The organism is Nonomuraea sp. NPDC049152 (genome assembly GCF_040648355.1).
Lineage (GTDB): Bacteria > Actinomycetota > Actinomycetes > Streptosporangiales > Streptosporangiaceae > Nonomuraea.
Genome location: NZ_JBEZDO010000033.1, coordinates 1 through 54,901, shown reverse-complemented (window position 1 = coordinate 54,901; position 54,901 = coordinate 1). Strand labels below are relative to the sequence as shown.

At 68.4% G+C, this 54,901-nt stretch carries 64 protein-coding genes and 1 pseudogene (1 of these 65 cut by a window edge); 45 read left to right on the top strand and 20 right to left on the bottom strand.

The annotated features are described in order from the left end of the window. The 6 genes from AB0B45_RS41345 to AB0B45_RS41320 all read left to right on the top strand — a co-directional run. A protein-coding gene (locus tag AB0B45_RS41345; RefSeq protein WP_358142801.1) for an ABC transporter permease crosses the window boundary here: on the top strand, positions 1–110 show its final stretch. Its footprint begins 775 nt before the window's first position; 110 of the gene's 885 nt are visible here — the last part of the coding sequence; the start codon falls outside the window, past its left edge; the stop codon is at positions 108–110. Further along, entirely contained in the window at positions 107–1,186 is a 1,080-nt protein-coding gene (locus AB0B45_RS41340; RefSeq protein WP_358142799.1) for an ABC transporter ATP-binding protein, read from the top strand. Before AB0B45_RS41345 ends, AB0B45_RS41340 begins: the two co-directional genes overlap by 4 nt. Continuing rightward, a complete protein-coding gene (locus AB0B45_RS41335; protein WP_358142797.1) occupies positions 1,183–2,160 on the top strand; it encodes an ABC transporter ATP-binding protein in 978 nt (325 codons plus the stop codon). The genes AB0B45_RS41340 and AB0B45_RS41335 overlap by 4 nt, the downstream gene beginning before the upstream one ends. 80 nt (positions 2,161–2,240) lie before the next feature. Beyond that, positions 2,241–3,074 (top strand): CPBP family intramembrane glutamic endopeptidase, encoded by an 834-nt coding sequence (locus AB0B45_RS41330; RefSeq protein WP_358142795.1) that lies wholly within the window; start codon positions 2,241–2,243, stop codon positions 3,072–3,074. 231 nt (positions 3,075–3,305) lie between these two features. After that, a complete protein-coding gene (locus AB0B45_RS41325) occupies positions 3,306–3,599 on the top strand; it encodes an amidohydrolase family protein (protein ID WP_358142793.1) in 294 nt (97 codons plus the stop codon). Between the two features lie 9 nt (positions 3,600–3,608). Further along, positions 3,609–4,184: a TetR/AcrR family transcriptional regulator gene (locus tag AB0B45_RS41320; protein ID WP_358142791.1), complete on the top strand. Its 576-nt coding sequence runs from the start codon at positions 3,609–3,611 to the stop codon at positions 4,182–4,184. A gap of 34 nt (positions 4,185–4,218) precedes the next feature. Here AB0B45_RS41320 and AB0B45_RS41315 read toward each other — a convergent pair whose 3' ends face one another. Continuing rightward, the gene (locus AB0B45_RS41315; protein ID WP_358142789.1) at positions 4,219–4,854 is read right to left on the bottom strand and encodes a maleylpyruvate isomerase N-terminal domain-containing protein; all 636 of its coding nucleotides are present in this window, start codon (positions 4,852–4,854) and stop codon (positions 4,219–4,221) included. Positions 4,855–4,867: 13 nt separating this feature from the next. Here AB0B45_RS41315 and AB0B45_RS41310 point away from each other — a divergent pair, with 13 nt between their 5' ends. Beyond that, positions 4,868–5,071, top strand: coding sequence for a hypothetical protein (locus AB0B45_RS41310; protein WP_358142787.1), 204 nt, complete (start codon positions 4,868–4,870; stop codon positions 5,069–5,071). On the opposite strand, the gene AB0B45_RS41305 is transcribed toward AB0B45_RS41310, so the two are convergent. Continuing rightward, positions 5,068–5,961 (bottom strand): LysR family transcriptional regulator, encoded by an 894-nt coding sequence (locus AB0B45_RS41305; RefSeq protein WP_358142785.1) that lies wholly within the window; start codon positions 5,959–5,961, stop codon positions 5,068–5,070. The genes AB0B45_RS41310 and AB0B45_RS41305 overlap by 4 nt on opposite strands. 130 nt (positions 5,962–6,091) lie before the next feature. Between AB0B45_RS41305 and AB0B45_RS41300 the strand changes: the two genes are divergently transcribed. Then, complete coding sequence (locus tag AB0B45_RS41300; RefSeq protein ID WP_358142783.1) at positions 6,092–6,679, top strand: isochorismatase family protein; 588 nt, start codon at positions 6,092–6,094, stop codon at positions 6,677–6,679. Between the two features lie 112 nt (positions 6,680–6,791). Then, complete coding sequence (locus AB0B45_RS41295) at positions 6,792–7,193, top strand: hypothetical protein (RefSeq protein ID WP_358142781.1); 402 nt, start codon at positions 6,792–6,794, stop codon at positions 7,191–7,193. A 49-nt stretch (positions 7,194–7,242) separates the two neighbouring features. On the opposite strand, the gene AB0B45_RS41290 is transcribed toward AB0B45_RS41295, so the two are convergent. Both AB0B45_RS41290 and AB0B45_RS41285 read right to left on the bottom strand, forming a co-directional pair. Continuing rightward, on the bottom strand, positions 7,243–7,557 hold the full coding sequence (locus tag AB0B45_RS41290) for a multidrug efflux SMR transporter (RefSeq protein ID WP_358142779.1): 315 nt from the start codon (positions 7,555–7,557) through the stop codon (positions 7,243–7,245). Next, complete coding sequence (locus tag AB0B45_RS41285; protein WP_358142777.1) at positions 7,554–8,183, bottom strand: NAD(P)H-dependent oxidoreductase; 630 nt, start codon at positions 8,181–8,183, stop codon at positions 7,554–7,556. The genes AB0B45_RS41290 and AB0B45_RS41285 overlap by 4 nt, the downstream gene beginning before the upstream one ends. A 69-nt stretch (positions 8,184–8,252) precedes the next feature. On the opposite strand from AB0B45_RS41285, the gene AB0B45_RS41280 reads away from it, so the two are divergent. Beyond that, a complete protein-coding gene (locus AB0B45_RS41280) occupies positions 8,253–8,795 on the top strand; it encodes a helix-turn-helix domain-containing protein (protein WP_358142775.1) in 543 nt (180 codons plus the stop codon). A gap of 108 nt (positions 8,796–8,903) precedes the next feature. Here the strand turns inward: AB0B45_RS41280 and AB0B45_RS41275 are convergent, their stop codons facing one another. Together AB0B45_RS41275 and AB0B45_RS41270 are read right to left on the bottom strand one after the other, a co-directional pair. Continuing rightward, complete coding sequence (locus tag AB0B45_RS41275; protein WP_358142773.1) at positions 8,904–9,842, bottom strand: ribose-phosphate pyrophosphokinase; 939 nt, start codon at positions 9,840–9,842, stop codon at positions 8,904–8,906. Between the two features lie 11 nt (positions 9,843–9,853). Continuing rightward, complete coding sequence (locus tag AB0B45_RS41270) at positions 9,854–10,321, bottom strand: GNAT family N-acetyltransferase (RefSeq protein ID WP_358142771.1); 468 nt, start codon at positions 10,319–10,321, stop codon at positions 9,854–9,856. A 39-nt stretch (positions 10,322–10,360) separates the two neighbouring features. Between AB0B45_RS41270 and AB0B45_RS41265 the strand changes: the two genes are divergently transcribed. The 4 genes from AB0B45_RS41265 to AB0B45_RS41250 are packed head-to-tail and all read left to right on the top strand — an operon-like array spanning position 10,361 to position 12,287. Beyond that, complete coding sequence (locus AB0B45_RS41265; RefSeq protein ID WP_358142769.1) at positions 10,361–10,723, top strand: signal peptidase I; 363 nt, start codon at positions 10,361–10,363, stop codon at positions 10,721–10,723. A 53-nt stretch (positions 10,724–10,776) separates the two neighbouring features. After that, entirely contained in the window at positions 10,777–11,376 is a 600-nt protein-coding gene (locus AB0B45_RS41260; protein WP_358142767.1) for a sulfite oxidase-like oxidoreductase, read from the top strand. Beyond that, positions 11,369–12,031 (top strand): ferredoxin reductase, encoded by a 663-nt coding sequence (locus tag AB0B45_RS41255; RefSeq protein ID WP_358142765.1) that lies wholly within the window; start codon positions 11,369–11,371, stop codon positions 12,029–12,031. The genes AB0B45_RS41260 and AB0B45_RS41255 overlap by 8 nt, the downstream gene beginning before the upstream one ends. 1 nt (position 12,032) lies before the next feature. Then, positions 12,033–12,287, top strand: coding sequence for a DUF6510 family protein (locus AB0B45_RS41250; RefSeq protein ID WP_358142763.1), 255 nt, complete (start codon positions 12,033–12,035; stop codon positions 12,285–12,287). Here AB0B45_RS41250 and AB0B45_RS41245 read toward each other — a convergent pair. Then, positions 12,230–12,751, bottom strand: a complete 522-nt coding sequence (locus AB0B45_RS41245; RefSeq protein ID WP_358142761.1) for a GNAT family N-acetyltransferase — start codon at positions 12,749–12,751, stop codon at positions 12,230–12,232. The two genes, AB0B45_RS41250 and AB0B45_RS41245, sit on opposite strands and share 58 nt — an antisense overlap. Positions 12,752–13,178: 427 nt before the next feature. Between AB0B45_RS41245 and AB0B45_RS41240 the strand changes: the two genes are divergently transcribed. After that, positions 13,179–13,466, top strand: coding sequence for a hypothetical protein (locus tag AB0B45_RS41240; protein WP_358142760.1), 288 nt, complete (start codon positions 13,179–13,181; stop codon positions 13,464–13,466). Then, positions 13,463–16,087: a M48 family metalloprotease gene (locus AB0B45_RS41235; protein WP_358142758.1), complete on the top strand. Its 2,625-nt coding sequence runs from the start codon at positions 13,463–13,465 to the stop codon at positions 16,085–16,087. Before AB0B45_RS41240 ends, AB0B45_RS41235 begins: the two co-directional genes overlap by 4 nt. Positions 16,088–16,092: 5 nt before the next feature. Here AB0B45_RS41235 and AB0B45_RS41230 read toward each other — a convergent pair whose 3' ends face one another. From AB0B45_RS41230 to AB0B45_RS41220, 3 genes are all read right to left on the bottom strand, one after another. Continuing rightward, entirely contained in the window at positions 16,093–16,740 is a 648-nt protein-coding gene (locus AB0B45_RS41230; RefSeq protein WP_358142756.1) for a hypothetical protein, read from the bottom strand. A gap of 138 nt (positions 16,741–16,878) precedes the next feature. Next, the gene (locus tag AB0B45_RS41225) at positions 16,879–17,256 is read right to left on the bottom strand and encodes a nuclear transport factor 2 family protein (RefSeq protein ID WP_358142755.1); all 378 of its coding nucleotides are present in this window, start codon (positions 17,254–17,256) and stop codon (positions 16,879–16,881) included. Positions 17,257–17,338: 82 nt separating this feature from the next. Next, a complete protein-coding gene (locus AB0B45_RS41220) occupies positions 17,339–18,043 on the bottom strand; it encodes an alpha/beta fold hydrolase (RefSeq protein WP_358142754.1) in 705 nt (234 codons plus the stop codon). A 127-nt stretch (positions 18,044–18,170) separates the two neighbouring features. Here AB0B45_RS41220 and AB0B45_RS41215 point away from each other — a divergent pair, with 127 nt between their 5' ends. The 13 genes from AB0B45_RS41215 to AB0B45_RS41155 all read left to right on the top strand — a co-directional run bounded on the left by AB0B45_RS41215 (position 18,171) and on the right by AB0B45_RS41155 (position 29,801). After that, positions 18,171–18,782 (top strand): TetR family transcriptional regulator, encoded by a 612-nt coding sequence (locus AB0B45_RS41215; protein WP_358142906.1) that lies wholly within the window; start codon positions 18,171–18,173, stop codon positions 18,780–18,782. Between the two features lie 31 nt (positions 18,783–18,813). Continuing rightward, complete coding sequence (locus AB0B45_RS41210) at positions 18,814–20,388, top strand: MDR family MFS transporter (RefSeq protein ID WP_358142752.1); 1,575 nt, start codon at positions 18,814–18,816, stop codon at positions 20,386–20,388. Between the two features lie 52 nt (positions 20,389–20,440). Next, complete coding sequence (locus AB0B45_RS41205; RefSeq protein WP_358142751.1) at positions 20,441–21,637, top strand: cytochrome P450; 1,197 nt, start codon at positions 20,441–20,443, stop codon at positions 21,635–21,637. Between the two features lie 172 nt (positions 21,638–21,809). Then, on the top strand, positions 21,810–22,133 hold the full coding sequence (locus tag AB0B45_RS41200) for a hypothetical protein (RefSeq protein ID WP_358142749.1): 324 nt from the start codon (positions 21,810–21,812) through the stop codon (positions 22,131–22,133). After that, positions 22,130–23,263, top strand: a complete 1,134-nt coding sequence (locus AB0B45_RS41195) for an NlpC/P60 family protein (protein WP_358142748.1) — start codon at positions 22,130–22,132, stop codon at positions 23,261–23,263. The genes AB0B45_RS41200 and AB0B45_RS41195 overlap by 4 nt, the downstream gene beginning before the upstream one ends. Positions 23,264–23,268: 5 nt before the next feature. Continuing rightward, a complete protein-coding gene (locus tag AB0B45_RS41190) occupies positions 23,269–23,397 on the top strand; it encodes a hypothetical protein (protein ID WP_358142746.1) in 129 nt (42 codons plus the stop codon). 8 nt (positions 23,398–23,405) lie between these two features. Continuing rightward, on the top strand, positions 23,406–24,065 hold the full coding sequence (locus tag AB0B45_RS41185) for a class I SAM-dependent methyltransferase (RefSeq protein ID WP_358142745.1): 660 nt from the start codon (positions 23,406–23,408) through the stop codon (positions 24,063–24,065). 64 nt (positions 24,066–24,129) lie between these two features. Beyond that, positions 24,130–24,597 carry a hypothetical protein gene (locus tag AB0B45_RS41180; RefSeq protein ID WP_358142743.1) on the top strand — a complete coding sequence of 156 codons (468 nt, stop codon included), beginning with the start codon at positions 24,130–24,132 and terminating at the stop codon, positions 24,595–24,597. A 90-nt stretch (positions 24,598–24,687) separates the two neighbouring features. Then, positions 24,688–25,767: a dihydrodipicolinate reductase gene (locus tag AB0B45_RS41175; RefSeq protein ID WP_358142742.1), complete on the top strand. Its 1,080-nt coding sequence runs from the start codon at positions 24,688–24,690 to the stop codon at positions 25,765–25,767. Continuing rightward, positions 25,764–26,264: a carboxymuconolactone decarboxylase family protein gene (locus tag AB0B45_RS41170; protein WP_358142740.1), complete on the top strand. Its 501-nt coding sequence runs from the start codon at positions 25,764–25,766 to the stop codon at positions 26,262–26,264. Before AB0B45_RS41175 ends, AB0B45_RS41170 begins: the two co-directional genes overlap by 4 nt. A gap of 89 nt (positions 26,265–26,353) precedes the next feature. Continuing rightward, complete coding sequence (locus AB0B45_RS41165) at positions 26,354–27,997, top strand: GMC oxidoreductase (RefSeq protein WP_358142739.1); 1,644 nt, start codon at positions 26,354–26,356, stop codon at positions 27,995–27,997. 324 nt (positions 27,998–28,321) lie between these two features. Continuing rightward, positions 28,322–28,483, top strand: coding sequence for a hypothetical protein (locus AB0B45_RS41160; RefSeq protein ID WP_358142737.1), 162 nt, complete (start codon positions 28,322–28,324; stop codon positions 28,481–28,483). Positions 28,484–28,901: 418 nt separating this feature from the next. Further along, positions 28,902–29,801 carry an oxidoreductase gene (locus AB0B45_RS41155; RefSeq protein WP_358142736.1) on the top strand — a complete coding sequence of 300 codons (900 nt, stop codon included), beginning with the start codon at positions 28,902–28,904 and terminating at the stop codon, positions 29,799–29,801. A gap of 82 nt (positions 29,802–29,883) precedes the next feature. Here the strand turns inward: AB0B45_RS41155 and AB0B45_RS41150 are convergent, their stop codons facing one another. Next, positions 29,884–30,594 (bottom strand): hypothetical protein, encoded by a 711-nt coding sequence (locus AB0B45_RS41150; RefSeq protein WP_358142734.1) that lies wholly within the window; start codon positions 30,592–30,594, stop codon positions 29,884–29,886. A 320-nt stretch (positions 30,595–30,914) separates the two neighbouring features. On the opposite strand from AB0B45_RS41150, the gene AB0B45_RS41145 reads away from it, so the two are divergent. From AB0B45_RS41145 to AB0B45_RS41130, 4 genes are all read left to right on the top strand, one after another. After that, positions 30,915–31,352, top strand: a complete 438-nt coding sequence (locus AB0B45_RS41145; protein WP_358142733.1) for a Fur family transcriptional regulator — start codon at positions 30,915–30,917, stop codon at positions 31,350–31,352. A 32-nt stretch (positions 31,353–31,384) separates the two neighbouring features. After that, positions 31,385–33,616: a catalase/peroxidase HPI gene (katG, locus tag AB0B45_RS41140; protein WP_358142732.1), complete on the top strand. Its 2,232-nt coding sequence runs from the start codon at positions 31,385–31,387 to the stop codon at positions 33,614–33,616. Positions 33,617–33,983: 367 nt separating this feature from the next. After that, positions 33,984–34,229, top strand: coding sequence for a hypothetical protein (locus AB0B45_RS41135; protein ID WP_358142730.1), 246 nt, complete (start codon positions 33,984–33,986; stop codon positions 34,227–34,229). After that, positions 34,226–34,651 carry a PIN domain-containing protein gene (locus AB0B45_RS41130; protein ID WP_358142729.1) on the top strand — a complete coding sequence of 142 codons (426 nt, stop codon included), beginning with the start codon at positions 34,226–34,228 and terminating at the stop codon, positions 34,649–34,651. Before AB0B45_RS41135 ends, AB0B45_RS41130 begins: the two co-directional genes overlap by 4 nt. 257 nt (positions 34,652–34,908) lie before the next feature. Here the strand turns inward: AB0B45_RS41130 and AB0B45_RS41125 are convergent, their stop codons facing one another. The 3 genes from AB0B45_RS41125 to AB0B45_RS41115 form a co-directional block, all read right to left on the bottom strand. Continuing rightward, on the bottom strand, positions 34,909–35,388 hold the full coding sequence (locus AB0B45_RS41125) for a hypothetical protein (protein WP_358142727.1): 480 nt from the start codon (positions 35,386–35,388) through the stop codon (positions 34,909–34,911). A gap of 83 nt (positions 35,389–35,471) precedes the next feature. Then, positions 35,472–36,863, bottom strand: coding sequence for a Dyp-type peroxidase (locus AB0B45_RS41120; protein ID WP_358142726.1), 1,392 nt, complete (start codon positions 36,861–36,863; stop codon positions 35,472–35,474). A 34-nt stretch (positions 36,864–36,897) separates the two neighbouring features. Next, positions 36,898–37,986, bottom strand: coding sequence for a catalase family protein (locus tag AB0B45_RS41115; RefSeq protein ID WP_358142725.1), 1,089 nt, complete (start codon positions 37,984–37,986; stop codon positions 36,898–36,900). Between the two features lie 508 nt (positions 37,987–38,494). Here AB0B45_RS41115 and AB0B45_RS41110 point away from each other — a divergent pair. Together AB0B45_RS41110 and AB0B45_RS41105 are read left to right on the top strand one after the other, a co-directional pair. After that, positions 38,495–39,172 (top strand): GAP family protein, encoded by a 678-nt coding sequence (locus AB0B45_RS41110; RefSeq protein ID WP_358142723.1) that lies wholly within the window; start codon positions 38,495–38,497, stop codon positions 39,170–39,172. A gap of 39 nt (positions 39,173–39,211) precedes the next feature. Continuing rightward, entirely contained in the window at positions 39,212–40,255 is a 1,044-nt protein-coding gene (locus AB0B45_RS41105) for a hypothetical protein (RefSeq protein ID WP_358142722.1), read from the top strand. Positions 40,256–40,382: 127 nt separating this feature from the next. Here AB0B45_RS41105 and AB0B45_RS41100 read toward each other — a convergent pair whose 3' ends face one another. Next, on the bottom strand, positions 40,383–40,787 hold the full coding sequence (locus AB0B45_RS41100; RefSeq protein WP_358142720.1) for a hypothetical protein: 405 nt from the start codon (positions 40,785–40,787) through the stop codon (positions 40,383–40,385). Between the two features lie 345 nt (positions 40,788–41,132). Here AB0B45_RS41100 and AB0B45_RS41095 point away from each other — a divergent pair, with 345 nt between their 5' ends. Next, entirely contained in the window at positions 41,133–41,540 is a 408-nt protein-coding gene (locus tag AB0B45_RS41095) for a spore-associated protein A (protein WP_358142719.1), read from the top strand. Positions 41,541–41,862: 322 nt separating this feature from the next. On the opposite strand, the gene AB0B45_RS41090 is transcribed toward AB0B45_RS41095, so the two are convergent. Next, positions 41,863–42,834 (bottom strand): MBL fold metallo-hydrolase, encoded by a 972-nt coding sequence (locus tag AB0B45_RS41090; RefSeq protein WP_358142717.1) that lies wholly within the window; start codon positions 42,832–42,834, stop codon positions 41,863–41,865. A gap of 94 nt (positions 42,835–42,928) precedes the next feature. Between AB0B45_RS41090 and AB0B45_RS41085 the strand changes: the two genes are divergently transcribed. Next, complete coding sequence (locus AB0B45_RS41085) at positions 42,929–43,891, top strand: family 20 glycosylhydrolase (RefSeq protein ID WP_358142904.1); 963 nt, start codon at positions 42,929–42,931, stop codon at positions 43,889–43,891. 73 nt (positions 43,892–43,964) lie between these two features. Here AB0B45_RS41085 and AB0B45_RS41080 read toward each other — a convergent pair whose 3' ends face one another. Beyond that, positions 43,965–44,630 (bottom strand): DNA-binding response regulator, encoded by a 666-nt coding sequence (locus tag AB0B45_RS41080; protein ID WP_358142716.1) that lies wholly within the window; start codon positions 44,628–44,630, stop codon positions 43,965–43,967. 89 nt (positions 44,631–44,719) lie between these two features. Between AB0B45_RS41080 and AB0B45_RS41075 the strand changes: the two genes are divergently transcribed. The 4 genes from AB0B45_RS41075 to AB0B45_RS41060 all read left to right on the top strand — a co-directional run bounded on the left by AB0B45_RS41075 (position 44,720) and on the right by AB0B45_RS41060 (position 47,991). Next, on the top strand, positions 44,720–45,616 hold the full coding sequence (locus AB0B45_RS41075; RefSeq protein WP_358142715.1) for an oxidoreductase: 897 nt from the start codon (positions 44,720–44,722) through the stop codon (positions 45,614–45,616). Positions 45,617–45,773: 157 nt separating this feature from the next. Next, a complete protein-coding gene (locus tag AB0B45_RS41070; protein WP_358142713.1) occupies positions 45,774–46,301 on the top strand; it encodes a GNAT family N-acetyltransferase in 528 nt (175 codons plus the stop codon). A gap of 81 nt (positions 46,302–46,382) precedes the next feature. After that, positions 46,383–46,931: a YciI family protein gene (locus AB0B45_RS41065; protein ID WP_358142712.1), complete on the top strand. Its 549-nt coding sequence runs from the start codon at positions 46,383–46,385 to the stop codon at positions 46,929–46,931. A 319-nt stretch (positions 46,932–47,250) separates the two neighbouring features. Continuing rightward, positions 47,251–47,991 (top strand): hypothetical protein, encoded by a 741-nt coding sequence (locus AB0B45_RS41060; protein ID WP_358142711.1) that lies wholly within the window; start codon positions 47,251–47,253, stop codon positions 47,989–47,991. A 46-nt stretch (positions 47,992–48,037) separates the two neighbouring features. Here AB0B45_RS41060 and AB0B45_RS41055 read toward each other — a convergent pair. The 3 genes and pseudogenes from AB0B45_RS41055 to AB0B45_RS41045 form a co-directional block, all read right to left on the bottom strand. Beyond that, positions 48,038–48,717 (bottom strand): annotated as a pseudogene (locus AB0B45_RS41055) (transposase). A 138-nt stretch (positions 48,718–48,855) separates the two neighbouring features. Further along, positions 48,856–49,158, bottom strand: coding sequence for a hypothetical protein (locus tag AB0B45_RS41050; protein WP_358142710.1), 303 nt, complete (start codon positions 49,156–49,158; stop codon positions 48,856–48,858). A 52-nt stretch (positions 49,159–49,210) separates the two neighbouring features. Then, positions 49,211–49,672: a GNAT family N-acetyltransferase gene (locus tag AB0B45_RS41045; protein ID WP_358142708.1), complete on the bottom strand. Its 462-nt coding sequence runs from the start codon at positions 49,670–49,672 to the stop codon at positions 49,211–49,213. A 225-nt stretch (positions 49,673–49,897) separates the two neighbouring features. Here AB0B45_RS41045 and AB0B45_RS41040 point away from each other — a divergent pair, with 225 nt between their 5' ends. The 4 genes from AB0B45_RS41040 (at position 49,898) to AB0B45_RS41025 (ending at position 54,603) form a co-directional block, all read left to right on the top strand. Further along, the gene (locus AB0B45_RS41040) at positions 49,898–50,434 is read left to right on the top strand and encodes a GNAT family protein (protein ID WP_358142707.1); all 537 of its coding nucleotides are present in this window, start codon (positions 49,898–49,900) and stop codon (positions 50,432–50,434) included. A 634-nt stretch (positions 50,435–51,068) separates the two neighbouring features. Beyond that, a complete protein-coding gene (locus AB0B45_RS41035) occupies positions 51,069–51,224 on the top strand; it encodes a hypothetical protein (RefSeq protein ID WP_358142705.1) in 156 nt (51 codons plus the stop codon). Beyond that, a complete protein-coding gene (locus AB0B45_RS41030; RefSeq protein ID WP_358142704.1) occupies positions 51,221–53,299 on the top strand; it encodes an alpha-galactosidase in 2,079 nt (692 codons plus the stop codon). The genes AB0B45_RS41035 and AB0B45_RS41030 overlap by 4 nt, the downstream gene beginning before the upstream one ends. Before the next feature lie 83 nt (positions 53,300–53,382). Further along, positions 53,383–54,603, top strand: a complete 1,221-nt coding sequence (locus AB0B45_RS41025) for an MFS transporter (RefSeq protein WP_358142703.1) — start codon at positions 53,383–53,385, stop codon at positions 54,601–54,603. Positions 54,604–54,901 lie beyond the last annotated feature (298 nt).

Here is a 54,901-nt window from a genome sequence, read left to right as displayed (position 1 = left end):
ACATCCTCGCTCCCGGTCTCTGTATCGTCGCGGTCGTGCTGGCGTTCACGCTGTGCGGGCGGGCGATGGAGGCCGTGCTCAACCCACGCCTCCGGGGGGTCAGCCGATGAACGTGTTGTCACTCGAGGACGTCTCGGTGACGTACTCCATCGCCTCGGGCGAGGTGCCCGCCGTTCGCGGGGTCTCCCTGTCGCTGGCGCCGGGCGAGGCGCTGGGGATCGCGGGCGAGTCGGGCTCCGGCAAGTCGACGCTGGCCATGGCGTTGCTGCGGCTGCTGCCGCGTGACGCCCGCGTCGACGGCAGGATCCTGCTCGACGGCGAGGACGTGCTGGCCATGAAATGGGGACGGCTGCGCGCGGTGCGCTGGGCCGAGGCCTCCATCGTGTTCCAGGGCGCGCAGCACGGTCTCAACCCGGTGCGGCGCATCGGCGAGCAGATCGCCGAGCCGCTGCTGGTGCACGGGCTCGCCGAGCCGTCCCAGGCGCGGGCGCGGGTGGCCGAACTCCTGGAGCAGGTCGGGCTGCCGGCGTGGCGGGCGCGGAGCTACCCGCACGAGCTGTCGGGCGGGCAGCGGCAGCGGGTGATGATCGCGATGGCGCTGGCGTGCTCGCCGCGGCTGATCATCGCCGACGAGCCGACGACGGCGCTGGATGTGATGGTCCAGGCCCAGGTCCTGACTCTGATCAAGGAGCTGATCGCCTCGCATGGCATCTCCCTGGTCATGATTTCTCACGATCTGTCGGTCCTGGCGGACATGTGTGATCGCCTGGCCGTCATGTACGCGGGCCGGATCGTCGAGAACGGGCCCTCGCACGAGGTGTTCCACGAGGCCAGGCATCCCTACAGCAAGGCGCTGGCCGCCGCCTTCCCCACCGTCGGCGACCCCGTCTCCCGGATGGCGCCCAAGGGGCTCGGCGGCGACCCGCCCGACCCGATGGACCTGCCGTCGGGGTGCTCGTTCCACCCGCGCTGCCCTGTCGCGCTGGACGTGTGCTCGTCGCTGGACGTCGAGCTGTGGCCGGCGGGCGACTCGGACGCGGGCCCGCACACCGCCGCCTGCGTCCACGTCCGCCCCGACCTGACCTCGAACGCGGCGCCTCGTGACCACGAGGGGGTCGCGACGCCCCAGCACGGCCGCGCCGCCGAGGAGAGGGTTCCGTCCACCCGCGCCAAGGAGACATCATGACCACGACGCTCCTGGAAGCGCGGGACCTGCGCGTGGAGTTCGCCTCGAGGGGACGGCGCGCCCGGGCCGTCGACGGCGTCAACCTGGCCGTCGGCGAGGGCGAGATCATCGCCCTGGTCGGCGAGTCAGGATGCGGCAAGACCACGCTCGCCCGCACCCTGCTCGGCCTCGAACGTCCCACCAGCGGCACCGTCCTGTACGGCGGGCAGCCCCTCACCTACAGCTCCAAGGCGCTCAAGGCCTACCGCCGCGAGGCCCAGCTCGTCCTGCAGGACCCGACCGGCTCGCTGAACCCCAGGCACACCGTCTACGAGGCGGTCGCCGAGGGCCCGCGCATCCACGGCCTGGCCAACGAGGAGCAGGTCGTCGCCGAGGCGCTGGCCAGGGCGGGCCTCCGGCCGCCCGAGCGGTTCTTCCTCCGCTACCCGCACGAGCTGTCGGGTGGCCAGCGCCAGCGCGTGGTCATCGCGGGCGCGCTCGCGCTCAACCCCCGCCTGCTGGTCGCCGACGAGCCCGTCGCCTCACTGGACGCCAGCGTCCGCGGCGAGATCCTCGCGCTGCTGCTCAGGCTGCGCGCGGACCTCGGGCTCTCCGCCCTGGTCGTCACCCACGACCTCGGCCTGGCCTGGAACATCGCCGACCGGGTCGCGGTCATGTACCTGGGCAGGATCGTCGAGTCGGGACCCGTCGAAGAGGTGCTGAAGGCGCCCAAGCACCCCTACACGCAGGCGCTGCTGTCGGTGCTGCCGGAGTCGCCCGAGCGGGTCGTGCTGACCGGTGAGCCGCCGGACCCGACGCGCATCCCCGGCGGATGCCGCTTCCACGCCCGCTGCCAGGTGCTGGCGTCGGGCGAGGCGGCGTCGGCGGGGGTGGACGGCAGGTGCAGGTCGGAGCTGCTCCAGGTGCTGCCTGCCGTACCGGAGGCGCAGGCCGCCTGCTATTTCGCGAACAGATCGGTCCCGACCTCGGCCTGATCGCGTCAACACAAGGGATGACGTCCGGCTGGTTCCACGGCAGGAGGAAACGGGCCTGAGCCGGGACAATCATGAAACACATGTCGAGAACCGGCCTCTTGACGGGGGCGGGCCTGGCGGTGTTCGTCCTGGCCTACGCGTCGCTGATCCTCACCGGCAACACCGTGATCCGCCAGTCGGCCGATCCCGGCGCCACGGGCGTCTCCCTGTGGGCGGCGCTGCTGCCGCAGCTGGCCGCGGTGCTCCTCGCCATGCTCGTCGCGCCGCGCGCGGCCGTACCCCAGCCGCTGGTCGGCCTGCCGCGGCCGAGGCTGGTCAGGGAGACCTGGCTGCTGCTCGCGGCGGCGGTCGCCTTCCCCGTCGCGGTGGCGCTCGTCGGCCGAGGGCTGCTCTACCCCGTCGCCAAGATCACGATCCTGCTGGTCGTGCCGCTGGTCGGGTTCAGGCTGATCAGAGGGGACGGCCCCGCCGCCAGGTCCATCCCCAGGCCGGTGACGTGGCTGGCACCGCTGCCCGCCGTCGTCGCGTGGTTCCTGCTGGCGGAGGTCAGCCCGCTGTCGCCGCCGCTCACCCAGCAACTGCCCGATCCCGTCACGCTCGCCATCGGCTCGCTGATCACCCTGCTGACGGCGAGCGTGCTGGAGGAGTTCTTCTACCGGGCCTGGCTGCAGACAAGGCTGGAGGCCCTGTATGGCAGATGGCCCGCGATCCTCGCCTCGGCGCTGCTGTTCGCCGCGATGCACGTCAGCCACATCAACCCCGAGGCCATCGGCGTCGGCGTCGCCTCCGTCGTGGCGGCACAGGGCATGTTCGGCCTGATGCAGGGCTACCTGTGGGCGCGCTACCGCAACATCTGGGTGATCATCCTCACCCACACCATCGTCAACCTGGTCTACGTGGACATGTTGATCTAGCGCTCGAGCATGATGGGCTCATGCTGCTCGAACATCTGCGCAAGAGCCCGTCCGTCGATCCGACGGCCTACATCGCCCCCACCGCCACGCTCTGCGGGGACGTGCGCGTCGGACCGGGGTGCAGAGTGCTGTTCGGCGCGGTCCTCACCGCCGAGGGAGGGCCTGTCGAGCTGGGCGAGGGTTGCATCGTGATGGAGAACGCCGTGCTGCGCGGCACCCACCAGGCAGACGGTGGACGGCACGCCCGCCTGGACCCCCGGGGAGCGGCTCTCCCTCGAGCACGCGCTCGGCGCCTACACCTCGGGCGTGACCTACCAGGCGTTCGGCGAGCACGATCGCGGGACGCTGGAGGCCGGGAAGGCAGCCGACCTGGTGTGGCTGTCGGCCCGGCCGCCTTCGCCCGCCATCCCAACACCGCCAAGCTGTCTGCAGGAGGCCCGTCCCGAGCGGGCCATGCGGGCGTTCGAGCTCGGGCTGGACGCGATCATCCATGGTTTGGATGAACGTCTTAGACGTTTGTGCTAAATTCGGTGAATGGGAAAGAACCGAGAGGACCTGCTGGCCGGAGCGAAGCGCTGCCTGATCGAGAAGGGCTACACGCGCACCACCGCACGCGACATCGCCAACGCGGCGGGGGTGAGCCTGGCCGCGATCGGCTACCACTTCGGGTCGAAGGAGACGCTGCTCAACGAGGCGCTGTTCGAGTCGATGAAGGAGTGGGGCGACTCGCTGGAGGCCGCGCTGACCGGCGAGACGGACCAGGACGCGACGCCCATGGAACGCTTCGAGACGGTGTGGCGGCGCGTCATGGACACCTTCGAGGAGCTCAGGCCGCTGTGGGTGACGCAGTTCGAGATCGTCGGACAGATCGACCACCTGCCGGAGATGCGCGAGCACCTCGCGGCAGGGTTGCAGGCCGCCAGGTTCGGGCTCGCCGAGGTCTTCAGCCAGATCGACCCCGCGGCGGAACCCGAGCGGGCGCGCGTGCTCGGCTCCTTCTACCAGGCGATGCTGTCGGGACTGCTGATGCAGTGGCTCGTCGACCCGGCCAGCGCGCCGACGGCACGCGACGTGACCGAGGCGATGAGCCTGATCAGCCGCGGAACGTGATCAGCCGCGGAACGTGATCGGCGACGGAGTGTGATCAGAAGGCGCTTATGGTCGCCGGCGCGCGCTCTGCCCTGCTCAGCGCGCGGATCACGGCCGTCGGGCCATGCCGGTGGACGGCGAGCCGCGCCAGCAGATCGACCACCGGGCCGATGACGTCCTTCGGCAGCTCGGGCGTCGGAACGCCGACGCTGGCTGCCAGGTCGTCGGAGTGGACGACCAGCTCCACGAGCCTGGTGAGCAGGAAGTCGTCGAGGGTCAGCGACCACTGCGCCCACGGCATCCCGAGCGCCCTGTCGCCGGACTCGTCGCGAAGGGCCGCGACGAGCTGGTCGAGGTTGGCCTCGGTGCGGGCGACCAGCGCCTCGGGCCCCTCGGCGGCGGCGTCCTCGCCGCCGCGCCTGATGCTGATGTTGGACTCGTGCCCGAGGCCCGCGGTGACCCAGGCGGAGCGGGTGTAGTGCTCGTTGAGGGGGATGACCGCGTTCGTCACCTCGGCGCCCAGGGCGGCCTCGACCCTGAAGACCTGCTGGGCGAGGTGACCCGCCAGGCCCGCCACGCTGAACTCGGTGAGCGCGCTCGGCTTCCCCCAGGCCGCCGCCACCGCCGGGTCGCGCAGCAACGCGACCGCTGAGGCCGCTGCCGTCAGATACAGCTCCCTGATTTCAGCCACGCCGCGATCCTACTTGGGGGCTCCGACAAATCACCGGACGGCGCTGACGACGAGCGCGAGGGCGGCGATCAACCAGGCCGTCAAGTCCACCCGGAGGCGCGACCGCGACGCCGAGGGGCCCAGCCAGTTGCTGCTGGCCCTGCTCGCGCAGGACCGCCCCGATCCGGTCGCCGAGCTGCGCGTCGACCGGCCGGCAGTCCGCACCCGACTGGGCTAGGCGGTTTTGTCGTGGACGGCGGCTTGGGCGAAGGCGCTGACCCGGCTGATGGCGCCGGTGGTGCGCCAGACCAGCCCCCATTCGAACGGCGGAGCGTCGTCAAAGGGCACGTAGACGATATCGGGACGGGCGTAGTAGCGGACGGCCTGCGCGCCCACGACGAGCATCCCGGCGCCCGCCCCGACCAGGGCCAGTGCTTCCTGGACTGTTTCTGTGACCTGGCCCTGGCGGATGGGCATTCCTGAAGGGGTGGTCTGCGGCGCCCGGTCCAGACGCCAGTAGCCGGGCAGGGAGGTGGGCGGCTGCAGGAGGACGTCGCGGGCCAGGTCTTCCAGTGTCACCGAGGCGCGACCGCTGAAGGGGTGTCCGGCGTTGACCGCCAACATGCGCTGCTCGGTGAACAGGACGGGGCCGGTGATCAGGTCAGGCTCCCTGACAGGAAAGCAGACGATCGCCATGTCCACCTCCTCGGTGCGCAGCCGGTGCAGGAAGTCGGACATGTGCAGCTCGTGCAGACGGACCTGGCAGTCGGGATGGCGTCCACGGAACGCGGTGACGGCCTCCAGCGCCGCCTGGCCGGCTGCGGCACCGGCGAACCCGAGGTGCAGCAGGCCGCTGATCCCTCTGGCCGCCGCGATGGCCCGGTCCAGCCCAGCCTGGATCTGCGCGTGCGCCGGGGCCAGGTCGTCGTACAGCCTCCGCCCGATCGAAGTGAGGGCTACCCGACGGCTGGTCCGTTCGAACAGCGGGGCGCCGATTCGCCGCTCCAGCTTCTGGATGGTCTGGGTGACGTGCGAGCGCGACACCAGCAGCCGTTCCGCGGTGTGGCCGAAATGCAGCTCCTCGGCCAGGGCCAGGAATGCCTCGATCTCATGCCGTTCCAGAGCCACCCCTGCCTCTTTCTTCGTTCACCCTGACTGAACGATTGTTCCAGGCTGCGGCGTTGTTCGGTGATTCACCCTGAACCAGAGTGGATGGCGCGGGAAACACCCGCTGATCACCTGATAACAGGAGCTTGAGATGACTTACCTTCCCTTCACCCCGGACGACGCCGCTGTGCTGCTGATCGATCACCAGGTGGGAACGATCGGCTGGGTCGGATCGGTCGATCACGATGAGTTGCGGGCCAACACCGTCCGCCTGGCCAAGACGGTCAAGGCGCTGGGCATGCCGACCGTGCTGACCACCAGCATGGAGGACCAGGTTCAGGGGCCGCTGATCCCCGACCTCGAGCAGATCATGCCGGCGGAGTACTTCGCGCGGATCCAGCGCACCGGAGTGGTCAACGCGATGGCCGACCCCACCTTCGCCGCCGCCGTCAAGAACACCGGTCGCCGCCGGCTGATCGTCGCCGGTGTGACCACCGACGTGTGCGTGGTCTACCCGGTCCTCAGCGCGCTCGCCGACGGCTACGAGGTCCAGGTTGTCGTGGACGCCTCAGGGTCACTCAGCCCGGTCAGCGACGAGATGGCGCTGCGCCGCATGGAACGCGCCGGCGCCGTACTCAACACCACTCGCCCGCTGCTGGCCGAGCTCGCCGACAACTGGGTCGGCCCGGCCGGTCAAGCTGTCCTGGGCGTTCACGCCGAGCTTGAGGCGCAGCGCTGATCCATCTCGGGCGCGTGCTCGGCCGGAGCCTCGCACTCGGTCGAGTACGCGCTCGGAGGGCGAGCAGCGGATTGAGCGGCCCACACCGTCGTCTTTCGACAGGAGCGATGAAATGACGAAGATCCTGATGATCGGGCTGCACGCGAGCGCGGTGGACCTCAGCAGCCATCCGGGCCTGGATGAAGCGACGCTTGCCGCTCGGATCGAGCAGAGTTTCGCGGCTGTGCGGGCGGCCGGCTTCGACGCGGAGCCTTGCCTGGTCGATGCCGACCCGGACGCGGCTGAGAAGACCGTCCGCGACCGGCTGTCCGAAGGAACCTTCGGCGTGGCCATGATCGGAGGCGGTGTGCGAATGGCGCCCGAGCACACCCTCCTCTTCGAACGGCTGATCAACGTGCTGGTTTCTACCACGCCCGGAATCCGGTGCTGTTTCAACACCTCCCCGGAGACCACGATCGATGCCGTTCGCCGTTGGGTGCCGCAGCAGTCCCCCGGAGCCGGTACGAAGGCTTGACGCTGCCCCCGGGCCGTCCCCCCGGGCGTCCCGGGGCCGCAGGGTCGGGTCAGGTGGTGACGCGGGCCAGGACGATGCCGCCGACGATCAGCCCCAGTGCCGCCAGGCGTCCGACGCTCAACGGGTCGTCGTTCAGCACGATTCCCAGCGTGATCGCCCCCACCGCGCCGATTCCCGTGAACACCGCGTAAGCCGTACCGACAGGAAGCGTGTCCATCGCCTTGGACAGTAGCCACACCGCCGCTGACATCAGCACCAGGGAGATCACCGTCGGGATCGGACGGGTGAAGTTCTGGGTCGGTTTGATGCTCTGCGACCACGCCACCTCCACCAGCCCGGCCAGCGCGAGGATGGCCCAGTTCATCGTGCGGCCTCCTTCCGTGCCCGCTCCACCGACTCCACGTGCGCCTCGCGCAGGTGGGCGAGCCGGGGATCGATCAACGCGTTCACCAGTTCGGCGTTGATGAACGTCACGTCGGTGACCGCGAAGTGCCCTTCGAAGAAGTCCCGCAGGTACCGCTCCTGGTGGTCGACGGGCTCGCGAGGGGTCCCTGGGCCGTACGCGCCGCCGCGCGCGCTGGTCACCACGAACGAGCGCCCCTTGAGCGACATCTTCGGGAACGTGATCTGGTCGAGCCACGCCTTCAACGACGAGGGGATCGAGAAGTTGTACATCGGCGTGCCGATCAGGATCACGTCCGCCGCCACGACCTCGGCAAGCATCGGCTCCAGGATGTCCCACGCCTGCTTCTGCGCGGGTGTGCGCACGGCCTCCTCGTAGCGCCCGATGTCGGTGATCTCGTTCGCGAGCACGTAGTCGCACAGCTCCGTCCACGCCTCGCCGATGTGCGGCACGGGGGACGCGGCCAGGTCCCTGTACACGTAGCCGCCGTCGGGGTTGGCCGCGCGCCACGTGTCGGCGTAGATCTTCGACAGCTCGCGGGAGAAGGACGCTCGCCTGGCGCTCGCGTCCAGGTGCAACAGGTTCATGAAGGCTCCTCAGCTAAGTGGACAGTGTGTCCGCTTGCAAGCTACCCGATAAGCGGACACCATGTCCATATGGAACGAGCTGACGCCGCCCGCAACCGCGCGAGGATCCTGGAGGCCGCCGCAGACCTGTTCAGGACCAAGGGCGCGCCGAACGTCACCATGGACGACATCGCGAAGGCGGCCGGCGTCGGCAGGGGCACCCTCTACCGCCGCTACCCGGACCGGGCGTCGATCGCGGTGGCGCTGCTCGACGAGCACGAGCGCGCCCTGCAGGAGAAGCTGATCCGCGGCGAACCGCCGCTCGGCCCGGGCGCCCCCGCCCCCGAACGGCTGGCCGCCTTCTACGCGGCCATGGTCGACCTGCTGGAGGAGCACGCCCCGCTGATCCTCGGGGCCGAGGTGGGCCGCTCCCGCTTCGAGACCGGCGCGTACGGGTTCTGGCGCGTCCACGTGCGGTCGCTGCTGGGTGAGGTGCCGGAGGCTGACGCGCTCGTCGACGCGCTCCTCGCCCCACTGGCGCCCGACGTCTACACCTACCAGCGGGAGGTCAGGGGGCTCACGCCCGCCCAGATCGCCGCGGGGCTCACCAGGCTGGCGGGGGCACTGGGCTGAGACGGCACGACTCCCATCGGCCCGGCCGAGCCGGGCGGGATCGGGGCGGCAGGGGGTCGGCCGGCGGTGGATGGCTTGCCGTACGAGGACGAACGGCCGTGGAGCGTGTCAGCCGAACAGCGCGGAGACCGACTCGCCCTCGTGGATGCGGCGCATCGCCTCGGCGAGCGCGGGCGCGATCGACAGCACCCGCAGCTTGCCGTCGGGCTTCACCTCGGGGATGGGCACGGTGTTCGTGCAGACGATCTCCAGCACGTCGGGCTGGTCGCTGAGGCGCTCGACCGCACCCGACGAGAACAGGCCGTGCGTGCAGGCGATCCTGATCGAGTTGACCTCGCGCTCGCGCAGCCGGTCGAGGAGCTCGATCACGGTGGTGCCGCGGGCGATCTCGTCGTCGAGCACGATGATGTCCTTGCCCCTGACGTCGCCGATCACCGAGCTGATCGTCACCTTGTCGTCGCTGAAGCGCTGCTTGGCGCCCATCGCCACCTCGATGCCCAGCATCCTGGCGAAGGCGGCGGCCTCCTTGGCGTTGCCCAGGTCGGGGGAGACGACGACGGCGTTGGCCAGGTCGTGGCCCCGGAAGTGCGCGGCCAGCTCGCGCAGCGCGTGCAGGTGGTCGACCGGGACGCTGAAGAAGCCGTGCACCTGCGGCGAGTGCAGGGTCATGGCGAGCACCCTGTCCGCTCCCGCGGCGACCAGGAGGTCGGCGACGAGCCTGCCGCCGATGGAGATGCGCGGGGCGTCCTTCTTGTCCGAGCGGGCGTAGGCGTAGTGCGGCATCACGACGGTGGTACGGGCCGCCGACGCGCCGCGGGCGGCGTCGATCATGAGGAGCAGCTCGACGAGATGCTCCTGCACGGGCGGCACGAGGGGCTGGATGAGGAAGACGTCACGTTCGCGGCAGTTGGCCTGTAGCTGCACTCCGAGGCAGTCGTTGGCGAACCGGTGAAGTCGGACGGGGTGGAGGGGGGTGCCGAGGTGGGCGCAGATCTCCGCGGCCAGCTCGGGGTGGGCGCTGCCGCTGAAAACAGTGATGTCTCGCACGTCAGGCCACCCTATCGGGGCAGTCTCCGCAGCGCCTCGTCGGTCAGCCTGTACACGGTCCACTCGTCCATCGGGATCGCGCCGATCGACTTGTAGAAGGCGATGGTGGGCTCGTTCCAGTCGAGGACCGACCATTCAAGGCGGTGGTAGCCGCGCTCGACGCAGAGCCTGGCCAGCTCGGCCATCAGCGCCTTGCCGTGGCCGCCGCCTCTGGCCTCGGGGCGGACGTACAGGTCCTCCATGTAGACGCCGTGGGTGCCGCGCCAGGTGGAGAAGTTCAGGAACCACAGCGCGTAGCCGACCACGCGGCCGTCCTGTTCGGCCACGTGCGCGTGCAGCGCCGGTTCTGGCCCGAAGAGGGCGTTTTCGAGCTGCTCGTGCGTGACGCGCACTTCGTGGAGCGACTTCTCGTAGTCGGCGAGTTCGCGAATCATGTCGATGATGGCAGGAACGTCATGAATGGTGGCTGTACGAATCACGCGCGCAGCCTACCCGCAGGCGTGTTAGCGTCACCGCTCGTGACGGAGCACATCTACGTCGGCAACGCCACCGTGGACGCCATCGGTGACCGTGGGTGGTTGCTGGGGCACTTCAGACCCCAAGGCGAGGTACGGCACAGCGAGGACGTCGAGATCAAATGGGGCGTCCATCCCAAGGGTGACGAGCGCGCGCAGTGGGTGCGCGGCGAGAAGCGCACGGCCCTGCTGGTGCTCATCAGCGGCAGGTTCAGGATGGAGTTCCCCGGCCGCAGCGTCGTGCTCGACCGGCAGGGCGACTACGTCGTATGGGGCGTCGGGGTCGACCACTCCTGGGTGGCGGAGGAGGAGTCGGTGGTCATCACGGTCCGCTGGCCCTCGGTCTCCGGCTACGCCGTCACCTGAATCTCACGCGTTCATGCGATGTGCTTGACCCTCCATGGGGCAAACATGAGCATATGGGGATCATTTCGCGCGGTTTCCGTGGCCGACCCAGAGACGACCAGGGCCGCCTGCCGCCCGGCCAGTACCAGGTTCACGACTTTCCCGTCCTCTCCGCGGGGCCGACGCCGCGGATCCCGCTGGACCAGTGGGAGTTCGCCATCGACACCGAGACCGGGCGGACCCACCGGTGGACGTGGCAGGAGCTGATGGCGCTGCCGCAGGAGACCCCCACGGTCGACATCCACTGCGTCACCAAGTGGTCGAAGTTCGACACGAGCTGGCAGGGCGTCTCCCTCGACGTGCTCTTCGAGGACGTGGAGACCGAGGCGGAGTACGCGCTGATCTACTCCTACGGCGGCTACACCACCAACCTGCCGCTCGAGGACCTGCTCGACGGCAAGGCGTGGATCGCGCACCGCTTCGACGGCGAGGAACTGGAGCCCAGGCACGGCGGTCCAGCCCGGCTGGTCGTCCCGCACCTGTACTTCTGGAAGTCCGCCAAGTGGGTGCGCGGCATCAGGCTCATGAACGAGGACTGGCCAGGCTTCTGGGAGACGGCCGGGTACCACAACTACGGCGACCCGTGGCGTGAGCAGCGCTACGAGGGTGATTAGGTGGCGGCGCGCGCGGCTGGCCGCCGCGCGCGAGGAGACCCCGACCGCGCGCACGCTGGTCTTCGACGTGGAGGACTGGCCAGGTCACCTGGCGGGCCAGCACGTCGACGTACGGCTGACCGCCCCCGACGGCTACACGGCCCAGCGCAGCTACTCCCTCGCCACGCCTGAAGGCGTCGAGCTCACCGTGGAGGGGCTGCCCGACGGCGAGGTCTCGCCGTACCTCGTGGGGGAGTTGGCCGTCGGCGACGAGATCGAGCTGCGCGGACCCGTGGGCGGCTGGTTCGTGTGGCGCCCTGCCCCCACTCCGGTGCTGCTGGTGGCGGGCGGCTCGGGAATCGTGCCGCTGATGGCGATGATCAGGGCCCGCCGTACGGCAGGCAGCACGGCCCCCTTCCACCTGGTCTACTCCGTCCGGACCCCGGCCGACCGCTACTACGGCGACGAGCTGGACCGGCCCGATCCAGGGCTCAGCGTCACCCCCCTGTACACCCGGGTCGAGCCGCGCCGCAGGATCGGCAAGGACGACCTGCCGGAGCCGGGTCCCGACGTGTTCGTGTGCGGGCCGACCGGCTTCGTCGAGGCCGTCGCCGACCTGCTGCTCGATCGCGGCCACGACCCAGGACGGATCAGGACCGAGCGCTTTGGAGGCTGACATGCACCTCGACGGCAACGCCCTCGCGGGACCCCTGGGGGAGATCTTCGCCGTGGACATCACCGCCGCCGTCGGCCGATGCGCCAACTGCGGCATGAAGGGGCCCGTCGCCACGCTGCGGGTCTACGACGCGGGCCCCGGCCTCGTCGCCCGCTGCCCCCGGTGCGAGGAGGTGGTGCTGCGCCTGGTCAGAGGGCCTCAGGAGGCGTGGCTCGACCTGCGGGGGACGGTGTCGCTGCGGATCCCGCTCCAGTAGTACTCCAGCACGTCCACCTCGAAGCCCTCGGGGAAGCGCTCCACGAACTCCCTGGCCTTCGTGCCGCCGTGGCGTTCGTAGAAGGCGATGGCGGTGGTGTTCCGCTTCAGGACCTCCAGGTAGAGCTCCTGCGTTCCCGCGCGGTCGAGCGCGTGACGCAGGAGGACGCCGCCGACTCCGGAGCGCTTGAGTCCAGGGTCGACATGGAGGTTGTCCAGCAGGATCCTGTCGCCCTTGGGTGTCAGGTAGGCGAACCCCGCCATGCCGTCGCCGTTGTCGGCGATCAGCAGATGCCCGGGGTCGCCGCCGGTCAGCCTGTGCCGCCACAGGGCGGCCTGCTCGTCGGCGAGCGAGCCGTTCAGGTAGTCGTCGGGGATGATCCCGGCATAGGCGGTCCGCCAGCTCCTGGTGTGCAACGCGGCGATCGCCTCGGCGTCGGCCGCCGTGCCCTGTCTGATGTCCACCAGAGAATTGTCCTGGCTCGCCCCGCATGCCGGCGACCGCCGTGCACTCGCCGCCCATGGAGCCGGCCGAGAACCGGACACGAGCGATCACTTCACCCGAAAAGAGAGCGGACAATTTTTGGACTTGACGCGCAATGGAAATGATTGCGGCCGGAAACAGGGCTTCTGGTGTTCTCGTCGAGAAGGCGGTTACGATGCGGTGACTCTGGCCAACCATCCGTGAGGGATAACCATGGCGGCGGAATCGGAGAACGGATCCATTCGGCGCATGGACGACGTGGCCCGCGCCATTGTCGCCGAGGTCGCCCCCAAAGAGGCGGAATACTTTCCGGCCGTCGCCCGCGCCACTCGGAGAAATCCGCGAAGGGCTTTCCGCGGTGGCGGTGACGACCTTCTCGGTTTCTCGCTCGCCGATGCGGTAACGCTCATGACCCCCATCGTGATGACCGTCCTCACCGGCGCGGTGACCAACACGCTCACCCAGGCCGTCGAACACACCTCGAAGCAGGTCTCCGAGCGTCTCTGGGACAAGCTGTTCGCGCCGCGTCCCGCGCCCATCGCCGACTCCGAGACCGTCGTTCCCGTCTTCGAGCCCGCCCAGGCCAAGGAGACCGCGCAGGCGGTGGAGGACATCGCGCTCGCGCTGGGCGTGGACAAGGCCACCGCGCTGCGCCTGCGCCAGGCGACCTACGGGCATCTGTCGGGCGAGAGGTGACCGCGGCGGGCGAGACGGTGTCAGGTCGCCGGCTGAACCCGTTCGTGCTGCCGTCGTCGACGACGTCCCGCTTCCTCATCCTGATCGCCGCGACATTCGCCGGCTGCCTCTACCTCGACCTGTTCATGGTCGAGGTCTGGCTTCGTGTCGCCTACATTCCTGAGCACGTACGGCACGCGGAGTGCCTGTCCTCGCTGCGTTCCGGCGCGCGCTCGGTCGAGCCGACCCTGCTCGTCGACAGGTACGGCGAGTGCACCGCAGGAGTGACCGCGGGCGAGGCCCTCTTTGTGATCGTGCCGCTCCTCGTCCCCGCGCTGCTCGCCCTGTCGCTCTACGCACTTCACCCGCTGTGGGCGCTCCGTCGTGGCCCGATGGCCCTGGCGGAGGTGAGCGGCAGCGATGCCCACGCGGACCTGGTGCGCAGGTTCACCGCCATTGTCGAGGAGGAGGTTCCGGGCAAGAACGTCCGGCTGCTGGTGGACTCGGGGAGGGGAGAAGTCACGGGGCGCGCCTTCGGCTTGCCGCGACACCACGCGGTGGTGGTGAGCATGGGGCTCGTCATCGCCCAAGCCACGACGCCTGCCGTCGCCGAAGCGGTCCTTCGTCACGAGTTGGCGCACATTCGCAACCGCGACGTCGGCATCGCGCATTTCACGGTGGCGATCTGGTGGTCATTCCTGCTGGCGGCCTGCGTGCCGGCGCTGGTCGCCACCGCGATCTGGATTCCGAGCGGGCTGCCTCTCCAGTGCGCCAGGCTGGCGGTGATCATCCTGGTGCTGTGGCTGGCCAGGACCGCGGTGCTGCGTGCCCGCGAGCACCACGCGGACGTCAGGGCGGGCGACACCGTAGAACGGGCGGAAGCCATGGCCGAGGCGATCGAGGCCGCCTCGTCGAACCGGCGGTACTGGGGGCCGTTCCGCTTCTTCAGCAGCCATCCCGGCCGGCGGTACCGCATGGCCGTACTGAACGAGCCCGGCAGGCTCCTCCGCCTGGACCAGTGGGAGCTGTTCAGCGCGGGGACGCTGGCGGGCCTGGGCATGGCGCCGATCTATGACGTGTACTGGCGGCTCGACACCGAGGCGATGGTGAGCGACGCCCTCCTCGTGCCCGGGCTCATGCTCGGGCTGCTCATCTCCGGCGTCATCGTCGTGGCCGTCTGGAGGGCGAACACCGAGTCGCTCGCGGGGCAGGGTCCGAGGACGAGTCTGTGGTTGGCCGCGGCCGTCTTCACCACAGGCGTCATCGCAGGCGAGTACGTGACGATGGTCCGTGGGGAACTGTGGATCTGGACCTTCGCCTACGTGAACCCGCTGCTCGGACTCGTCTACTGCCTCGTGCTCCTGCTGATCATCCTGGCCTTCCTGGCCTGGGCCAGGGCCTGTTCCTCGGCATGGCTGGCCATCTCCGCCCGTCCCCGCCTGACCACCATGGCGGCGGTGGCGGTCTCCGCGCTGGTGATCGGTCCGTGGCTGGGCTTCTGGTTCCGCGGCGTCATGCTCATCATCCAGGCAGGCGGCACGTGGGACCTGCTGGCGGTGACGTTGGTGGCCATGGCCAGGCACTCCCCTCTCGTGCTCACCATCGCGCTGGCCTGCGGCTACCTCCTTGCGGCAGGGACGCGCGGGCGACCCGTTCCAGGGCGGAGCCTGCGCCTCCACCTCGACGGCGCCCCGCCCGTCCCGCTCCGGCGCTTCCACACCCACCTCGCTCGCGCCGCGGCGCCACCGGCCGTGGCCTGCGTCCTCATGGCGGCAGGCGGTTTCGCGCTGCACCCCATGCTCACGGCGGGAAGCAGGCAGCAGGGGACGGGGCAGTTCCTGGCCGCCGTCTACGTGACCATGGGCGTGGCCGTGGGCCTGCTCGTGCTCGCCGCGCTGGTGACCGGGATCGTGGCCGGCGGACGTGGCATGGGCTCATGGGCCGTGGCCCACGCGGGCCTCGTGCTCCTGGGCGCGGCGGTTCCGATGGCCTTGGTGATCCTCGTCCACGTCGCCGTCGCGGAATGCGGGTGGGCGCGGGCGGGCGCCTGCCTCGGGCAGGGCGCACCGCTGGCGTCGACGATCGGCAACTACTCCACGCTGACGTATGCCTACGCGATCTACGCCGCTCTCGTGCTCGCCGGGTGCGGCAGCCTCCTGCGCGCGAGGAAACCACCGCGGATCCCCGAACCCCGCCGGGGCGCCCGCCGCGCGATCGTGGCGGCCGCGACCGCCACGGCGACGCTCGCCGTGGTCGCCGGCGGATACGGCATCCTCCGCAACTGGCAACTGACTCTCGGCTACACCCCCGCGCGCATGACCTGGCAGACGTCTGTCGTCGAGGCCGCCAACCAGCCGATCAAGCCGGGTTCCGTCCAGGGACTCGACTCCTGCCGCTACGCGAGAGGCGTGTTCGCGAGCCCCGAGGCACGGGACGCGCTGAACACCGACCAGCGCTACTTCATGCTGGCGGCCCAGCTCGTCAACCGCGTCGCCTCCTCCGACGACCCCGCGCTGCAGGCGATGGCCAAGGCAGGGTTCGTCTGGTTCGGCCGAGGGCGGCCGGACATGGTCACCAAGGTGGTCGTCAGGGTGTTGCACTACTGCACGCTGGTCGGCGGCGAGCACCAGGTGAATTTCTGAGCGCGCTAGGCCAGGCACGCCCAGACGCCCGACCGCAGGCCCGTGTTGAACGCGCCGATCCGCTCGGCGGCGCTGCCGTGATCCGCCGGGTTCGTCCACGGGGTGTCGCCCGACAGCCCCCGTAGCGTCGCCGCGATCTCCTGGCTGTCGCCCTTCTCCCAGACCAGCGTGCCGTCCCTCGACGCCCCGGCGAGTGCCGCCGCACCCATGCAGTCGGCCTGCAGCTCGATCTGCCGCGCCAGATGCCTGTACGGCATGCGGTTCTGGACGGCGTGGCTCCACTCGTGCGAGATGACCTGGTAGACGAGGCCGTCGCCGTAGGAGTAGCTCATTCTCATGAGGTTGATGTCCCAGGCGATGAAGTCCTGGGTCATGCAGTAAGAGGCGTTGTACGGCTGCATCTTGTAGCCCGAACACGCCGGCCGGTTGGCGCTGCGCCCGTCGTACGCGCCCACGACCCGCGGTGGCCGGTATTTCCCTGGGAAGTAATCCGACCAGTGATCTGACCAGAACCGATTGACCGCGTAGACGGCCGTCCTTATGTCCTGCTGGAGTTCATCCGCTTTCAGGGTCGCCGCGGCTCCTTTGGCTCCTCCTCCGACCCACGCGACGATGAGAATGGCGACCACGGCCAGCCGTAAACGCGATGACATGGAGCCCCCAATTTCGCGGGTTTGTGCGCTGCCCGGCAGGCCCCGAACGATAAGCGAGCCAATTCACCGCGAATAGTCACCGCTACGGAGATACAACCGTCGCCCTCGCGAAACGAGGGCGACGGCGAAAAGGAGAAATTACGCAGCGGTGCCGAAAGGGTTGTCGATGACGTATCGCCAGAGGCCGTCGGGGCCGCGTCTGGCGACGTCGGTCGCGGTGCCCTCCATGTGAACATCCCTGCCGTCGGGCGTGGTGCCGTGGATCGTCCAGTCGACGATGAGGAGCGCGATGTCGTCGGCGACGTAGACGTGGCGGGGACGGGCCTGGATCGGGAGTCCCAGGCTGAGGAGGTATTCGGTGGCGGCGGCGCGGGCCTGGCCGGTCATCGGCCGGCCGGGCGCGGGGACGAGGACGGCGACGTCCTCGTAGGCCTGCTCGACGGCGTTCACGTCGCCGGTGTTGAAGGCGGCGACGTAGACCTCGTGATGCCGCGCCGGATCGTCGGTGAGCGTCACGCGAGAATCCGCAGAGTCATGATTCATTGTCATGACAAAAAGATCATAACATTTTCATCCGGACTCATGCGTGGATACGCGGTCAGATCCAGCCGTCTAGCGAGGTCATGAAGCCGTCGAGGTCGTCGCGGTGGACGCAGTGCCCCGTGTTCGCCACGAACGTGACCTGGTAGCCGAGCTCCTCCAGCTGCCTGCCGTACTCCCTGGAGACCAGGAAGCTCGGGTCGGCGGCCTGGACCAGCGACGGGACCGCGGGAGGCTTGAGGTCGAGGTCGCCGAAGGCGCCGACGCCCTCCATCACCTTCAGGTCCCAGGCGGCGAAGCCTTCCAGCTCGGCGGCCACGTCCTCGGGCGCCCAGCGCGGGTTCGCCTGGGCGATCTGCTCGGCCGTCGCGGTCTTGGTGGCGTGGGCGAACCCGGCCATCATCTCCACGTCGGCCTTCGCGCCCGACAGCAGCCACGCGGGATCGCTGTAGACGGCCCTGGCCGGGCGGAGCTCGTCGACGGCGAGCGCGAGCGTGCGGCCGCCGAGCGAGTGGCCGATCACGATGTCGGCGCCGGCCGGGAGCGACTCCACCACGTCCGCGGCGAAGTCCTCGCCGCGATAGGAGCCCGCGTGCGCGCTGTCCCCATGGCCGCGCAGGTCGGGGGCCAGGACGTGGTAGCCGCGCTCGACCAGGAGTGGAGCGACGCGGCACCAGGTGCCGGCCGAGGACATGACGCCGTGGACGAGGATGGCGAGCTTGCCGGCTCCGGCCGGCCCCCACTCGTGGACCTTCAACTGCATGGCTTCCCTCCGATGGTCGAGGTTATACGTATAAGCAGATGTGTATCACGCCCTCCTGAGACTTCCAACACTTCAAATCCTGAAAGTTTGCAGATCCTGAAATTTCTTCTCTATGGTTGATGTTGTGATGATCGTGGACAGCAGTGGCGAGCTCGGTCGGCGCGACAGGAAGAAGCTCGAAACCCGCGCGGCGCTTGAGCGCGCCGCTCTCACGCTCGTCGCCGAACGCGGACTGGCCGGCGTCACCGTCGAGGACATCGCCGAGGCGGTGGACGTCTCCTCCCGCACGTTCTTCAACTACTTCCCCTCCAAGGAAGACGCGCTCCTCGGCAGTGACCCGGCCGTGGAAGCCGAGCTGCGCGAGAGCCTGGCCGCCGCACCCCCCGGCGTACCCGTCCTTCAGGCCCTGCGCACGGTCCTGCTCGCCGAGGCCGAGCGCGTCCAGGGGCACCGCGAGCAGTGGCTGCTCAGGTTGAAGGTGTTCGAGCAGAACCCGTCGCTGCTGCCGCGCCTGCTCGCGATGGGAGCGGAGGCCGAACGCGGCCTCGCCGCGGTCGTCGCCGAGAGGATCGGTGACCACCCGGCCGCCGCGGGCTATCCGGAGCTCGTCATCGCCGTGGCGCTGACCGCCTTCCGGGTGGCCATGCTGCGCTGGAGCTCCGCCGACGGCGAGCTCGCGGACCTGGTCGACGAGGCGTTCGCCCAGGTCGCCGCCGGCCTGCCCGACCCCACCCCATGAACCACCCAGGACGTCGAGAAACCGAGGAAGCATGACGACCACCAGCGCGCAGCCCGAGGCCGCGCCCCCGACCACCTCCCGCCGAAAGGTCCTGCAAGCGTTGTCCGGGCTGATGGTGGGCATGTTCGTGTCCATCCTGGCCTCGACCGTCGTGGCGAACGCCCTCCCGCGCATCATCACCGACCTGCACGGCTCGCAGACCGTCTACACCTGGATCGTCACCGCGGAGCTGCTGGCCATGACGGCGACCGTGCCGCTGTGGGGCAAGATGGCCGACCTCTACAGCAAGAAGCTGCTGATCCAGCTGTCGCTCGGGCTGTTCGTGGTCGGCTCGCTGATCGCCGGCCTCACGCCGAACGTCGAGATCCTCATCGTCAGCCGCGTCGTGCAGGGCGTCGGCGCGGGCGGCATGAGCGCGCTTTCCATGATCGTGATGGCGGCCATGATCCCGCCGCGCGAGCTCGGCCGCTACGCCGGCATCTTCGGCGCCGTGTTCGGCGTCGGCACCGTCGCGGGGCCGCTCATCGGCGGCCTGCTCGTCGACACCTCGTGGCTCGGCTGGCGCTGGTGCTTCCTGATCGGCGTGCCGTTCACGATCGTCGCCATCGTCCTGCTCCAGCGCACGCTCCACCTGCCGGTGGTGCGCAAGGAGGTCAAGGTCGACTTCCTGGGCGCCTTCCTGATCACGCTCGGCGTCTGCACGCTGCTGGTGTGGTCGTCGCTGGCGGGCAACCAGTTCCCGTGGGCCTCCTGGTGGACGGCCGGGCTCGTGGCCGGGGGCGTCGCCGTGCTCGCGCTTGCCGTCTGGGTGGAGTCGAGGGCCGCCGAGCCGATCATCCCGCTGTCGCTGTTCAGGAACCGCACGGTCGCCCTGGCCACCATCGCGAGCGTGCTGGTCGGCGTCGCGATGTTCGGCGGCACGGTGTTCCTGTCGCAGTACTTCCAAGTGGCGCTCGGCAAGTCGCCGACCGTCGCCGGCCTGATGAGCCTGCCCATGGTGTTCGGCCTGCTGGTCTCCTCGACCGTCGCGGGCCAGCTCATCACCAAGTGGGGCAGGTGGAAGGGCTTCCTCGTGGCCGGAGGGGTCGTCATGCTCGCCGGCATGGGCCTGCTCTCCACCATCGACGGCCGGACCAGCACGCTGCTGCTGTCGGTCTACATGGCGGTGCTCGGCATCGGCGTCGGCATGCTGATGCAGAACCTGGTGCTCGCCGCGCAGAACGACGTGCCCGCCCACGACCTCGGCGCCACCACCTCCGCGCTGACCTTCTTCCGCAGCATGGGCGGCGCGGTCGGCGTCAGCGCCCTCGGCGCGGTGCTGGCCAACCGCATCACCACGCTGATGACGGAGAAGCTCGGCCCGCTGGCCGCCGGCGGCGGCGCGGGAGGCGAGGGCCAGTCCGTCCCCGACATCTCCAAGCTGCCCGCCCCCGTGGTCCGCGTCATCCAGGACGTGTACGCCACGGCCACCGCCGACCTGTTCCTCATCGGCGTGCCGCTGACCGCGCTCGCCCTGCTGTCGGTGCTCTTCATCAAGGAGAAGCCGCTCAACACCCTCTCGGGAGAGGAGAGATTGGCACGGGAGCGTGCCGCCGCGGACCACTGATAGATCGCTATGGTGGAGGTCACGGAGCACGGTCGATCCGGCGGGAGATGACATGAGCGAATCCGTGACGTTGCCGCTCCACATGCGCAGGGCCGGGTTCGACCCGGCCCCCGAACTGTCCGCGCTGCGCGACGACGAGGGTGTGCGGAAGGTCAGCACACCCTTCGGCATCGACGCCTGGATGGTCACCCGGTTCACCGACGTCCGCGAGGTGCTGGGCGACTCCGCGCGGTTCAGCAACGCCAGGACGGCGAGCTTCCGCCCGCAAGGGCAGATCGAGCTGAGCGACGAGCAGATCGCCGCTATGCGGGCGGGCAACCTGCTCTCCTTCGACCCGCCCGAGCACACCAGGCTGCGGCGCATGCTGACGCCCGAGTTCACCGTCCGCAGGATGCGCAGGCTGGAGCCCCGCGTCACCGACATCGTCGACCAGCACCTCGACGCCATGGAGCGACGCGGCTCGCCCGCCGACCTCGTCACGGACTTCGCGCTGCCTGTTCCCTCGCTGGTGATCTGCGAGCTGCTCGGCGTGCCGTACGCCGACAGGGCCGACTTCCAGCGGCGCACCAACGGGATGCTCGACCTGTCGGCGCCCATCGAGGAACGGGTGGCGCTGCAGCTCGAGTCCCGCGCCTACATGGCCGACCTCGTCGCCAAGACGCAGGCCGACCCCGGCGAGGAACTGCTCGGCATGCTGGTGCGCGAGCACGGCGACGACCTGACGACCGACGAGCTGATCGGCATCGGCGGGCTGCTCCTGCTGGCCGGCCACGAGACCACCTCCAACATGCTGTCGCTCGGCACGCTCGCGCTGCTGCGCCACCCCGACCAGCTGGAACTGCTCAGGAAGGAACCGTCGCGGATCGACGCGGCCGTGGAGGAGCTGCTGCGCTGGCTCAGCATCGTCCACTCGGGGACGGCCAAGCTGACCACCACCGAGGTCGAGCTGGCCGGGCAGCGCATCCCCGCGGGAGAGCTGGTGATGTGCGTGCTGCCGTCCGCGAACAGGGACCCCGAGCTGCTCTCCGACCCCGACCGGTTCGACATCGAGCGCGGCGCGCCGGGGCACGTCGCCTTCGGCCACGGGGTGCACCACTGCCTGGGGGCGCCGCTGGCGCGCATGGAGCTGCGGATCGCGTTCCCCGCCCTCTTCCGGCGCTTCCCAGGGCTGCGGGAGGCCGGCGCGCCCGCCGACTTCCGCTCGTTCCACGTGGTGTACGGCCTGCGCACCCTCGAGGTCGCCTGGTGACCCGCTGACCATCGCGGGGTCCTCGCGCACGCGCCGGGCATGAGGCGCGGGGCCGGTCCTCGCCGCCGGATCCGCCCCGCTCCTCAATCGGTACGTCCCGACCGAAAGATGACCAAGAGTGTTAGATTGTCGGGGCCATTGAGACTCGTGTGACTTGGGAGGGGTAGCTCCCGTGGCGGGGTTCGACATCTACTTCGACGCACTCGAGGAGTGCGCGGGCAGGGCCAACGGCGTCGAGAAACAGTTCAAGGCCATGGCCGACGAGGCTCCTGACAGTGCGGCCGGCTCTCTGTTCGGTTCCATGAAGGACGACGTCTCGGGGGAGGACGTCTCGGGGAAGCTCACCCAGGCCGTCAAGGACCTTGAGGCGAAGATCAAAACCGAGACGCGCCACGCCGAGAACAACCTGGACAAGGTCGAGGTGGCCGTCCACAAGGTCATCGAGAACGTCCGCAAGGCCGACCTCCCCGTCGTCCCCCGGACGGAGCAAGCGTGACGGACTGGGACAGCTATCTCAGCGACATCCAGCGGATCATCGACGAGCTGAGCGGCAACCAGGGGGAGATCTCGAAGATCTCGACGCGCTGGCGGGCGCTGGCCGCGAACGTCACCACGGAGATCGGAGCTCTCAAACGCGCCGTCAAAACGGTGGACGACGCGTGGAACGGCAGCGCCGCCGAAAACTTTGCCACTCACATGGCCAAGTACCCCGCGTCCGGTACGTCGCTGAGCACCGCCCTGACCAGCTGCGCCGGCAAGCTCGACGCCGCGGGGACCGCTCTGGCAACCGCCAAGGGCGAGGTCCAGGCCATCTACCGCGAGAAGCGCGCCTGGCTGGACAAGCAGGGCAACGACCCGGACACGACGACGACCTCGATGGACAGTATCTGGGCGGAGGTGAAGGACGGCGTCGACCAAGCCAAGGGGTGGAAGGGCCGGGCGGTCGAGGCGGTCAACAAGGCGACCGACGAGATCGACAAGCACCTCCGCGACGTACGGTTCTTCACCGCCATCACCGCCCCAGGCGATCACGATTTCGTGCCAGCGAAGGGAGCGGGCTGGGTCCCCGACCCCGACTTCCGGCCCCGCACCGGCACAACCCAGCTGGCGTCCTACAACGGGAACGGCGCGCAGTCCGGAGCCAACGGGTACGGCGCTCCGACCGGCGGCAACGGCGGTGGCGGTGGCGGTGGCGGTGGCGGCAAACCCTCGCTCGCCGTGCCACCGAACGCCCACAGCCTCGCCCCCAACCCCCGCGCGCAGGCCGTCGTCGACTACGCCCTCAAGCAGCTCGGCGACCCGTACGTCTGGGGTGCGACAGGACCCAACTCGTTCGACTGCTCAGGGCTGACGCTGCGCGCCTACCAGTCGGCGGGGACGAACATCCCCCGCGTCGCCCATGACCAGTGGTTGCGTGGACCGCGTATCCCCGACGGAAACGTGCAGGCCGGAGACCTCATCTTCTTCGACAACAACGGAGACGGCACGGCCGACCACGTGGGTATCGTGCTCGACCCCGAGAAGAAGACGATGATCCACGCCCCCAACTCGCACTCGGTGGTCCGCATCGAGAGCTACGCCACCTACCCAGGCCGCCTGGGCATGACCCGGCCGGGAATGGGCTGACGGGCATGGCCACCGCCCGCCTTCTCTACCTGACCCGGCACGGTGAGGCTTCGCCGGACGAGAGCGGGCTGACGGAGAACGGCCGTCGCCCTGTCGACCGGTGGACCGGATTCCCACCCGAACTGCGCATCTAAGGACACTTTTGACCGAACCCTCCTATCTGCACGCCACGCGGATGGGCTACGACACCATCGCCGCCGACTACGCCGAGCACTTCAGCGATGAGCTCGCCGCCAAGCCATGGGACCGAGCGTTGCTCGCGGCGTTCGCCGAGATCGTGCGGAAGGACGGCGGAGGGCCGGTCGCCGACCTCGGGTGCGGTCCGGGCCGGGTGACGGCACACCTGGACGCGCTCGGCTTGACGGTCTTCGGCGTGGACCTGTCGCCTGCGATGGTCGCGGTGGCCCGCAGGACGTTTCCCGGCCTGCGGTTCGACGAGGGTTCGATGACGGACCTGGACCTGCCCGACGGCGCCCTCGGTGGCATCGTCGCCTGGTACTCCATCATCAACACCCCGCCTGAGCAGCTCCCCGCGCTGTTCGCCGAGTTGCACCGGGTGCTGGAACCGGGCGGTCGCCTGCTGCTCGCCTTCCAGGTCGGCGCCCAGCCGCCGCGCATGACCGAGTGGCTGGGCCACGCGGTGACGCTCGACTTCTACTGGCAGTCGCCGGACCTGGTGGAAGAGCGGTTGAGCGAGGTGGGGCTGGTCGTCGAAGCGCGGTTGGTGCGCGAGCCCGACGGGACGGAGAAGGTCAAGCGGGCCTACCTCCTGGCCCGCAGGACGGGCCGGGCGAGTGCCTGATCCGTCCGGTGCGCGGCCCGCGGGGCCCTCCCGCAGGCGTACGCGGGCGATCTAGCGTGGACCCGTGAGTGAGCGAACGGCCGGCACGGGCCGGGTGGTGGTGCTGGTCCTGCCGGAGGTGAACCTGCTGGACCTCGGCGGTCCCGTGCAGGTCTTCGACGCCGCGGCGCATCTGGGCGCCGGATACCGGCTCGAGTTCGTGTCCGACGCCGAGGAGACGATGTCGGCGAAGGGACTCCGGCTGGCCGGATGCGGCGGCCTGCCGCCCACCGCGTCGGGCGACCTGGTGCTGGTACCGGGCTACCGGCTGAGGGCTCCGCAGCCGGGCGAGCCGTTCGTTCCCGACACGGTGACGCGGTGGCTGCGTACCGATCGCGGGGTCGAGTCTTTCCGGCGCCGCCTGGCCCTGGCGTTCGACCGCGCTCCTCGCCGCCGCCCTGGTCGCCTCCTCCGGAGTCGGCGTGCTCGTCGCGTCCGTGCCGCGCCTGCTCGGCCGTTCAGGCGCGGCTTGGAGACGTTCTCGATGACCTGAGGGCGGGCGGGGCCGCGTCCGTGCGACGGGGCCTGGGCCGGGATCGCGGCGATACTATACACCGAACCAAGCGCTTGCTACGCTCCGCCCATGACGCCCACGATTGTCTGGGGTACCGGCAACGTCGGCCGCGCGGCCATCCGTGCCGTCGAGGCTCACCCGGCGCTGAGACTCGCCGCCGTGCTCGTCCACAACCCCGACAAGGTCGGCCGCGACGCGGGCGATCTCGGCGGGCTCGGCTACGATCTGGGGGTCGCGGCGACCGACGACATCGACGCGGTGCTGGCCGCCGGCCCCCGCGCCGTGGTGTACGCGGCGTCCGGCGACATCCGCCCCGACGAGGCCCTCGCCGACATCATCAGGGCGATCCGAGCCGGGGCCGTGGTCGTCACCCCCTCGATGTACGCCCTCTACGACCAGCGCAACGCCCCGCCGGAACTGCGGGAACCGGTGCTGGCCGCCATTGCGGACGGCGGCGGCTCGCTGTTCGTCTCCGGCGTCGACCCGGGCTGGGGCAACGACGTGCTGCCGCTGCTGATCAGCGGACTTGGCACCACCGTCGATGTCATCCGCTGCCAGGAGATCTTCGACTACTCCACCTACGACCAGCCCGACTCGGTCCGGTACCTGGTCGGCATGGGCCAGCCGATGGACTACGAGCCGCCGATGATCGCTCCGACGATCCCGACCATGGTGTGGGGCGGGCAGGTACGGCTCATGGCCAGGGCCCTCGGCGTCGAACTCGACGAGATCCGCGAGACCGTGGATCGGCGCCCGCTCGACTCCACGGTGAGTACCAGGACGATGGGCGAGTTCGAGGCCGGCACCCAGGGCGCGGTGCGGTTCGAGGTGCAGGGCATCGTCGAGGGCGAACCTCGCATCGTCATCGAGCACGTCACCCGCATCCACCCGTCCTGCGCCCCGGACTGGCCGACGCCGCCCGACGGCGAAGGGGCACACCGGGTGATCATCGAGGGCCGCCCGCGTATCGAGGTCACGGTCGAGGCCACCGACGAGGACGGCAACCGGTCCGCGGGCGGGAACGCCACCGCGGCCGGCCGGCTGGTGAGCGCCATCGACTGGCTCGTGGACGCGAAACCAGGGCTCTACGACGCGCTCGACATCCCACTGCGTCCCGCGGTCGGCAGACTCGGAAGGAAGCGACCATGAACATCGACATCCCCGAGGGCAAGGACGCGATCGCGTACGTGTGGGGCGAGATGGTTCCCGGCATCGGGACCGCCGCCTCGAACTACTCGCTGGCGGTGTACGCCCACACGACCCTCGGACTGCGCGAGTTCGAGGCCGCACGGCTGCGGATCGCGCAGATCAACGGGTGCGTGTTCTGCCTCGATTGGCGGACCGAACGGGACGGGCAGAAGGTCGAGGAGGAGTTCGCCGACGCGGTGGCCGAGTGGCGCACCACCGACGCCTTCGACGACCGCACCCGTCTGGCCGCCGAGTACGCCGAGCGGTACGCCCTTGACCACCACGGTCTCGACGACGAGTTCTGGGCGCGGATGACCGCGCACTACAGCCAGCTCGAAATCGTGGAGCTGAGCATGAGCCTCGGCTCGTGGCTGGCATTCGGCCGGCTCAACCATGTGCTGGGCCTGGACACCGTGTGCGTGCTGCCCAGCGGCCCATCGCCCTCCGTCAAGCGATAGATGCCCTGTGACCTGCACATTTTGGCGACCTAAGGCGCGAGCAAACATGGAGAAGTTGTTCTCATTTCGTCGAGAGTGAGGAACATCGCATGAACGACACCCCCTCGGGCGCGCCTGGCTCCAAAGGCGTCTCGCGCCGGGGATTCATCGCTGGAACCGGTTCCATCCTGGGAATGGCGGCCCTCGCGGGTCCCGCGACCGCGGCCCACGCGAAGGCCGCCCGCGCGGCCGCTCCGATCGCCGGCGGGGCCCACGTCCCTGCCCTCGTGATCGGCACCGGATACGGCGGCTCCGTCGCCGCTCTGCGTCTCGCCCAGGCGGGCGTCGACGTGCACATGATCGAGATGGGCATGGCCTGGGACACCCCCGGCCCCGACGGCAAGATCTTCTGCAACACGCTCCAGCCGGACCACCGCTCCTACTGGCTGCGCACCAGGACCAAGGCGCCCCTCAACTACTTCCTCGGCTTCCCGATCGACAGGGACATCTCCCGCTACACCGGCATCCTGGACGCCGAGGACTTCAGCGGCATCACGGTCTACCAGGGCCGCGGCGTCGGAGGCGGATCGCTGGTCAACGGCGGCATGGCCGTCACACCCAGACGCGAGAACTTCGGCGCCGTCCTCCCGTCGGTGAACGCCGACGAGATGTACACCACCTACTACCCGCGCGCCAACGCCGGGCTCGGGGTCAACACCGTCGACCCGGTCTGGTTCGACTCCGCCGCCTGCTACCAGTACGCCAGGGTCGGCCGCAAGCACGCCCAGCGTTCCGGCTTCCCGTTCGTCTTCGTGCCCGACGTGTACGACTGGGACTACATGAAGCAGGAGGCGGCAGGGACCGTCACCAAGTCGGCGCTGGCAGGCGAGATCCTGTACGGCAACAACCACGGCAAGAAATCACTGCAGCTGACCTACATCGCTCAGGCCAAGGCTACCGGCAAGGTCACCATCTCGCCGCTGCACAAGGTCACCTCGGTCGCCCCGGCGGCCGGCGGCGGCTACACGGTCGTCATCGACCAGATCAACACCAACGGCGACACCACGGCCACCAAGACCGTGACCGCGGACAGGGTGTTCTTCGCCGCAGGCAGCGTCGGCACCAGCAAGCTGCTGGTCAAGCTCAAGGCCACCGGCGCACTGCCCAACCTGAACGACGAGGTCGGCAAGGGCTGGGGCGACAACGGCAACGTCATGTGCGGCCGCGCCAACCACCTGTGGGACCCGACAGGCAAGCTCCAGTCGACCATTCCGTGCTCCGGCATCGACAACTGGGCCGCAGGCGGCGCGTTCGCCGAGGTCGCACCGCTGCCCACCGGGATCGAGACCTACGCCTCGTTCTATCTGTCGATCACCAAGAACCCGAACCGCGCCCAGTTCTCCTGGAACGCCGCGACGGGCCAGGTCGATCTGAACTGGCAGACCGCCTGGAAGCAGCCGTCCATCGACATGGCCAAGACGATCTTCGACAAGATCAACGCGAAGGAGGGGACGATCTACCGGACCGACCTCTTCGGCGTCTACAAGATCTGGGGCGACCACCTCACCTACCACCCGCTCGGCGGCGCCGTTCTGAACAAGGCCACCGACAACTACGGCCGCCTCCCCGGCTACCCGGGCCTGTACGTCATCGACGGCTCGCTGATCCCCGGCAACACCAGTGTCAACCCGTTCGTCACCATCACGGCGCTCGCCGAACGGAACATCGAAAAGATCATAGCTACCGACCTGTAGCGATGGCTTGACGCGGCAGTCGGCCACGGGCGCGTGTGGCCGACCCCCTCCCGCGGGGCGCGCACGTGGGAAAGATCTCCCTGTGGGACGCCACCTGGGAAAGGTCTTCCGACGGGACGCGCATCTGGGCAAGATCGACGAAAGCGTCGGCGGACGGGTGGTGCGCAGACCGCGGGCGGACACCGGCGCAAGTCTCCTGTGATCGGTTGGGGAGAATATCTCCACCATCGGCCCAACGGGCGCATACTAGTGACAATGAAGCCCACAAGAGCCGCGGTCCGGCGTCCCCTGCCTGGAAGTCCCTTCAACGTCCCTGCTGCCCCCTTGCCCCCTGTAGAGCGGTTCGAACTGCAGGACTGGGTGAGCCATGACAAGTACGGCCTCGGGTCCGTCATCGGTGTCGAGGAAGATGTCGCCGTGATCGTCGATTTCGGCGCGGAGAAGCTTCGTATCGTCGCGCCGTACCCCAGGCTCTTCAAGCTCTGAGACCTCAGCGGCACCCCGATGACGGGCTGGTTGGCTGTGCCGTGTCCAGCCAAGCCCGGAGAACGAGGGCGGCTCCGACGAGCCTCCTGCTCAGGCCCGGCGATCACGCGGAGGATCTCGGGTCCACGTCGCTCCAGGCGTGAGGGTGAAAGCCTCACGTGCCGCGTAGCGAGCGGTGTCTTTCGCATGATCTGGTGAACCTCTCGCATGGTCTGGTGAAGACGAGGAACATCGAACGGGTCCGTCGCCATCTCCCACCCGGACCACCCGCGCCACTCCCAGGTGCGCGGCCGGGTGCTCGACGTGACCACCACCGTCGCCAGTACTCCTGATCTTCGCCCGCTGGCCCGACGACTCTGCGGCTGAATAGGTCATGCGCCTGATGCATGGATCTACGCCTTAGGCGGATTCTTGAACGGTGCACACGGAATACGAACACACGGTCATGAAGAACGCGGCCGCCGAGCTTCCAGGGGGCGTGCTGCGCCTGGCCGACGACCTGGCCCTCACCCGGATCGGCTACGGCGCGATGCAGTTGGCGGGCCCGAAGGTCTGGGGGCCGCCGCGCGACCGGGACGCGGCCCTCGCCGTCCTGCGCGCCGCCGTCGAGGCGGGGATCACTCACATCGACACCAGTGACTACTACGGCCCGCACGTCGTCAACGACCTCGTTCGTGAGGCCCTGCACCCCTACCCCGAGGACCTGCGCATCGCCACCAAGGTCGGCGCCCGCCGTACCCCCGACCGCGCCTGGCCCGCCGCCCTGTCACGCGACGAGCTGGTCCAGGCCGTCCACGACAACCTCAAGCGCCTGGACGTGCCGGTGCTGGACCTGGTCAACCTGCGGATGACCGACACCCTGGCCGCCGCCGACATCGTCGAGCCCTTCACCGTGCTCGCCGAACTACGCGAGCAGGGCCTGATCCGGCACCTGGGGGTCAGCAACGTCAGCGCCGAGCAGGTCAGGGCGGCCGAGGAGATCGCCCCGGTGGTCACCGTGCAGAACTTTTACAACGTCGCCTCTCGGAAGGACGACGCACTCGTCGACTGGTGCGCCGAGCAGGGCATCGCCTACGTGCCGTTCTACCCGTTGGGGGGCTTCCGCCCGCTCCAGGCCGAAGCCCTGGACGAGGTCGCCCGCGACCTGGGCATCACGGCCTGGCAGGCGGCGCTGGCCTGGCTGCTCCACCGCTCCCCGACCATCCTGCTCATCCCCGGCACCTCTTCGGTCGCGCACCTGCGCGAGAACATCGCGTCGGCCGCCGTCGAGCTGCCCGAGCAGGCGCTGCGCACGCTCGACGCGCTCGCCACCCGCTGACCGCCCCCTCCCCATCGACCCGCCGTCGGCCGGGCGTGAAGCCACCAACGGCTCCACGCCCTGCCTCTGCTCCCGCCTCCGCTCACCAGCTCAGCACCTTCGACCGGTCGGTCGGGGTCGGCAGCCGCTCACGCAGCATCTGCGCGCCCAGCGGGACCAGGGCCACGCAGAGCAGGGCGGTGAGCAGCACATCGGGAATCTCGGCGCCCTTCAGCACGCCCATCCAGGTGCCTCCCGCCAGCAGCAGCATCAAGGCGCGTGCGGTGCCGAACAGGCCCGATCGCCAGGCGGCGACAGCCAGCAGGAGCGAGCCCGCGTACTGTCCTACCGAGGCCCAGACCGGTACCCGCCACGGCCCGTAGGAGATGTCGACGTACTCCTTCATGATCGCGTTCGTCGCCTGGTCCAGCCCGACGACCTCGGTGAGCTGGAAGGCGGTCTGGTCGGCACCGGCGAAGTACAGGCGGGCGAAGAGCCCGGCGACCAGCAGAGTGCCGCCCCAGAAGGCGAGGGAACCTCCCACCTGTTGCGCCAGGGCGATGAAGGCAGGGAAGAGCAGCACCGCCCCCAGCGCGAATACGGCGTAGGCGAGGGTGAGCAGGGCGGGGTCTGAGGTGTAGGCGAGGAGCTGGCCGTAGGCGGCGAACGGCTGCGCCTCGGCCCACACCTGCTGCTGAGGGGTGAGGGCGGTGACCGAGCTCACGTAACGCAGCAGGAATCCGGCGCACAGCACCACCGGCCCCAAGACGAGCGTCCCGCCGCCGATCCACCGTCCGGGAAAGAAGGTGTTCATGGCAGAGAGCTTGCCGAGGCCGAGCCGGGTGGATCATCCGTCGATCGTCAACGAGCACCCCTGTCGAAAGTCAGGTCAACCCAGTGGCGGGACGGTCTGGCTGAGGTGGCGGTCGACGGGGGCCGGCCGCCACGGCGGGTGATCGCTGCCGGTTCCGGCGCGGCGATCAGGACTCGCGCCGGACACGGTCCCGGGGTCCATGAGCCGGCTCATCCGGACGGCACGTGCCGCCCCAACTGCGCAAACGTCGCCGACATGCCGGTAGAGTTGGGTCATTCGTTCTCTTGTATCGTTCGTGTTTATGACGGTAGGTTGGCGTCATGACCGCATCCAGGACCCCGACCATCCCCGAGGAGCTGCGCGGTGCCGGCCTGCGTGTGACGGCCGCCCGTGTCGCGCTCCTCGAGACCGTGCGGGGCGGTGACCACCTTGGCGTCGAGGCGATCGCCTCCGGGGTGCGCGATCGCGTAGGCCATATCTCCCTGCAAGCCGTGTATGAGGCACTTCACGCCCTCACCGCGGCGGGACTCGTACGCCGTATCGAACCGGCCGGCAGCCCGGCCCTGTTCGAGGGACGCGTCGGGGACAACCACCACCACGTCGTGTGCCGGTCGTGCGGTGCCGTCGCTGACGTCGACTGTGCGGTCGGCCATGCGCCCTGCCTGACAGCTTCCGACGACAACGGCTTCTCGGTCGACGAGGCCGAGGTCGTCTACTGGGGCCTGTGCCCCGACTGTTCCACTACCCGCAGTTCCTGAGCACAGAGACCGATTGGTCCGGAAGGATTCCCATGTCTGAGAACCACGACGCAATCGTCACAGACGCGAAGACGGAGGGCGGAGGTGGCTGCCCGGTCGCCCACGAGCGCGCCCCTCACCCCACTCAGGGCGGCGGCAACCGCCAGTGGTGGCCGGAGCGGCTCAACCTGAGGATCCTCGCCAAGAACCCCGCCGTGGCCAACCCTCTCGGCGAGGAGTTCGACTACGCCGAGGCGTTCAAGAGCCTCGACCTCGCGGCCGTGAAGCGGGACATCGCGGAGGTGCTGACGACCTCGCAGGACTGGTGGCCGGCCGACTTCGGCCACTACGGCCCGTTCATGATCCGCATGGCGTGGCACAGCGCGGGCACGTACCGGATCAGCGACGGCCGCGGCGGCGCCGGCGCAGGCCAGCAGCGCTTCGCCCCTCTCAACAGCTGGCCCGACAACGGGAACCTCGACAAGGCCCGCCGCCTGCTGTGGCCGGTCAAGAAGAAGTACGGCAAGAAGCTCTCGTGGGCCGACCTCATGATCCTCACCGGCAACGTCGCCCTGGAGTCGATGGGCTTCAAGACCTTCGGCTTCGCCGGCGGTCGTGCGGACGTCTGGGAGGCCGACGAGGACGTCTACTGGGGTCCCGAGACCACCTGGCTCGGTGACGAGCGCTACACCGGCGACCGGGAGCTCGAGAACCCCCTCGGCGCGGTCCAGATGGGCCTCATCTACGTCAACCCGGAGGGCCCGAACGGCAACCCGGACCCGCTCGCCGCGGCCCGCGACATCCGTGAGACGTTCCGCCGGATGGCGATGAACGACGAGGAGACCGCCGCCCTGATCGTGGGCGGTCACACCTTCGGCAAGACCCACGGCGCGGGCCCGGCGGACCACGTCGGCGCCGACCCCGAGGCTGCCCCGATCGAGGACCAGGGTTTCGGCTGGAAGAACACCTTCGGCACCGGCAAGGGCGCCGACGCGATCACCAGCGGCCTCGAGGGTATCTGGACGAACACCCCGCTGACGTGGGACAACAGCTTCCTCGAGATCCTGTACGGCTACGAGTGGGAGCTGTTCAAGAGCCCCGCCGGCGCACACCAGTGGAGGCCGAAGGGCGGCGCGGGGGCGGGTACCGTCCCCGACGCCCACGACCCGTCGAAGAGCCACGCCCCGACGATGCTGACGACCGACCTCTCGCTCCGCGTCGACCCGGTCTACGAGCAGATCACGCGACGCTGGCTCGAGAACCCCGACGAGCTCGCGGACGCCTTCGCCCGGGCGTGGTACAAGCTGACCCACCGCGACATGGGCCCGATCGCGCGCTACCTCGGCCCGGAGGTCCCGGCCGAGACGCTGCTGTGGCAGGACCCCCTCCCCGCGGTGACGCACGAGCTCGTCGACGCTGAGGACATCGCCTCCCTCAAGGGTCAGATCCTGGCCTCGGGGCTGTCGGTGTCCCAGCTCGTGTCCACCGCGTGGGCGTCGGCCTCGTCCTTCCGCGGCAGCGACAAGCGCGGCGGTGCCAACGGTGCCCGCATCCGTCTCGAGCCGCAGAGCGGGTGGGAGGTCAACGACCCCGACCAGCTCGCGACGGTGCTGCGGACCCTGGAAGGCATCCAGCAGACCTTCAACGCCGCCCAGACCGGCGGCAAGCAGGTCTCGCTCGCCGACCTGATCGTGCTCGCCGGCGGTACGGCCGTCGAGCAGGCCGCCAAGGACGCCGGCTTCGACGTCAAGGTCCCCTTCGCGCCGGGTCGCGCGGACGCGTCGCAGGAGCAGACCGACGTGGAGTCCTTCGCCGCGCTCGAGCCGACCGCCGACGGTTTCCGCAACTACCTCGGGAAGGGCAACCGGCTGCCGGCCGAGTACCTGCTGATCGACCGGGCGAACCTGCTGACCCTCAGCGCCCCCGAGCTGACGGTCCTGGTCGGTGGCCTCCGCGTCCTGGGCGCGAACTACCAGCAGTCGTCGCTCGGCGTCCTCACCACGACTCCCGGCTCTCTGACCAACGACTTCTTCGTCAACCTGCTCGACCTGGGCACGACGTGGAAGGCGACGTCCGAGGACGCGAACACGTTCGAGGGTCGCGACGCCGCCACGGGCGAGGTCAAGTGGACCGGCAGCCGTGCAGACCTGGTCTTCGGGTCGAACTCCGAGCTGCGCGCGCTCGCCGAGGTCTACGCGAGCGACGACGCGAAGGAGAAGTTCGTGAACGACTTCGTCGCGGCGTGGGACAAGGTGATGAACCTCGACCGGTTCGACCTCGTCTGACCATGACGTCCAGGTCGGCCCGAGCCGGCCGACCTGGACGTTCCTGGGTCCGAAGGATCAAGGCCCGGGTTGGGATCATGTTCCCCACCTGGGCCTTGGCGTTGGAACGGATGACTGCTTTCCTCACGGGGTGTGTGGCGCGCCGCGCAATCTCGTTTTGAGACTACGAGGCCCGACCCGCCAGCGCCGAGCCGATGGTCTACCCGCCCCAACCTGGCGGCGCGAATGACCCTGGTTCCCCGCCTGTTCAGGCGCGGATCTGGCACAAGATCTCTCCACATCGCTGAGGCGGTCGATCTGCCGTCGAACCGGTCGAGTGCCTGGGCTTCGCTGTCGCCTGCGAAACTGCTTGCGTAAACTCCTCGGTATGAGCGCTGGACACGCGTATGAGGAGCTTCATCACCTGGTGGACAGGCTTTCGCCGGACCAGGCGCGTCGCCTTTTGCGTTTGGTGAAGACAGATCCGGAGTTGGCTGAAGCGGTGGACGAAGAGTCGCCCCAGCCGACTCGACGTCGCCGGCTCTCCATCGCGGGAATCGGCGCGTCGGGCGAGGGTGATCTGTCGGAACGGGTCGAAGATCTACTGTCGGAGCGGTTCAATCGGTCAGTGTGACCGCCACGCTCCTGGACACCGGCCCCTTGATTGCCGTCGTCGATCGAGATGACAAACACCATGCCTCGTGCGTGCGACTTCTGGAGGAACTGGAGGGGCCCTTGCTGCTGCCCTCGACGATCCTGATCGAAGCTGGCTGGACGATCAACAGGCACATGGGGCCTGCCGTACATGCGCAGTTTCTCGATTCAGTGACCGAAGAGTTCGAGCTTGTCGATCTGCTGCCTGCCGACGTACGACGTATGGCCGAACTCGTCCGGCGCCACAAGGATGCCCGCCTCGACCCGGCTGATGTGTCTGTAGTCGCCATCGCTGAGCGTCTGGGCGTCACGCAGATCGCCACGATCGATCGCCGTGACTTCACGCTGATCCGCCCACAACACGTGTCGGCGTTCACACTACTGCCCGAAGTGCTCGCCTGAGGGATCTTGGAGCGGGTGACGGGCATCGAACCCGCGTTGTCAGCTTGGGGATTGCGGAGATCAGGCCTCGTCAGGTAGCTGACCTGCGAAGGGTGCTATTCGTGAGCGACTGTGGTCGACCCTCGACACCCTCTCGCCAGGGCCAGGGAATCGGTAGTGCGCTGGCCTCCCTACACTCCCGGGCATGGATCCGCGACAGCTCACTGGCGCGCGGGAATCGTCCGGTAACGCCGCGCGCGTGATCGGGAGGCGGGCGATCAGCCGGCCTCGTCGAGGAGGCGCTGGAACGCTTCCTGCACGCGCACCGCCTTCTGAAGGTCCTTCACCGTCGCGTCCGGGATCGTGCGGAAGTACGAGCACGCCGTCTCCTGATGAGCGACGATGAGGTCCTTGATGTTGGGGTCGTGGATGCCCGGGTAGTCCTCGGTGTGCTGCAGGATGGTGTCGAAGATGTCGGGAATCTGGGCGGCGAAGTCGTCGATGTACGCGTCCCAGTCGCCGTCGAAGTTCGTGGCGAACAGCAGCCGCGTGTCGTCATCGAACAGCACCCACCGCGCGTCGTGCAGGGTGCCGATGCGCGTGCTCATCTCCTTCCTCTTCTCCTCGAATCCCGGCTGCTGGAAGATCTCCCGGATCTGCTGTCCGTGACCGGGCTTGACGTTGAAGAAGAGGGTGAACTCGTTTGTCCGGCCGGACTTCAAGCCCGGGCGGCTCGGCTTTTCCGCGTTCGCGGTCATGATGGTTTCCCTTTCTGGGCCGGGTGAGCCTGTGCGCTCCGCCAGGCCGTTGACGGCGACGCAGTTGTCGCCCGAACGGCGGCTCACGCGTCGAGTTCGGCGAGCCAGTTCAGCGCCCGGATCCCGGGCATGAACAGGTATTCACCCCCCTTGGTGACCGCGAAGCGGGGAAGTTCCCGCAGCCGCCTACGGACGGGCCGCTGAGGGATCGTGAAGGTGCCGGTGGCATCGTTGTCCCCGATGACGGGGTCCTTCTCGGTGCCGAGGCCGACAAAGTCCCCGTCGTTGGCCCACTGGGTCTTGATGAACTCGAACTGCCGCACCAGGTCGGCGCCCATGAAGATGAACACGATGCCGCGATCGGCGCCGTCGTCCTCCAGTTGTCCTTCCGGGAGCATGGGCCCGTAGGTGGCGCCGCGGCGCAGGGCGCGGTGAAGCTTGATGTCCACGAACGTGTCCGACAGGGCATCGCGCGGGTTCATGCGGCGGATGTGAGAGCCGAGCGGGCAGCGCAGACCGCGGGGATCCTCCTGCCGGTAGGCGAAGTCGTTGGCCCGTTGCGGATCCGCCGCCAGATCGGAGTCGTCGTGCTCGGGGGCCAGCGCGAGGGGCGCCCCGCTGCGCCAGCGGCCGACCATCTTCGCCGCGAGAAGTTCCTCCTCCTCGGGTGAGGAGGCGTTGTCCTTCAGGTACCTGCGGAAGGCGGCCACCCGCATGTGCAGCTTGCGGAATGCCACATAAGTCCCATTGCGGCCGAGAATGTCGGGCTGGGGCATCGGCCCGACCCGCCCGAGCTCGTTGACGTAGCCGAGAAGGAACTCGCCGGCCTTGATGGTGGGGCCGAACCCCGGCAGGTAGCCGTAGTGGTCGCCACCCGTCTGCGTCTGGAGAATGCTGGCCACCCCGGCGCCTTCGATGTCTGGCTCGCCGATGCCGTCCACGAACCCCAGATGGGTGCGGCCGGTGGGCAGCTGGTCGGCGTCGAGCCGGTAGATCACCGAGACCCCGGGCAGGCCGTTCAACGCCTCGCGGGCGCCGTCCAGCACGGACCGCAGTCCGGCCTCGTCCGGCGCGAACACCGACAGCGCGACGTGCACGTCACTGGTGCCCAGCGGCGGGTCCCAGTGCTCGGGGCCGCTCTCGCCGACATCGCCGAGCCGCGCCGCACGCGCGGCCATCCCCTCGCGGAACTCCGGAGGGAAGCTGTCCAGCGATGCCTGCGGTACGCCGAGGGCGCGTAGCCCCGCATGGCTCAACGCGACGCTGAACCACGCGCGGTTGGGCGGGTCCCACCATCGCTCGGCCGAGGCCACCTGCGGCGCCAGCTGCCGCAACATCTTCCGGCCGTCGGCCGCGTCGTCGATGCGCAGCAGGAAGTAGGAGCCCGTGTACGGCCACGGCCGCTGCCGCAGCAGGGTGCCCTGGATGTCCTCCAGCTCCAGGACCTGGGCCTTGCTCTCGCTGTTGTCCGTCATCGCACCGCCTCGCGTATCCGTGGAGTCCGATCTTCTACGGCAGCACCTCGTCGGCGCTGCGGGGCTCCTGGCGTTCTTGGGCGTTGAGCCGGTGCCGCTGGATGGAGGAGCGGCGGTAGACCTCCTTGCGCGCGCGCATGATCTCCCCGAGGGGCGCGTGCGCGGCCGGCACCCGCCATGGGGTGAAGGACAGCGCGTCCATCTTCGCGATGGTCTCCGTGCCGGAGATGTCCTGCTGCGGGAAGGTGAGCCTGGCCACCGTGACGAAGGGGGACAGCGTCTCCGGCCACTCGACGGTGAGGTCATCGACGGGCATGCGGTTCAGGTCCGCGCAGAGTTGGACCTGGATGTCGAACGCGTACGGCCGGTCCCTCAGCTCGGCTACCAGTGCCGGCCGGAACACCTCCTCGGCCGAGGTGACGTCGATGTCGCGGTGGACCACCGCGGCGGCGCAGGCGGGGTCAGGGGCGAGGCGCACCTTGGCGATGTAGTCGCCGTGCCGTACCGCGCCCATCGTGAAGTACGCCGACAACAGCACGTTGACCAACGCCCGCTGCTGCACCTTGAGGAAGGCCAGGAGCTCATCCCACGCCCACTCGTCCTGCTCCAGCGTCCCCTTCCCGGTGACGAACTCGCTGTAGAAGCGATGGCGACCGGGCGCGCCCTGAGCGAAGTAGCGCGGCGCGTCGAGGAACAGCTCCTGGATGAACAGATAGTGATCCACGGTGTTGCAGAAGAAGATCGGCGCATTGATGAGGTTGTAGTCGAAGGTACGGCTGTCGGGTTCGTCCTCCAGCAGGGTCGGACCGGCGACGTCGAACATCTTCAGCGCCAGGCCGGTCGCCCGCCCCAGCCGCGCGTCGGCTCCGGCATGCGGCGAACCGTTGGAGAAGCGCACCAGCGCGCCATGCCTGCCCGGTGTGGCATAGATGCCCTGCGCGTACTCGGAGGGGAGCCGGTCGAGGATCTCGACCTCCCCCTTGACCAGCCCGTATCCCTTGGCGTGCGCGTCGCGAACGGCGAAACCCGTGCCTTCGGACGCGACCGATCCAGCGATGTACTGCTCGGTCCTGCCGATCACCGTCTGCAACTTCTTGTCGAAGTCGGGATCGATGGCTTCCACATCGGGCGTGTAAGGAATGAACCGTGATGACATGGGCTCGACCGTTCCTTCTGCGGTCTGCGAGCCGTGCCGTACGACGGCCTGTCCGCGAACCGGCCGCCGAGAGCGCGCACACAGGATTCACGAGGTCAACAAGCTGGCGGCGGCCACGCACGCCGGGCCGCTCGCCAAGCCCTGGTGCCGCTCTCGCAGTCGTCATGTGGCGGCTGCCGGACAGGACTAGCACCAGAGTTTAGGCCGGTCAGCATGCGCCCGGAAGATGACGCCCGCGCCTATGGCGCAGTCAGCAGCCATTCCTGAAGCAGGCCCGCCGTCGACCGCATTCCCTTGACCTTCCCGCGACTGCCCACCGAGGAGACTCAGACGGTCAGGCGCCGTCCAGGTGGAATGATGGGGGTGGGAGGGCTCCCGGGTGCCTTGGTCACCGGCGCGACGTGCTGCGAGCGCGCGAGTCTGAGGTCGAGCGCCTGGTCAGCGAGATCGTCTCTGATCGTCGTTGGAGGACGCCATGGGGACAGCCCTCGGTGATGTGCTGGGACTCGCGGCCGGGGTGGCGATCAGCCCGCTCCCGATCATCGCCATCATCATCATCCTGGGTACGCCGAGCGGACGCGCGAACGGACTGCTGTTCACCCTGGGCTGGCTCGTCGGGCTCTTCGCGCTGGGCGCGGTGATGCTGGCGATCGGCGGGCCCGCCGCCGGTTCGACCCCGTCGAAGCCCGCCGCGTGGGTGGGCGGGCTCAAGCTCGGGCTCGGCGTGCTGCTCGTCCTGCTCGGCGCGCGACAGTGGCACCGGCGACCCCCTGCGGGCGCGGAGGCGGACCTGCCGAAATGGATGTCGGCGATCGACCGCTTCTCGCCGGCGAAGGTTCTCGGGCTCGGGGTGGTGCTGTCGGCGGCCAATCTCAAGAACGCCCCGCTGACCATCGCCGCGGGCGCCTCGATCAGCGCGACCACCATTCCGCCCGGGCAGAAGGTCGCGACGCTGGCGCTGTTCGTGATCATCGCCTCCCTGGGGCTCCTGGTGCCCCTCGGCGTCTTCCTGATCATGGGAGAACGGGCCAAGGCCATGCTCGGCAACTGGAGGGGCTGGGCCGCCCGGCACAACACCGCCATCATGGCGGTGCTGTTCGCCGTGCTCGGCCTGAAACTGCTCGGGGACGGCCTTGGCATTCTCCTCTCGTGAGCTCGCTGAGAATGGGGTGTGCTCGAACACCGATTCAGAGTGACGAAGTACGACCCTCGCTTGAGGCGGGCGGATGGTGTTTTCACCGGGGACGACTGGACCGGGGTCGGTGATGTCGGTCGCGTCTTCGGTGGCGAGGTGCTCACGCGCGAACGATACGAGCAGGTTGAGGCCTCGTACGTGAAAGCGGTGGAGCTCTTCGCCGTGGAATCCGGGGTGGCCACCCTGGCTGTACGGACTCCTGAACTACCGGCGGGCGGTGTCTTCGCTCCAGAGGCGGCCTCGGGCATGCCGTTCATTCCCGCGCATGCTCTCTACGACGGATATGAAGTTCCCCTTGAGGCCGGGCTCGCATTGGTCAGAGCGATGTTGCGCGGGGAGGGAGTGTGGGGCCGGCTGGAAGCGGAGGAGCGCTTCTATGCTCATGTCGGCTGGGATTACTACCTCTATGTCGGCAGTCGCTTTCCCTGTATCCGATCGGTGGACGCGGCGCGGCAGATGGGACTCTTCGTCGAAGAGTTCGCCTCGCCGTACGATCTGGAGCTGGAAACCCCGGCATCACAGCGACCAGCCGATGAAAAGTTCTGGGCTGAGGTGGAGCGGCTGGCGGAAAGCACCGGGGGTGAACTGCCGCTTCTGGAACTCTGGGCGGGAGATGCGTGGCGCTGGCACTTGGTCACCCCGGGGGACGGCGTAGCCCGAGTTCGCTCCGAACTCAGACCGCGCGCCCACGTCACGGCTTTCCTGGGACCCCCCGTGGAGATCACCGACAGCTCTCTCGCAGAGATCGCCGAACACGCTGACCGCCTTCTCGACGAGAACTCCTCGGTGGCAGGCGTGATGTGCTTGATCGAAAATCGTGCGGGGGAACGCTTCGGCATGACTACGTCCTGGACGAGGATGATCTTGCGGATTGGCTGGACGCCGCCCGTGCCGCTGATCGCTGCGGTGTGTACCCGGGCGCTGCGGCCGACCAGCCTGGCGCCCTGGCGGCGGTGCTGCCGGACCCGGACGGCGTCGTCCGATCTCCGTGGCCATGAAACGCAGGAACTACCCCGGCGGCCTTCTGCGCCTCAGCGATGAGCTTCGAGCCGGCTGTGACGGTCGCTCGAGAGTTCAGCCTTCAGCCACCCACGCCAGATCAACCGCGGCTGACCCGAATCAGTTGGAAGACGCCGTGAGCGCCCCGCGTCACGGGGCATGCCCTCATTCACCATCCGGGGCAGTCGTGGTCGCCGCCGCTGCGCTCGACGCAATAGCCGGGAGGTAGCGGCTCCGGAGGCGGGGCTGAGCTGTCACCACTGTTCCCGGAGATGATCGCGAGACCGGCAGTGAGACAGAGGGCCGCACCGACTCCGAACACCAGTGCGGCTCCCTCCCTTTGGGTCTTCCCGGCGACGACAGCCGCGAGCGCGGGTGCGCTGACTCCGACGACAGTTGCGGCGATGAGGAACCACATCAAGCGGTCGTCATCAGAAGGACCTCCGAACGAGGCTCGCAACCCTTCCGAGAACGCTTGCAGAAACAGGTACGGGGTTCCAATCAGCCAGACCATGGTCAGGATGACCAGGGCAAGGCCGCTCCACGTCCGCAGCTCTTCGGTCTCTGACTCCATGATCTGGATTCTCACTCCGGTGCCCTGGGGAATGACGGGCGGAGTGGCAACCGACATCGAGTCGTTGCGCCCCCAGGTACCTGACCTACCAAGCGGGTGTCGGCAAGGCCTCGGCCACGAACCGACCGCCGAACCCGAGCCCTCCACCGAAAGCCAGTGGTAGTCCGCGCCCGCACCCTCTCCACCCCGATCGTCAGACCATCGAATGAGGCCGCTCCTCGGGATGAAAAGGGCTCAGCGTGATCCATGTCACGCAACATGGCCGCCGTTTTCGCCGTCTACCCCTTAGACATGTTGATCATTCGGGATCGGCATCGTGTGGTTGACGAGAGGATCACGCATAGCATGGGCAAGATCAAGAACTCGGCCATGGCGGCACTCGGCCTGGTGGCCACGTTGACCGCCACGCTCGCCACCAGCGGCCCCGCCGCGGCGGCGTCTTCCCCCATCGAGGCCTGCGGCGGCGGCGCGTACCACGTCATCGACAGCCACGACTTCGGGTCCAGCGCCACCCTCTACCTGCTCTACAACGGCACCACCAACTGCGTGGTGACCTGGAAGACGGGAGCCAGGGGCAACACCGCGTACGTGGAGGCCCGGCTGCGTCACAGCGGCATGTATTTCAGGGTCGACCCCGGCAACTACAAGTACTACGCGGGGCCGGTGAAGGTCGACGCCCAGGGCCGTTGCATTCAGTGGGGCGGCGCGTACGGCGACAGCTTCTGGATGAGTGACTTGGAGCACTGCGACTGATCGCCGGACCGGTTGCCGCAGGGAGAACGATCCTGTGGCTACGCCCGGCCGCATCATCGGCTGCCTTCTTGCCGGCTTCTTCCGAAGTCGAGATCGCTAGGGGGAGCCGATGGGTGCGGCTGAGCGAGCCCTTTCACCCAGAGCGGCGGCCTCAGGGGCCAGGATGGCCTGGACGATTCAGGTGGCGCGGAACGTAGCCGGTCAGGATCTTTGCACGACCAAGAAGCGGGCCAGGGCTACGGGGCAAGGAACGATCTTGGTCCCGTGGCCCGGCGCCGCGGAACGCACCTGGTCAGCTGGCGGCCAGGATGAAGGCCCGCCGTCACAGATCAACGGATGCGGACTGGTGCTGCTCGGGCAGATGGCTTTCCGGATGTGCCCACACCAGGACGTTGTCGTGCCGTTCCCGCTGAAAAAAGGAGAGCACCTCCTGATCGGAGTGGCGCAGGCTGAAGTGGGTCAAGACGAACAGCGTGTCCGGGTGCGCCTCGATCACGGGTTTGAGCTGGCTCCAGACCGTGTGCCCGACCCGGTTGGCGCGAGGCAGCTCACTGTCATGGAGAAAAGTGCACTCGGTGATGATGACCGGATAGGTGAACAGCCAGGGGTTTCGCTCGAACACCGACACATGTGTATCGCCTAGAAAGGCGAAAAGGGGACGGCGTACCTGCCGGTCGACCGCCACGCCTTCTCGTCGTTTTTTAGCCATGATCCGGCCGAACTCCTCGCCGCGCCCGTCCCGGACGAGGGCGCGCCGCAGGTCCTGGAATTCGGGCAGCAGTTCCTTGCCGTTCTCAGAGAACGCGTAGCCCACGCAGGGCACCTTGTGCTCGCATCGCACCACGCGGACGTGGTGGCCACGGGGGCCGAAAGTGAATTCGTCGTCCTGTCGCACGCCGTGAAGACGATAGGCCGGGGCCAGCGCCGGATCGTATGGCGCCGCGTGATTCAGCTCGGCGGACGCACGCAGAAACGACTCCACATAGGGGAGCGCCTCGGCAGGCAGGTAGATGTCGGTGCCGGACGCTCTGGAGGCCAGGTAGTCGAGATCCTTGGCGTGGTCATGGTGCGTGTGCGTCAAGAAGACCGTCTCGGCCTGCCGCCCTTCGCACAACCCGGCGTCCAGGGCGCATCGCAGCTCCGGTATGTGGAAGAAGGTTTTGTCGTTCGCCCGGGAGTACCCGATGAGGGTGAATGTGGTGCCCGGTATCCGCCCTGTCTTCCACTGCCGGAAGGGGTGTCCCCTCTCCAGTCGGTCGGGGTGCTCGGCCTGCCGTTGAGAAGTCTGCGTCATCGGGTACGCCTTCCGGATATTCGAGCGTCGTAGTCGTCTCGGCCAAATGGCTGATGGCTAGGCTCGCGGTCCGGCGACGAAATTTCCAGCGGATATCATCGTCGCGTACGCCGAGGAGCGGCACATCACGGTCGTCCCAGAGATCGATATTCCAGGTCATTCGCAGGCGGCCATCGCTGCCTATCCCGAACTGGGAAACACCGACGTCGTCGACACCACCGCGCTGGAGGTGTGGACCGACTGGGGCAAGAGCCCCCAGGTGCTCGCCCCGACCGACGCCGTACTGCGTTTCTATGAGGGCGTCCTGGAAGAGGTGCTGGAGATCTTCCCCAGCCTGTTCATCCACATCGGCGGCGACGAGTGCCTCAAGGACCAATGGCGCGAGTCACCCACAGCGCAGGCACGCATCAGGGAGTTGGGACTCAAGGATGAGGACGAGCTCCAGTCTTGGCTGATCCGCCACTTCAACCGCTGGCTCAGCGAGCGTGGGCGTCGTCTCATCGGCTGGGACGAGATCTTGGAGGGAGGCTTGGCGGAGGGGGCCGCTGTTGCGTGCTGGCGGTGGTACACGGGCGGCATCGCCGCCGCGGAGGCCGGACATGATGTGGTGATGTGCCCTCAGCAGGAGGTCTACCTCGACCACGTCCAATCCCACGATGCCGAGGAGCCCGTGCCGTTCGGATGGGTGCACACGCTGGAGGACGTCTACCGGTTTGAGCCCATACCGCCCCGGCTGGCAGGAACGGCTCACGCGGCCCGCGTCATCGGTACTCAGGCCAATCTGTGGACCGAAATCGCCGAGAATCGCGGGCGAGTGGACTACCAGGCATTTCCCCGGCTTGTCGCGTTCGCCGAAGTGGCTTGGTCGGACCTGCCGGATCCCGATGAACGCGACTTCGATGGCTTCGAGCGTCGGATGCACGCGGCGCACTACGCTCGCCTGGATGCGCTGGGCGTCGGCTACCGTCCGCCCAACGGCCCCAGTCCATGGCAGCAACGCCCCGGCATCCCCGGACGGCCGCACAACAAACCTCGAAAGACCTGGCGCATGGCTTGATCGGCCGTACAGCACCCCAGCGGCCGGCTGGGCAGCCCGTTAATAGCCCGACGATCAGAACCCGGTAAGCGCATCACCTGTTGAGTCTGAGTTCGCCCACGCGCAGCCCGGCCTGGAATCGCGAGTCGGCCTCCAGCTTCGCCATCAGTTCCGCGACCCGTCTCCGGTAGGTGCGTAGTGAGAGGCCGAGCTGTCTGGCCGCGGTCTCGTCGGTGTGTCCCGCGCCGAGGGCGCGAAGGACCGTCAGGCTGTCCGCGTCGAGGTGAGGCACGTCTCCACCGAGATAGGCGGCGAGGTCGGTGGCGGTCTCCCAGGCCGCCTGGAAGAGGGCGTACACGCCGCCGACCAGTGCAGGCGAGGTAGTCACCGTGAACTCGCGGAGGCCAGGCGCGTCACGGCCGGCGAGGATCATCACCCGCCGGTCGATGATGATCGTCTCGTGAGGAAGCTGTGTCGAGCTGATCCGGACTCGGGCACCCTTTGCCATGACCTGGCGGAGGTGCGCTCTTGCCGCCTCGTCGGCCAGGGCGGTCGGGCTGAGGAGCTTGTTCACCGTGAAGCCGGCTTCGCCGACCGCGCGCATCCGATTGCTGATCGCCTGTCGCGCCTCTGGCTGGGACCACGTGTTGAGGTCACGCGCCACGCACACGAACTCGTGCTGAGCGCCGGTGAACAGATGACCGGCCCGGGCGACGAGTTCCGCGTCACCGCGGACGGTGAGGACCTGATCAGCAGTCACCGGTTCATCATCCCCGTCAGCATGCGGGCGATGGCAGTTTGCTGCCATCGCGTTGAGCCACTGTACATACCCGAGGGAGGCTGACCGACATGACGACGGACAGCACATATTCAGGTTCAGCCACCCCCGCGGCTCTCTCGGGAAGCTTCCTCCTCGGCGGGGCGCTCCCCGTCCACCGGCTCGGTTTCGGTGCCATGCGGCTCCCGACCGGCAGTTTCCGGGGGCCCGCCCGTGACCCGGAGACCGGCATCGCGGTGCTTCGCCGTGCGGTCGAACTGGGCGTCAACCACATCGATACGGCGTGGTTCTACCGAAGGGGCGGTGTGGTGGCCAACGAGCTCATCCGAACGGCGCTTGCTCCGTACGGAGACGACCTGGTGATCGCGACGAAGGTCGGGCCGTTGCTCGACAGCGACGGAGTTCCGAGCGGCCAGGCCGGGCCGGACCAGCTCCGCGGCCTGGTGGAGGACAACCTGCGCAGCCTTGGCGTGGACCGGCTCGACCTCGTCTACCTGCGGGTGGGTGGCATGACCCGCCCGGGCGGTGAGTCGATCGCAGCCCGGTTCGAGGCCCTCGCCAAGCTGCGCGAGGAGGGGCTGATCCGGCATTTGGGCATCAGCAACGTCGATGCCGCCCAGTTGGCCGAGGCGCAGGCGATCGCCCCGGTAGCGGCCGTGCAGAACAGTTTTCACGTGCAAGAACAGGGCGACGCCAAGCTTCTGACACAGTGCGAGGAGGCCGGGATCGCCTTCGTGCCGTTCTTCCCGCTCGGTGGTGGCACTCGCCCGATCGACGCGACTCGGATGGCACAAGTCACGACCCGTCATAAGGCCACCGCCGCGCAGGTGGCACTCGCCTGGCTGCTGGAGAGATCACCCGCACTGCTCGCCATCCCCGGCACCGGTTCCCTTGAGCACCTGGAGGAGAACATGGGGGCGAGCCGTATCCGCCTGACACCTCAAGACCTCGCCGCGCTCGAGGATTGACCACGCGTCGGACATGGCGGCCGTCTCATCTGGAAGACCCATGTGCCGCGTCGGGGCAGGCGGACAGCGTCCAGGACGAGTAATGGTGCGCGATAGGGGCTCTGCGTGCCCGATCGGTGCGTACGTGGTCACGGGGGGCCATTGAGATACTCCGACCATGGATACGAGTGCGAGGACGGACCGGATACGGCCAGGCCAGGCGGCGCCCGGGATCGAGTCGGGCCGCCCCATGGAGTGGGAGCTGCGTTCCGCAGAGGCGGCGGACGTCGAGGCGATCGCGGAGCTGCGAGCCACGGTGATGCGCCCGGACCTGGAGCGGTTGGGACGGTTCGACGAGCATCGGGTCCGGCAGCGGCTGCGGGACTCCTTCTCCCCACAGCACACGTCGGTCATCGTGGCCGCCGGCGCCTTCGCGGGCAGCGTCACTGTGCGCCCGGCAGAGGACGGGCGGTGGCTGGAGCATTTCTATCTCGCTCCGGGCCTCCAGGGCCGGGGGATCGGATCGGCTGTCCTACGGACACTGCTGAAGCGGATCGATGCCGACGGCGTGTTCGTCCGCCTGAACGTCCTGCAGGGCTGCGCCGCCCGACGGCTGTACGAGCGTCACGGGTTCACCGTGGAGGCTCAGGACCCGATCGACGTTTTCATGGTGCGACGGCCGGGTGTGGGCGCCCTCGAATCGTGAAGGCTCCGGGGCCGAAGGATCGCCGATGGCTCGGATGACCAGAAGGGGGCGGTCGCTGCGGTCCGTGGTAGGTACTCCGGTATGGAGTTCTTCTGTTATCACCGCGATCGGCCTGACTCCGCGGCGCTGCGCGACGAGTTGCTGGAAGAGCACTGGTCCTACATGGACCGGTACGCGGCGGAGATGATCGCCCGTGGCCCGACCTTCGGCCGCGGCGGCGACACGGCCATCGGCAGCGTGCACATCGTCGACCTGCCGGATCTCGCCACTGCGCGTGCGTTCGTCTTCGAAGAGCCCAACTACCAGGCCGGTGTGTACCGGGACGTGGTGTTGCGCCGATGGCGCAACGTGCTGGGGCGCACCATGTGGGATTTCCCCGGCGGCCGAGACGGCGGCAACCGGTATCTGGTGCTGGGCCTCGGGTCCGGGCAGGCTGCCGACCTTGTCCCGCCGCCCGACCGGGACGAGCTGATCGCGTATGGGCCGCTGCTGTCCGACGACGGCACCACCTGGCTTGGTACGGCGCTGCTGGTCCGGGCACCGGACCCGGATGCGGCACGCGCCGTCCTGACCCTGGACCGGTACGCCGACATCGAGGTCCACGACTGGGAGTTCGGCGGGCGGCGCTAATGAGCACTTGACCGTCGAAGACATGAGAGTGATGAGGTCGGCGGCGCGACCGGAACGCTGGAGCCTACGGGATGACTAAGAACACGCGCGGATAGGTCACGGTGGGCATCGTGACATTGGTGCGGGCATGGTCCTGTCGATCATCCAGTGGTTACGCTCCGTGAACGTAGAGAGCCCTCTCTGTTGGCGTTGCCATCTTGGCTGACCGGTTCGTTGGCCGGACCCGCTCGTCGCGTTGTTGCCCGACTGCTACAACGCTGATGATCGATCTGGTCCGGGTCGACCCGGACCAGATCCTGCATCAGGTGAGAATGGCACTGTGACAGCCGTACCGAGCGAGCACTGCATCTACCCGGATCCGCGCACGGTTTCTCTCGAGTTCGTGGACGAAGGTGACGACGGGCGGCTAGGCCGGATGGCGGCGCGACGAGCCGTACTCGCGATCAGTGAGTTGTCCCGTGATCTTCTCCAGCCTTTGGAGTTCGGGATGACAGCCCATTTCATGGACGAGTACGGCATGTATCATCCCGACGATCACCCGCCCCATTGGCACTGGTATCTGCAACAGACGAGCCCACCTGCGCATGTTCGGCCAGAGGCCATGTACGTGGACGAGAAGTCGCTCGTCAGCGACGTCATCGATGAGCCAGCGATGTTCAAAGTCGTGGACCAGGTCCTTGGACAGCCTTGTACCGCTCCGCGCGGGCGCCTGCTGACCTGGACAGAAATGTATGTCCGGTCGGCGCGGGTCCGGTTTCCCGACACGATGCGGAGTGACACCGAGGACCACCTCGTCGTCGATGACTACGACAACAAGCATCGAGGGGTACGGGTGCCGCTCATCGAGGACGACAACGCCGTCTGGATAGAAGGGCCCAGATACCCGTTCCTCGCCTCTCCGATCAGCTGCCGAGTTCTCAACCACGGTATGTGGGGGCTCGACCTTCAGCTTCAGGTGAGCCTGTCGGTGTGGTGGCACGACGAAACGCCGGGACGGACGTTGCTCGATGACGCGCTGCGCCGCCTGCACTGCCTTGGCTGGCAGCAGACATACCCTTGACCGTCCGGCGGCTACGGAACCGTTGTATCTGGTCATCACCAGCCGATCATGGACTTGTCCCCTGGTGGAGCCTGCGTGGATGGGAGGGGTGATCAGGGCGTCGGGGTGGCCGGGTGCCCCAGCGGTGGGTCGTCCATGCGCGTCGGATCAGGCTGCGCACGGTGATGATGGTGTCGGCGAGGTCGAAGAAGGTCTCGATGACGGTAGTCCGGCGCTCGTAGCAGCGGGCGAGGCGGTGGAAGGCGTTCTGCCAGGCGTGGGTTCGCTCCACGTGCCACCGCTGGCTGGCTTGGATCGGTGCCTTTTCGCCCTTGTGCGCGATGCGGCCGTGCAGGTCACGTTCGTCGAGCAGTGCGCGGGTGGTGTCCGAGTTGTAGCCGGCGTCCAGGTGCACAGTGATGTCCTCTGGCAGAGGTCCCAGGTCGTTCAGGTGGTCCAGGGCCGGGGCGAGCAGCCGATCTGCTTGAACTTGGCGAAGACACCGAGCCGGATCCACTCGTCGCGGCGGTTGCGGATCGTGGTGGCCGAGCACGTCGTGTCGGCGATCGCCTCGTAGGAGCAGCCGAACCGAAGGAGCTGCAGCAGCTTGTCGAAGATGATCCGGTCGCTGATGCGCCGGCGGTGGCAGCCCAGCGGGTAGTCCGGGTGATACACCGGCCGCTCAGGCAGCAGCGCCGAGAATTGGTCCCACAGCGGCTCGGTCAGCCACGATGGAAGGACAGGCACAGGTCTCCCCCGGTGATCACAGAGCGTCATCCGTCCATGATCATCAATACCTGCGCCTGCAGTGCCGTCGGGTGCCTCAACCGCGCCTATCTGCGCGACCCCTAAAGGTGCCGAGAGCCGATCGCTCCGCTGAGCGGGTCATGAGTGCAGCCAACGCCCGTCTTTGTACTCGATGGGGATCTCGGCTCCCCATGGGTCGATGCCGCGCTGCTCCAGTTCCTCGAACCAGCGATCACGCTGAGAGACGGGCAGGCGGCTCCCGCACCAAGGGCAGAAGGCGATGCCGATGGTCGAGGTCCCACCGTCATGGATGATCAGTCCGTACTCCCGGAACCTGGCGTCGAACCTTACGAGGACGTCCAGGCAGTCGAACGGGTCTTCGTGATCGTCGCAGCGCCACGTCACTTGACGGGTCATCAACTCACAGCAGTGCTCGTCCATGGGGCAAGGCTCTCGCAGGACGAGACCTAATGGCCCGCTAATGGCCCGGCGATCAAGATGCTCCGCCGTTCACGCTTTGCCCATCCAGCAGGAAGCGGTAGACGATCGACTCCCGCCGTTGGAACCCTGCTCGCTCATACAGGCGATTTGCCGCCTCCCTAGATGGCCGCGACGTGAGGTCGACAGTTCGAGCCCCTACCTCTTTCGCCAGCGCGAGGGCTTTGTCCGTCAGTGCCGCCGCGACGCCTCGCCCGCGAGCAGCCTCGTCCACCACAACATCCTCGACGCGCGCACGAAGCCCGGAAGGCAGCGGAAAGATTACGAGCGTCAAGGTTCCTACGATCCGCCCTTGCACGCGAGCCGCAAGTACCGTGTTCGATTCGAAAGCCAGCAGCCGGCCCACAGCCTCACGATCAAGTGCTTTCGCGGTTGTCGACAACTGCGGCAACAGTCGGCTGAGCGCGGCCACGACATCGTCACTCGCCTCGCGCACGATCTCAATCTCGACGCTCATGAGCTCGACCTTATCGATCTGCCCGCGACCGGGTCTCAGTCGCGCGACGCGACGCGCCCCGCCCTGCTCGGCTTGTCCCGGGTCGATGGTGGGCGGGATGATCAGGCTTCCACCTCAGCCACTCATGACCCTGGCACGTGGCGCGGCGATCATCCCGGAGCCGGAGTGCCCACGCCGGAGGCATGGGTATGCGGATGTGATCGTCCTCGCTGGCATGATGCGGTCATGGACGGTTCGCTCATGGTTCCGGAGCTCTCGGCTGGCGAGAGGTTCTTGCTTCGTCCGTGGCGGCTCGATGACGTCGCGTTGGTCAAAGAAGCCGCTGAGGATCCGTACATTCCTCTGATCACCAGCGTGCCGTCGAGCTATTCGGATACGGAGGGCGCGGCTTTCATCCGCCGGCAGTGGAGTAGAGCTGTCGAGGGGGTCGGGTACTCATTCGCGATCGCGGATGCCGACGGTGATCGGGCTTCGGGCCAGATCGGGTTGTGGCCCGGTCCGCATGGACGCGCATCGGTGGGTTACTGGGTCGCAGGGTCGGCCCGGGGCCGAGGTGTTGCCTGTGCGGCGTTGCGGGCGATCTCATCATGGGGCTTGGAGCGACTGAGGATTCCGCGGCTGGAATTGCATGTGGAACCGTGGAACGCACCGTCGTGGAAGGCGGCGGAGCGAGCGGGCTTCGTCCGCGAAGGGCTACTGCGCAGTTGGCAGGAGGTCGGCGGCGAACGTCGCGACATGTACCTCTATTCCAAGCTCGTGTAGGACCTCGTCTGAGCTTCACGCGACGGTAGCGGTATCGATGGCCATACCTCGAAGCTCAGATGATCAAGGGGGAGTAGATCGACCCGGAGCGCAGCAAGGTCAAGCTCAAGGACTACTCCGAGACGTGGATCACCCAGCGTCCCGGCCTGCGACCGCGAACCGTCGACCTGTACTGCTGGCTGCTCAAGAAGCACGCATAGTCCGGTACTGGATGGTGTGGCGGTCGCCAAGCTGTCCACCCCGACCGTTCGGCCGTGGCGGGCCGACCTGCTCGCTAAGGGTGTCTTGGTCGGGATGGCGGCCAAGGCGTACCGGCTGCTGCGGGCCGTGCTCATGACGGCCGCTGAGGACGACCGGATCATCCCGCGCAACCCATGTCGAATACGCGGGGCAGGTGACTGCCCTGCGCAGCGATCATCCCGGAGTCGGAGTGCCCCGCCGGAGGCAGACCTTGTCGATCGGCCCGAGACCTGGTCTCATTCGCGCAACGCGACGCAACCCCGCCCGGCTGATCACCCCGCCATGGATCACAGAACATGGCTGTAGTACCAGGTGCTCGGTGCGATTTTCGGGTCTGGTGTGAACGATCAAATGTCTCTAATCTGAGCAAGCCTCATGTTCTGATGGTGCTCATATGGGAGTTGATTCGATGTCACACCCGGAGTGGTGGCGGGACGCGGTCGCCTACCAGATCCGTCCGCGCAGCTTCGCCGAGGCGGCCCCGCTCGCGGGCGGTTCCGTCGAAGGCGATCTCCTGCCCTCGGACACGGCCGTCCGGCACGCCCGATGAGCATCCTCTTCGACGCCCGCGACCGGCTGTGGCTGCTGCGCACCCCCGCCACCTCCTACGTCCTGTGCCTGGACGAGGATGACGCGCCCCGGCATGTCCACTGGGGTCCCCGTCTCACACTCGACCAGGCGAAGCGGCTCGCCGAGCTGCGCGCCGCACTGGCCGACACCGAGGCCGACCCCGGAGGCGAGGAGCTCTCCGTCGAGGGCGGCCTGCGGTACGGCGTGCCGTCCCTGATCGTCCGGTACGGCGACGCCACCCGCGGCGTGGAGTGGCGTTTCCTGCGTCAGCGGATCGAGGACGGCCACCTGGAGATCGTCTTCACCGACCGGCGGTACCCGCTGGAGATCGCCCTTCACTACCGGGTCCGTGAGGACTCCGACGCGATCGAACGGCACGTCGTCCTGCGCCACACCGGACAGGGCCCGTCGATCGAGATCCTCCGCCTGGACTCGGCGGCCTGGACCCTCCCACCCAGGCCCGGCTACCGGCTGAGCCACGTCGTCGGCGAGTGGGGCAAGGAGTTCCAGCTCCAGCGGGGCGCACTCGCGTGCGGCGAAACCACGCTCACCAGCAGGGCCGGCATCACCGGGCACGCGGGTAACCCCTGGCTGATGGTCGACGCGGGGGAGGCCACCGAGGAGCACGGCGAGGTGTGGAGCGCCGCGCTGGCCTGGAGCGGTAGCTGGCGGATCACCGCCTTTCGCGACCTGAAGGGCCGGGCCGGGTGGTCGGGCGGGTTCGGCCACGAGGGCCTCACCTGGCGACTGGCCTCCGGCGACGTACTCGAGACCCCGGCCTTCGCCGGCCTCTACAGCGCGGACGGGTTCGGTGCCATCAGCCGCGGCTGGCACGACCACATCCGCAAGCACGTGCTGCCGGCCCCCGACCGGGTCAGGCCGGTCGTCTACAACGCATGGGAGGCCACCGAGTTCGACTACGACGAGGCGCTCCAGCTCGACCTGGCGGCCCGCGCCTCCCGGATCGGGATCGAGACGTTCGTCCTGGACGACGCCTGGTTCGGTACCCGCACCCACGACGCGGCGGGGCTCGGCGACTGGTGGCCCAACCCCGACAGGTTCCCCAAGGGGCTCGGGCCGCTGATCGACGAGGTACGCCGGCTCGGCATGGACTTCGGGATCTGGGTCGAGCCAGAGGCCGTCAATCCGGACAGCGACCTCTACCGGCGGAACCCGGACTGGGTCCTGCACACGCCGGGGCGGCGCCGTACGGAGAGCCGTAACCAGTTGGTGCTCAACCTCGCCCGGCCCGACGTGGCCGAGTGGACCCACGCCTGGCTGGACGCCTTGGTCGGCGAGAACGAGATCTCCTTCCTGAAGTGGGACATGAACCGGTCGTTCAGCGAGGCCGGTTGGCCGGGTCACGATGATCCCGACCGGCTCTGGATCGACCACGTCAGGAACGTCTACGCGATCATCGACCGGCTCCGCGCCGACCATCCCGGCCTGTTCATCGAGGGCTGCGCGGGCGGCGGAGGACGGGTCGACCTCGGCATGCTGGCCCGCGTCGACCAGGTGTGGGCCTCCGACAACACCGACGCCGCCGAGCGGGTCGCCATCCAGCACGGCTACGGCCAGATCTACCCGGCCTGCACGATGGGCGCCTGGGCCACCGACAGCCCCAACTCGATGACGGCCCGCACCCACTGGGTCCGCTACCGCTTCCACGTCTCCATGGCGGGCGCCCTCGGTGTCGGCGGCGACCTGCGGGCGTGGAGCGAGGACGACCTTGCCTGGGCGGCCGCGTTCGTGGAGCAGTACAAGCGGGCCCGGCCCGTGGTGCACGGCGGCGCGCAGTACCGGCTGGGCCCCGAGGCGACGCAGTACGTCTCCGCCGACGGTCGCGAGGTCGTCGTTCTCACATACCAGCCGAGCGCGCTCGGCCGGACGCCCATCCCGCTCAGGCTCACCGGTCTCGACCCGGCAGCGCGCTATCGGGACCAGGCCACAGGGGACGTCCACCACGGCGCGGTGCTGCTCACCCACGGTGTCGGCGCAGGGCTGATGCCCTTCGACGGCACCAGCGAGTTCGTCCACCTCACCCGCGTCGACTGACAACCCACCGTCCCGCCCTCCTCGGTCGGCTCGGCATCGAGCGAAGGCCCCATTCCGTTGTCGTCCATCGAGCAGAGGTCGCCATGTCCATTCCGCCCCTCATCACCCCCACACGCCGTGTGGGGGCCGGCTGGATCTCCACGTACGTCGTCGCCGGGTTCGGCATGCAGATCGCGTTGCAGTCGCCGAGCACGTTCGTCATGCCGCAGCAGATCGCCGACATCGACCCCGCGGGCAAGGTCGGCGGATTCGCCTGGGTCAGCATCATGAGCGCGGTCGCGGGGATCGTCGCCGCGCCGCTGTTCGGCGCGCTGTCCGACCGCACCGGCAGCCGGTTCGGCCGCCGCCGCCCGTGGATCGTCGGCGGCGCGCTCGCCTGTGCCGCCGCCTTCATCTTCCTGACCGTCCAGACGAGCGTGGTCGGCGTCGCGATCGGCGCCCTGCTGCTGTCGATTGCCGTGTCGGTGCTGGGCGCCGGGTACAACACGATCGTCCCCGACCAGGTCCCGGTCACCCAGCGTGGCCTGGTGCTCGGCTGGGCCGCGGTGCCGCAGGCGGCCGGGCTGATCGCCGGCGGGCTGCTGCTCGCGCTCGCCGCCGGCCCGGTCGCGGGCTATCTCATACTGGCCGCGGTCCTGGTTTTGGTGATCCCGTTCGTCGCGGTCGCCGCCGACCAGCCGCTTCCCCCGGAGCGGCGCATGCCGTTCTCGCTCAAGGCCTTCCTGGCCGGATATCGGATCGACCCCGGCCGCCACCCCGACTACGCCTGGGCGCTGGCCACCCGCTTCCTGATGGGATTCGGATACGGCATCGGCACCCTTTACATCCCCTACTTCCTGCAGGACGTCGTCAACCATCCCGACGACCTGCTGTCCGTCGTCGCGATCAACGGCGTCTCGGTCGTCGCGCTGTCCGTGTTCAGCGGCTGGCTCTCCGACCGGATCGGCCGGCGCAGGATCCTGGTCTTCGTCGGCTCGGCCATCATGGCAACGGCCGCGATCATGCTGGCCCTGTCGCCCACCTGGACCATGACGATCGTGACCGCCGTCGTGCTCGGTGTGGGTTACGGCATCTACATCGGGGTCGACGGCGCACTGATCACCCAGGTGCTCCCCGCCGCCGACGACCAGGGCAGGGACCTGGCCATCGCGGGGCTGATGGGGAGCATGCCGTACGTGATCGTCCCCGCGGTCGCATCGGTGATCATCAGCAACTTCGGCGGCTACTCGGGCCTCTACCTGGTTTCGGCGATCATCTCCACGCTCGGGGCCGTGCTGATCTGGCGGATCAAGTCAGTGCCCTAGCGCGGCGTATATGTCGCAATCCACACCGAACCCCGCGGGCCCTCCTCATCGCAACAACTCCAAAGATCGTGTCACCGCGTACTCAACCTAATGACTCTCCAAGGGACCACAAGTCCCTGGTTCAGCTCCTCCTGATCGACGTCTTTACTCAACCAGGAACTCGATTCCTTCACAGAGGCCGTACGCGGTTGGGAGAGCTACCCGGCGGGTGATGGCCGGTCCGGGCCGAGGGAACGCCTGTGTCGATACCGGGCCCGGAGCCCTCTGCTAAGGCCGTGCGCCTCGGTGTGGACTCGCT

Coding starts and splice junctions, on each gene's coding strand:
- AB0B45_RS41340 (WP_358142799.1), top strand. CDS start 107: ATGAACGTGTTGTCACTCGAGGACGTCTCGGTGACGTACTCCATCGCC.
- AB0B45_RS41335 (WP_358142797.1), top strand. CDS start 1,183: ATGACCACGACGCTCCTGGAAGCGCGGGACCTGCGCGTGGAGTTCGCC.
- AB0B45_RS41330 (WP_358142795.1), top strand. CDS start 2,241: ATGTCGAGAACCGGCCTCTTGACGGGGGCGGGCCTGGCGGTGTTCGTC.
- AB0B45_RS41320 (WP_358142791.1), top strand. CDS start 3,609: ATGGGAAAGAACCGAGAGGACCTGCTGGCCGGAGCGAAGCGCTGCCTG.
- AB0B45_RS41300 (WP_358142783.1), top strand. CDS start 6,092: ATGACTTACCTTCCCTTCACCCCGGACGACGCCGCTGTGCTGCTGATC.
- AB0B45_RS41295 (WP_358142781.1), top strand. CDS start 6,792: ATGACGAAGATCCTGATGATCGGGCTGCACGCGAGCGCGGTGGACCTC.
- AB0B45_RS41290 (WP_358142779.1), bottom strand. CDS start 7,557: ATGAACTGGGCCATCCTCGCGCTGGCCGGGCTGGTGGAGGTGGCGTGG.
- AB0B45_RS41285 (WP_358142777.1), bottom strand. CDS start 8,183: ATGAACCTGTTGCACCTGGACGCGAGCGCCAGGCGAGCGTCCTTCTCC.
- AB0B45_RS41280 (WP_358142775.1), top strand. CDS start 8,253: ATGGAACGAGCTGACGCCGCCCGCAACCGCGCGAGGATCCTGGAGGCC.
- AB0B45_RS41260 (WP_358142767.1), top strand. CDS start 10,777: ATGGGGATCATTTCGCGCGGTTTCCGTGGCCGACCCAGAGACGACCAG.
- AB0B45_RS41250 (WP_358142763.1), top strand. CDS start 12,033: ATGCACCTCGACGGCAACGCCCTCGCGGGACCCCTGGGGGAGATCTTC.
- AB0B45_RS41240 (WP_358142760.1), top strand. CDS start 13,179: ATGACCCCCATCGTGATGACCGTCCTCACCGGCGCGGTGACCAACACG.
- AB0B45_RS41230 (WP_358142756.1), bottom strand. CDS start 16,740: ATGTCATCGCGTTTACGGCTGGCCGTGGTCGCCATTCTCATCGTCGCG.
- AB0B45_RS41220 (WP_358142754.1), bottom strand. CDS start 18,043: ATGCAGTTGAAGGTCCACGAGTGGGGGCCGGCCGGAGCCGGCAAGCTC.
- AB0B45_RS41215 (WP_358142906.1), top strand. CDS start 18,171: ATGATCGTGGACAGCAGTGGCGAGCTCGGTCGGCGCGACAGGAAGAAG.
- AB0B45_RS41210 (WP_358142752.1), top strand. CDS start 18,814: ATGACGACCACCAGCGCGCAGCCCGAGGCCGCGCCCCCGACCACCTCC.
- AB0B45_RS41205 (WP_358142751.1), top strand. CDS start 20,441: ATGAGCGAATCCGTGACGTTGCCGCTCCACATGCGCAGGGCCGGGTTC.
- AB0B45_RS41190 (WP_358142746.1), top strand. CDS start 23,269: ATGGCCACCGCCCGCCTTCTCTACCTGACCCGGCACGGTGAGGCTTCG.
- AB0B45_RS41175 (WP_358142742.1), top strand. CDS start 24,688: ATGACGCCCACGATTGTCTGGGGTACCGGCAACGTCGGCCGCGCGGCC.
- AB0B45_RS41170 (WP_358142740.1), top strand. CDS start 25,764: ATGAACATCGACATCCCCGAGGGCAAGGACGCGATCGCGTACGTGTGG.
- AB0B45_RS41165 (WP_358142739.1), top strand. CDS start 26,354: ATGAACGACACCCCCTCGGGCGCGCCTGGCTCCAAAGGCGTCTCGCGC.
- AB0B45_RS41150 (WP_358142734.1), bottom strand. CDS start 30,594: ATGAACACCTTCTTTCCCGGACGGTGGATCGGCGGCGGGACGCTCGTC.
- AB0B45_RS41145 (WP_358142733.1), top strand. CDS start 30,915: ATGACCGCATCCAGGACCCCGACCATCCCCGAGGAGCTGCGCGGTGCC.
- katG (WP_358142732.1), top strand. CDS start 31,385: ATGTCTGAGAACCACGACGCAATCGTCACAGACGCGAAGACGGAGGGC.
- AB0B45_RS41135 (WP_358142730.1), top strand. CDS start 33,984: ATGAGCGCTGGACACGCGTATGAGGAGCTTCATCACCTGGTGGACAGG.
- AB0B45_RS41125 (WP_358142727.1), bottom strand. CDS start 35,388: ATGACCGCGAACGCGGAAAAGCCGAGCCGCCCGGGCTTGAAGTCCGGC.
- AB0B45_RS41120 (WP_358142726.1), bottom strand. CDS start 36,863: ATGACGGACAACAGCGAGAGCAAGGCCCAGGTCCTGGAGCTGGAGGAC.
- AB0B45_RS41110 (WP_358142723.1), top strand. CDS start 38,495: ATGGGGACAGCCCTCGGTGATGTGCTGGGACTCGCGGCCGGGGTGGCG.
- AB0B45_RS41100 (WP_358142720.1), bottom strand. CDS start 40,787: ATGGAGTCAGAGACCGAAGAGCTGCGGACGTGGAGCGGCCTTGCCCTG.
- AB0B45_RS41095 (WP_358142719.1), top strand. CDS start 41,133: ATGGGCAAGATCAAGAACTCGGCCATGGCGGCACTCGGCCTGGTGGCC.
- AB0B45_RS41090 (WP_358142717.1), bottom strand. CDS start 42,834: ATGACGCAGACTTCTCAACGGCAGGCCGAGCACCCCGACCGACTGGAG.
- AB0B45_RS41075 (WP_358142715.1), top strand. CDS start 44,720: ATGACGACGGACAGCACATATTCAGGTTCAGCCACCCCCGCGGCTCTC.
- AB0B45_RS41070 (WP_358142713.1), top strand. CDS start 45,774: ATGGATACGAGTGCGAGGACGGACCGGATACGGCCAGGCCAGGCGGCG.
- AB0B45_RS41065 (WP_358142712.1), top strand. CDS start 46,383: ATGGAGTTCTTCTGTTATCACCGCGATCGGCCTGACTCCGCGGCGCTG.
- AB0B45_RS41050 (WP_358142710.1), bottom strand. CDS start 49,158: ATGGACGAGCACTGCTGTGAGTTGATGACCCGTCAAGTGACGTGGCGC.
- AB0B45_RS41045 (WP_358142708.1), bottom strand. CDS start 49,672: ATGAGCGTCGAGATTGAGATCGTGCGCGAGGCGAGTGACGATGTCGTG.
- AB0B45_RS41040 (WP_358142707.1), top strand. CDS start 49,898: ATGGACGGTTCGCTCATGGTTCCGGAGCTCTCGGCTGGCGAGAGGTTC.
- AB0B45_RS41035 (WP_358142705.1), top strand. CDS start 51,069: ATGGGAGTTGATTCGATGTCACACCCGGAGTGGTGGCGGGACGCGGTC.
- AB0B45_RS41030 (WP_358142704.1), top strand. CDS start 51,221: ATGAGCATCCTCTTCGACGCCCGCGACCGGCTGTGGCTGCTGCGCACC.
- AB0B45_RS41025 (WP_358142703.1), top strand. CDS start 53,383: ATGTCCATTCCGCCCCTCATCACCCCCACACGCCGTGTGGGGGCCGGC.